The sequence below is a fragment of the Thalassotalea sp. ND16A genome (assembly GCF_000764205.1).
Classification (GTDB): Bacteria; Pseudomonadota; Gammaproteobacteria; order Enterobacterales; family Alteromonadaceae; genus Thalassotalea_A.
In genome coordinates this window covers 57,672-101,775 of the sequence record NZ_JQDZ01000124.1, presented here as the reverse complement: position 1 = coordinate 101,775, position 44,104 = coordinate 57,672, and the positions used below count along the sequence as shown (strand labels likewise).

The 44,104-nt window shown below is 41.3% G+C and carries 43 protein-coding genes and 1 pseudogene (1 of these 44 running past the window's edge); 21 read left to right on the top strand and 23 right to left on the bottom strand.

Annotation, left to right across the window (positions count from 1 at the left end; translation table 11 throughout):
* From ND16A_RS21820 to ND16A_RS20875, 5 genes and pseudogenes are all read right to left on the bottom strand, one after another.
* On the bottom strand, nt 1-343 hold a 343-nt coding region (locus tag ND16A_RS21820), incomplete at its 3' end, for a hypothetical protein (protein WP_235282266.1).
* A gap of 50 nt (nt 344-393) precedes the next feature.
* Nucleotides 394-1,029 carry an OmpA family protein gene (locus ND16A_RS00435; protein ID WP_033079436.1) on the bottom strand — a complete coding sequence of 212 codons (636 nt, stop codon included), beginning with the start codon at nt 1,027-1,029 and terminating at the stop codon, nt 394-396.
* A gap of 160 nt (nt 1,030-1,189) precedes the next feature.
* Nucleotides 1,190-2,425, bottom strand: coding sequence for an imidazolonepropionase (gene hutI, locus ND16A_RS00440; protein WP_033079435.1), 1,236 nt, complete (start codon nt 2,423-2,425; stop codon nt 1,190-1,192).
* A 112-nt stretch (nt 2,426-2,537) separates the two neighbouring features.
* Nucleotides 2,538-2,810 carry a hypothetical protein gene (locus ND16A_RS00445; protein ID WP_033079434.1) on the bottom strand — a complete coding sequence of 91 codons (273 nt, stop codon included), beginning with the start codon at nt 2,808-2,810 and terminating at the stop codon, nt 2,538-2,540.
* A gap of 115 nt (nt 2,811-2,925) precedes the next feature.
* Nucleotides 2,926-3,069, bottom strand: a pseudogene (locus tag ND16A_RS20875) (LytTR family DNA-binding domain-containing protein); the annotation flags it as partial.
* Here ND16A_RS20875 and ND16A_RS00450 point away from each other — a divergent pair.
* On the top strand, nt 3,025-3,279 hold the full coding sequence (locus ND16A_RS00450) for a PKD domain-containing protein (protein ID WP_033079433.1): 255 nt from the start codon (nt 3,025-3,027) through the stop codon (nt 3,277-3,279). The pseudogene ND16A_RS20875 and the gene ND16A_RS00450 overlap by 45 nt on opposite strands.
* Before the next feature lie 475 nt (nt 3,280-3,754).
* Complete coding sequence (locus ND16A_RS00455; protein ID WP_033079449.1) at nt 3,755-4,942, top strand: amino acid aminotransferase; 1,188 nt, start codon at nt 3,755-3,757, stop codon at nt 4,940-4,942.
* Nucleotides 4,943-5,023: 81 nt separating this feature from the next.
* Here the strand turns inward: ND16A_RS00455 and rraA are convergent, their stop codons facing one another.
* Nucleotides 5,024-5,503, bottom strand: coding sequence for a ribonuclease E activity regulator RraA (rraA, locus tag ND16A_RS00460; protein ID WP_033079432.1), 480 nt, complete (start codon nt 5,501-5,503; stop codon nt 5,024-5,026).
* Nucleotides 5,504-5,654: 151 nt separating this feature from the next.
* Here rraA and glmS point away from each other — a divergent pair, with 151 nt between their 5' ends.
* From glmS to ND16A_RS00480, 4 genes are read left to right on the top strand one after another with little or no spacing between them, the layout of a single operon-like run.
* A complete protein-coding gene (glmS, locus tag ND16A_RS00465) occupies nt 5,655-6,080 on the top strand; it encodes a methylaspartate mutase subunit S (RefSeq protein WP_033079431.1) in 426 nt (141 codons plus the stop codon).
* Nucleotides 6,080-7,444, top strand: a complete 1,365-nt coding sequence (locus ND16A_RS00470) for a methylaspartate mutase (protein WP_033079430.1) — start codon at nt 6,080-6,082, stop codon at nt 7,442-7,444. The genes glmS and ND16A_RS00470 overlap by 1 nt, the downstream gene beginning before the upstream one ends.
* A complete protein-coding gene (locus ND16A_RS00475) occupies nt 7,441-8,679 on the top strand; it encodes a glutamate mutase L (protein ID WP_052073354.1) in 1,239 nt (412 codons plus the stop codon). The genes ND16A_RS00470 and ND16A_RS00475 overlap by 4 nt, the downstream gene beginning before the upstream one ends.
* The gene (locus tag ND16A_RS00480) at nt 8,670-10,241 is read left to right on the top strand and encodes an AMP-binding protein (protein WP_033079429.1); all 1,572 of its coding nucleotides are present in this window, start codon (nt 8,670-8,672) and stop codon (nt 10,239-10,241) included. Before ND16A_RS00475 ends, ND16A_RS00480 begins: the two co-directional genes overlap by 10 nt.
* 111 nt (nt 10,242-10,352) lie before the next feature.
* Here the strand turns inward: ND16A_RS00480 and ND16A_RS00485 are convergent, their stop codons facing one another.
* Nucleotides 10,353-13,502, bottom strand: a complete 3,150-nt coding sequence (locus ND16A_RS00485) for an efflux RND transporter permease subunit (RefSeq protein ID WP_052073353.1) — start codon at nt 13,500-13,502, stop codon at nt 10,353-10,355.
* On the bottom strand, nt 13,502-14,719 hold the full coding sequence (locus ND16A_RS00490; protein ID WP_033079428.1) for an efflux RND transporter periplasmic adaptor subunit: 1,218 nt from the start codon (nt 14,717-14,719) through the stop codon (nt 13,502-13,504). Before ND16A_RS00490 ends, ND16A_RS00485 begins: the two co-directional genes overlap by 1 nt.
* A gap of 206 nt (nt 14,720-14,925) precedes the next feature.
* Between ND16A_RS00490 and hutC the strand changes: the two genes are divergently transcribed.
* The 3 genes from hutC to ND16A_RS00505 are packed head-to-tail and all read left to right on the top strand — an operon-like array spanning nt 14,926 to nt 19,199.
* Nucleotides 14,926-15,627: a histidine utilization repressor gene (gene hutC / locus ND16A_RS00495; RefSeq protein WP_033079427.1), complete on the top strand. Its 702-nt coding sequence runs from the start codon at nt 14,926-14,928 to the stop codon at nt 15,625-15,627.
* Nucleotides 15,628-15,648: 21 nt separating this feature from the next.
* Nucleotides 15,649-17,166 (top strand): histidine ammonia-lyase, encoded by a 1,518-nt coding sequence (gene hutH / locus ND16A_RS00500; protein ID WP_033079426.1) that lies wholly within the window; start codon nt 15,649-15,651, stop codon nt 17,164-17,166.
* 17 nt (nt 17,167-17,183) lie between these two features.
* On the top strand, nt 17,184-19,199 hold the full coding sequence (locus tag ND16A_RS00505; protein ID WP_033079425.1) for a urocanate hydratase: 2,016 nt from the start codon (nt 17,184-17,186) through the stop codon (nt 19,197-19,199).
* A 99-nt stretch (nt 19,200-19,298) separates the two neighbouring features.
* On the opposite strand, the gene ND16A_RS00510 is transcribed toward ND16A_RS00505, so the two are convergent.
* Nucleotides 19,299-20,060, bottom strand: a complete 762-nt coding sequence (locus ND16A_RS00510) for a CPBP family intramembrane glutamic endopeptidase (RefSeq protein WP_033079424.1) — start codon at nt 20,058-20,060, stop codon at nt 19,299-19,301.
* Nucleotides 20,061-20,397: 337 nt separating this feature from the next.
* Here ND16A_RS00510 and ND16A_RS00515 point away from each other — a divergent pair, with 337 nt between their 5' ends.
* The 3 genes from ND16A_RS00515 (at nt 20,398) to ND16A_RS00525 (ending at nt 22,799) form a co-directional block, all read left to right on the top strand.
* The gene (locus ND16A_RS00515) at nt 20,398-20,850 is read left to right on the top strand and encodes an NfeD family protein (RefSeq protein WP_033079423.1); all 453 of its coding nucleotides are present in this window, start codon (nt 20,398-20,400) and stop codon (nt 20,848-20,850) included.
* Nucleotides 20,851-20,937: 87 nt separating this feature from the next.
* Nucleotides 20,938-21,852, top strand: coding sequence for an SPFH domain-containing protein (locus ND16A_RS00520; protein WP_033079422.1), 915 nt, complete (start codon nt 20,938-20,940; stop codon nt 21,850-21,852).
* Nucleotides 21,852-22,799 (top strand): SPFH domain-containing protein, encoded by a 948-nt coding sequence (locus ND16A_RS00525; protein ID WP_033079421.1) that lies wholly within the window; start codon nt 21,852-21,854, stop codon nt 22,797-22,799. The genes ND16A_RS00520 and ND16A_RS00525 overlap by 1 nt, the downstream gene beginning before the upstream one ends.
* Before the next feature lie 413 nt (nt 22,800-23,212).
* Here the strand turns inward: ND16A_RS00525 and ND16A_RS00530 are convergent, their stop codons facing one another.
* From ND16A_RS00530 to ND16A_RS00560, 7 genes are all read right to left on the bottom strand, one after another.
* Nucleotides 23,213-23,689, bottom strand: coding sequence for a YcxB family protein (locus tag ND16A_RS00530; RefSeq protein WP_033079420.1), 477 nt, complete (start codon nt 23,687-23,689; stop codon nt 23,213-23,215).
* Nucleotides 23,679-24,014, bottom strand: coding sequence for a hypothetical protein (locus ND16A_RS00535; RefSeq protein ID WP_033079419.1), 336 nt, complete (start codon nt 24,012-24,014; stop codon nt 23,679-23,681). Before ND16A_RS00535 ends, ND16A_RS00530 begins: the two co-directional genes overlap by 11 nt.
* On the bottom strand, nt 24,015-24,887 hold the full coding sequence (locus tag ND16A_RS00540; RefSeq protein ID WP_033079418.1) for a hypothetical protein: 873 nt from the start codon (nt 24,885-24,887) through the stop codon (nt 24,015-24,017).
* Nucleotides 24,884-25,786, bottom strand: coding sequence for a bifunctional GNAT family N-acetyltransferase/hotdog fold thioesterase (locus ND16A_RS00545; RefSeq protein ID WP_033079417.1), 903 nt, complete (start codon nt 25,784-25,786; stop codon nt 24,884-24,886). Before ND16A_RS00545 ends, ND16A_RS00540 begins: the two co-directional genes overlap by 4 nt.
* A gap of 56 nt (nt 25,787-25,842) precedes the next feature.
* Nucleotides 25,843-26,280 (bottom strand): D-aminoacyl-tRNA deacylase, encoded by a 438-nt coding sequence (gene dtd / locus ND16A_RS00550; RefSeq protein WP_033079416.1) that lies wholly within the window; start codon nt 26,278-26,280, stop codon nt 25,843-25,845.
* A gap of 74 nt (nt 26,281-26,354) precedes the next feature.
* Nucleotides 26,355-27,314 carry a prolyl aminopeptidase gene (pip, locus tag ND16A_RS00555; RefSeq protein WP_235282265.1) on the bottom strand — a complete coding sequence of 320 codons (960 nt, stop codon included), beginning with the start codon at nt 27,312-27,314 and terminating at the stop codon, nt 26,355-26,357.
* Nucleotides 27,315-27,352: 38 nt separating this feature from the next.
* On the bottom strand, nt 27,353-28,216 hold the full coding sequence (locus tag ND16A_RS00560; RefSeq protein ID WP_052073352.1) for a virulence factor BrkB family protein: 864 nt from the start codon (nt 28,214-28,216) through the stop codon (nt 27,353-27,355).
* A gap of 79 nt (nt 28,217-28,295) precedes the next feature.
* On the opposite strand from ND16A_RS00560, the gene ND16A_RS00565 reads away from it, so the two are divergent.
* Nucleotides 28,296-28,523, top strand: a complete 228-nt coding sequence (locus ND16A_RS00565; protein ID WP_033079415.1) for a hypothetical protein — start codon at nt 28,296-28,298, stop codon at nt 28,521-28,523.
* A gap of 123 nt (nt 28,524-28,646) precedes the next feature.
* Here ND16A_RS00565 and ND16A_RS00570 read toward each other — a convergent pair whose 3' ends face one another.
* Together ND16A_RS00570 and typA are read right to left on the bottom strand one after the other, a co-directional pair.
* The gene (locus tag ND16A_RS00570) at nt 28,647-29,291 is read right to left on the bottom strand and encodes a urate hydroxylase PuuD (RefSeq protein ID WP_235282264.1); all 645 of its coding nucleotides are present in this window, start codon (nt 29,289-29,291) and stop codon (nt 28,647-28,649) included.
* 348 nt (nt 29,292-29,639) lie between these two features.
* Complete coding sequence (gene typA / locus ND16A_RS00575; RefSeq protein WP_033079443.1) at nt 29,640-31,463, bottom strand: translational GTPase TypA; 1,824 nt, start codon at nt 31,461-31,463, stop codon at nt 29,640-29,642.
* Between the two features lie 338 nt (nt 31,464-31,801).
* Between typA and glnA the strand changes: the two genes are divergently transcribed.
* From glnA to glnG, 4 genes are all read left to right on the top strand, one after another.
* Nucleotides 31,802-33,208 carry a glutamate--ammonia ligase gene (gene glnA, locus ND16A_RS00580; RefSeq protein WP_033079414.1) on the top strand — a complete coding sequence of 469 codons (1,407 nt, stop codon included), beginning with the start codon at nt 31,802-31,804 and terminating at the stop codon, nt 33,206-33,208.
* Between the two features lie 546 nt (nt 33,209-33,754).
* Nucleotides 33,755-34,279, top strand: coding sequence for a DUF4124 domain-containing protein (locus ND16A_RS00585; RefSeq protein WP_033079413.1), 525 nt, complete (start codon nt 33,755-33,757; stop codon nt 34,277-34,279).
* A gap of 89 nt (nt 34,280-34,368) precedes the next feature.
* On the top strand, nt 34,369-35,448 hold the full coding sequence (gene glnL, locus ND16A_RS00590; protein WP_081945751.1) for a nitrogen regulation protein NR(II): 1,080 nt from the start codon (nt 34,369-34,371) through the stop codon (nt 35,446-35,448).
* Nucleotides 35,449-35,451: 3 nt separating this feature from the next.
* Entirely contained in the window at nt 35,452-36,858 is a 1,407-nt protein-coding gene (gene glnG / locus ND16A_RS00595) for a nitrogen regulation protein NR(I) (RefSeq protein ID WP_033079412.1), read from the top strand.
* 75 nt (nt 36,859-36,933) lie between these two features.
* Here glnG and ND16A_RS00600 read toward each other — a convergent pair whose 3' ends face one another.
* The 3 genes from ND16A_RS00600 to efp all read right to left on the bottom strand — a co-directional run bounded on the left by ND16A_RS00600 (nt 36,934) and on the right by efp (nt 39,014).
* Entirely contained in the window at nt 36,934-37,323 is a 390-nt protein-coding gene (locus ND16A_RS00600) for a MerC domain-containing protein (protein WP_033079411.1), read from the bottom strand.
* A 77-nt stretch (nt 37,324-37,400) separates the two neighbouring features.
* A complete protein-coding gene (gene epmA, locus ND16A_RS00605) occupies nt 37,401-38,375 on the bottom strand; it encodes an elongation factor P--(R)-beta-lysine ligase (RefSeq protein ID WP_033079410.1) in 975 nt (324 codons plus the stop codon).
* A 69-nt stretch (nt 38,376-38,444) separates the two neighbouring features.
* Nucleotides 38,445-39,014, bottom strand: coding sequence for an elongation factor P (gene efp, locus ND16A_RS00610; protein ID WP_033079409.1), 570 nt, complete (start codon nt 39,012-39,014; stop codon nt 38,445-38,447).
* Between the two features lie 81 nt (nt 39,015-39,095).
* Between efp and epmB the strand changes: the two genes are divergently transcribed.
* The 3 genes from epmB to ND16A_RS00625 are packed head-to-tail and all read left to right on the top strand — an operon-like array spanning nt 39,096 to nt 41,418.
* Nucleotides 39,096-40,130: an EF-P beta-lysylation protein EpmB gene (gene epmB / locus ND16A_RS00615; protein WP_033079408.1), complete on the top strand. Its 1,035-nt coding sequence runs from the start codon at nt 39,096-39,098 to the stop codon at nt 40,128-40,130.
* A 30-nt stretch (nt 40,131-40,160) separates the two neighbouring features.
* Nucleotides 40,161-40,469, top strand: coding sequence for a hypothetical protein (locus ND16A_RS00620; RefSeq protein WP_033079407.1), 309 nt, complete (start codon nt 40,161-40,163; stop codon nt 40,467-40,469).
* A 34-nt stretch (nt 40,470-40,503) separates the two neighbouring features.
* Complete coding sequence (locus ND16A_RS00625) at nt 40,504-41,418, top strand: transporter (RefSeq protein ID WP_081945749.1); 915 nt, start codon at nt 40,504-40,506, stop codon at nt 41,416-41,418.
* Nucleotides 41,419-41,471: 53 nt separating this feature from the next.
* On the opposite strand, the gene ND16A_RS00630 is transcribed toward ND16A_RS00625, so the two are convergent.
* Nucleotides 41,472-41,984 carry a DUF3016 domain-containing protein gene (locus tag ND16A_RS00630; protein WP_033079406.1) on the bottom strand — a complete coding sequence of 171 codons (513 nt, stop codon included), beginning with the start codon at nt 41,982-41,984 and terminating at the stop codon, nt 41,472-41,474.
* Between the two features lie 143 nt (nt 41,985-42,127).
* Nucleotides 42,128-42,658: a DUF4136 domain-containing protein gene (locus tag ND16A_RS00635; protein WP_033079405.1), complete on the bottom strand. Its 531-nt coding sequence runs from the start codon at nt 42,656-42,658 to the stop codon at nt 42,128-42,130.
* Nucleotides 42,659-42,940: 282 nt separating this feature from the next.
* Between ND16A_RS00635 and nosR the strand changes: the two genes are divergently transcribed.
* A protein-coding gene (nosR, locus tag ND16A_RS00640) for a transcriptional regulator NosR (RefSeq protein ID WP_033079404.1) crosses the window boundary here: on the top strand, nt 42,941-44,104 show its 5' portion. It continues 969 nt past the right edge of the window; 1,164 of the gene's 2,133 nt are visible here — the first part of the coding sequence; it begins with the start codon at nt 42,941-42,943; the stop codon falls past the right edge of the window.

Genomic DNA, 44,104 nt, shown 5'->3' with positions numbered 1-44,104 from the left:
CTTTGCATTCTTGCGAAAAAGATATTGAGGATAGCGTACCAGATAATGGTGAATCACAAAAAATATGATCCAAACATAGCTTTTCCAGCTTAGAAATTTGACAAAAGCTAATAACAGGCATCCCGTTGTGCTTTTGAACGGGACCTCCTAAATTCAAAACGCGCATAGAAACAATAGTTCTTCGTTTCTCGTATTCTATACCAGTTCGCTTAATGATTTGATCAATTGAGAATGATATAGAAAGCTTTAGAACAACTGAAATTTTGAATAGATAGTTATTCATATCTTTTTGAAATTTCAGGAAGTTATCAAGCTTTATATGCATTCCCGAAGGGTAACTCATGTGTTGTTTATATGAGTTACTCAATGACCAGATCATTATACGGATTGGTTTTAAGCCTGATTTGGAACTATTTGTACTTCTACCCGACGATTTAACGCTCTGTCACTTACCGTTCCATTGCCAACCATAGGTCTTAATTCACCGAAACCAGTGGTTTGTAAGCGGCTTGCCAAAATATTTTGATGCATCAAATATACTTTTACACTTTCTGCCCGCTGCTCTGATAAGTTCTGATTATAGCCTTGGCTACCACTACTGTCGGTATGGCCTTCAATACTTAATAGCGTTTTATTGTATTTACTCAACACTTTAGCAACATCATTCAAGGATTGATGAAAACTGGCGGTGATAGTCGACTGGTTAGAAGCAAAAGTAATATTGGCAGGCATGATCAAGCGTAAGTTATCCCCTTCACGCACCACATCGATGCCAGAGCCGGCAAGTTCACGTTTAAACTCCTGCTCTTGTTTATCCATATAATCACCCACCGCAGCGCCAGCAATAGCACCGATGGCAGCGCCAAAAATAGCACGCTTATTTTTGTGATTACTGGTTGATTTACCGAGAATAGCTCCGGTGATTGCACCGATAGCTGCGCCTTTTTCGGCATTAGTGGATGTTGACGCACAACCTGAAAAAATTAGCGAAAGCGCAAGCACTGGAACGAGATATTGTTTGGTCGACATAGAAAGGTCCAAATGGTTAAAAATAATGATTAGATGAGATAATAACAACGCCAGCTGAACATCAGATGAACGAACTGGCACCTATACCAATTTAATTAAAAATGAGCAGATATTTAGTCAACTTGGTATATATTTAAAATGGAAAAATTAGCGGCCCCATTTATATAACTTTTTTACCTTGCTTGTATAGGGCGACAAGAGGATTTACGCCAAATTGATAACAAAGTTGCGCGGGTTGTTCAATATCCCACAAGGCAATGTCTGCATCCATGCCTACGCTTAGCTCTCCTACTTTGTCATCAATGCCTAACGCGCGAGCGGCATTACACGTAACCCCCGCTAACGCTTCTGTTGGTGTTAATCGAAATAACGTACAGGCCATATTCAGCATTAATTGAATAGAATTAATTGGTGATGAACCTGGGTTGGCATCCGTAGCAATTGCAATTCTAACGTTGTTTTCACGCAGTAAATCAATCGGTGGCAGCTTGGTTTCTCTTAAGAAATAAAACGCGCCAGGCAATAATACCGCAACCATACCACTGCTTTGCATGGCGTTTACGCCAGCAGTTGATAAAAACTCTAGATGATCACTCGAAAGGGCATTATATTTTGCCGCAAGCTCGGTGCCACCTAAATCCGATAACTGTTCAGCATGAACTTTCACCCGAATGTTATGAGCTTTTGCCGCTTGAAAAACTCGTTCGGTTTGCGCGTAGGAAAAGCCAATACCTTCACAAAATACATCCACCGCATCGGCCAGATTTTGTCTGGCGATTTCCGGGATCATTTGCTCGGTAACTAATGTGATATAACCGTCAGCATCGTCTTTATATTCAAGCGGCAGCGCGTGCGCACCTAAAAATGTTTTGCTAACCGTTACCGGTAAGTTCTCACTTAAGCGGTTAGCCACTTTTAGCATTTTAATTTCAGTGTCTAAATCTAAACCGTAACCCGATTTGATTTCAATACTGGTTACACCCTCTTTATGTAGTGCGCTTAGGCGTTGGTAAGCACTAACATACAATTCATCTTCGCTGGCCGCACGAGTGGCTTTTACTGTAGAGACTATGCCGCCGCCATTGTTGGCAATGTCTTCATAACTGGCGCCTTGCAAGCGCATTTCAAATTCTTTGGCGCGATGGCCACCATAAACGATATGGGTATGACAATCGATAAGTCCGGGAGTCAGCCATTTACCTTGTCCATCAATGATAGTCAGTTGACAGGCATCGTATTCCGGCAGGTTTTGTTTATTTCCTAACCAGACAATTTTGCCATCGCTCACGGCGATAGCGCCGTCTTCAATAACAGCATAAGAAGTGCCACCTTGCGTCATAGTGGCGATATTTACATTGACAAAAAGCTGTTGCCAGGTATTTGCAAGCTGATTCATTAAGGTTTCCTAAAAGACGAGTGGCATGATACGGATTTGTACTATAGCGAAATGTACCTGAAAACTTCAGATCGCGCAACTTGTATATACAGGAAGCAGGTAACAAGTGGTATCAGCTTACCAGGCCATTACGTTTTAAGCCGCGTCTGACATTCTTACAAAGTTTGCCTAACCGTGATATTTCACCAAGTTTGGGCACATCGCCATGGTTAATTTTTTGTTCCCATTCGCACAATTCGGTGTCGACTAACTCTAATAATTTTTTCGGGCAACCAATGCAAGAGATGCCACAGATATTCGCCTCGGAGACATTAAAAGGAAAATCATTACGCACGCTCGCGATAAGATTTAACATTGCACTGGTACAGTCTGGTTTTTTGTCCATAGAGCACAACCTGCTAAAACTCACATTAAAGCAGCTTTAAGCAATGTTCTTTCTGATCTGGGTTAAATAAAAGTCACTTTCTGACTAAACTGAAAACGATTTTTTAATCCGCCGATCACATATCCGTTAAAAAAGACTTGATAACATCGCGATAATTGCGACTTACCTTTACCTGATCGTATTTGCCCAACTTAAGAAAGAACTCACCTTTGCTATGTGGTATGACTTTTTGAATATAATTCAGGTTCACTATGGTGGTGACACTGTGCAATTATCTGCCGTCAACTCCAGTGATGCTGATGGCGATACCCTAAAGTATCTTTGGAAGCAAACGAAAGGCCCGCGAGTGATCCTTTCTAATGAAAAAAGCGCCACGCCAACATTCAAGGCACCAGCGGTTAGCGAAATGAAAACCTTAACCTTTGATCTCGACGTTTCAGATGGACGTTCAACGAATACAGCAGAGTAAAATCCAAAGTGGCTCACGGTTAACTTTCACTGATCAAAAAAGTAAAGATTGAGTCATAAAGCTTCTTACGATAATGGGAAAAACGGAAAATAATTAGCTGTTGCTAAGCCGGTGATTATACCGGGAGGTTTTAAGTGATTTGTAATGCTTCGGTAAAGCTGCGTAAGACTTTGTAAAATGCCTATTTTTAGCTGTCAAATCCGTTGTCCAGCAGGTTTTTTAAGACTATTTCATTATAAAAATAAAGAAACATTTATATGTGATTCCCAATGAAAACAGCCTATTAGGCTTCTATTATGAATTTAGTTGTCAATATTCGCACGAATATACCATGCTGTGGAATTGTTGTTGCTTGCTTTTGTTTTTTAGAGCGATTATTCTAATATCTTGAGGAGTAATCCCCAACCATATTATGAATAATTATTCCGTATTGAAAAGTGTGGAATTAGCACAACATTTAAAGGTAGTAAAAAGTATGTTTTCACAATTAAAGCAACTACCAGCAGATCCTATTTTGGGCTTGTCGGTAAAATTCAAAGCTGATAGTAACCCCAGTAAAATTGATCTTGGTGCAGGTATTTACAAAGATGAAGCTGGCCATACGCCAGTTTTGGCTTGTGTAAAAGCGGCGGAACAATTTCGTGTTGATAATGAAGCGAGCAAGGCTTATTTAGGCTCAGCGGGTTCACCGCTGTTTAATGAAAGAATGACCGCACTTATTTTAGGTGAGCACAAGGTTATCGCTGAAAATCGTATTCGCACGGTATCTACCCCTGGTGGTACTGGTGCTTTGCGTGTTGCCGGTGAATTTATCAAAACCTGTACCCCTGGCGCTACTATTTGGGTAAGTAACCCGACCTGGGCAAACCATCAGGGCGTTTTTAAAGCTGCTGGTTTGACTGTTAAAACTTACCCTTATTATGATTATGAAAACAACTGTTTAGACTTTGACGGTATGCTTGCCGCATTAAAACAAGTGCCAAAAGGCGATGCCGTGTTATTACACGCTTGTTGTCATAACCCAAGCGGTATGGATTTGAGTAAAGAGCAATGGCAACAAGTTGCTGATGTGGCCAAGCAAGTTGGTTTTATGCCGGTTGTGGATATGGCGTATCAAGGTTTTGGTGAAGATTTAGACGCCGATGCTTACGGTTTACGATTAATGGCTGATACCGTTGAACAGATGATCATCTGTAGTTCATGTTCGAAAAACTTTGGTTTATATCGTGAACGTATTGGCGCATGTTCAGTTATTGGTAGCAGCGCCGTTTCTGCCGATATTATCAGCTCAGTATTACTTTCCGTGGTACGTGTGGTTTATTCTATGCCACCAGCGCACGGCGCAGCCATCGTAGAAACGATTTTAGGCTCTGCAGAACTTACCACGCAATGGCATGGTGAATTAAAAGCAATGCGTGATCGCATTAACGGTGTTCGTCAGTTACTGGTAGACAAGTTAGCTGAGAATGGTGTTAACCGTGACTTTAGTTTTATCACCACGCAAAATGGTATGTTCTCATTTTTAGGTATCGATAAAGCGCAAGTACAGCGCTTACAAGATGACTATAGCATTTACATTGTCGGTTCTAGCCGCATTAGCTTGGCAGGTATTTCACCGGATAACGTTAATTACTTAACGCAATCTATCGCGAAAATACTTTAATGAATTAAAGTATTACCGTAACCCAGAAACAAATAACCCGCAGTTAGAATTAACTGCGGGTTATTTGTTTCTGAGTCTGTGTTAAACAATTTTGTCCTTGGTAACAATCACGCCATCCGTATCGGCATAAAGGTAGTCACCGTGGTTAATGTCAATGCCACCGAACGACAGCTTAATATTTCTTTCGCCACTGGTCACTGGAATAGATTTTCTCGAACAAGTGCCCAATGCATATAAAGCAACGGGAATATCGGTTATCTGAAAAGTATCTCTGATGTAGCCATTTACGACGATGCCTGCATAGTTATTTTGCTGAGCAAACTTCATTAAGTTCTCACCTACTACGGCAAAATACTCTTGGTCTACGTCGACAACAACGACTTTTCCTGAGCCATCTTCGTCTCGAAGTAATTCAATTAGATCGGAATTGTTCTTATCTAATTTTATGGTAACTATTTCGCCCTGGCATTTGCTTATGCCACCATAATTTTTATAGCCCGCGCCTAATACAGATACCTTGTCGCTGTATTCATCACAGATATCTGCGGTAAAAAATGTCATATCTCAGTCCTGTTCTTTCATATAAGCGGGTATTCTAGCATCAAACAAGCGTTTTTACATAAACTTTGATATCATACATATTCAATAAAAATGGGTAAATATACAGATACCAAATCCAATAATTTTCGGTATCACATTAGGCATAAATGATATGAAGGTAGTAACAGGCGTAGTTGGTAACGATATCCATGTGGTCGCTAACCGATTAATTGAGCTTTCGCTGAATGCGCGCGGCTATGAAGTGTTTAACTTAGGCGTAAACACGTATTTAGAAGAGTTTTTTGATGCGGCCGTGGAAACGGGCGCTGATGTTTTGATGATCTCTTCGTTAAACGGTGAAGCGGAAGGCTGGAGCCGAGAGGTCAAACTACTGAAAGCAAAATATAAACATTTAGATGACATTATCATGATGATAGGTGGCAATTTAGTGGTTGGTACCGGTAACGCCGAAGATATTGTGCCGAGATATAAAAATTATGGTTTCGATATCGTTTGTCATCAGGTGGATTTAAATACCGGTTTGGACATGCTAGAAACCCTTATTAAAGACCGAGCGCTAGAAGAGAGTAATAAATAATGAGTTTGCTGCAAGAAGAAAGAGAAATAATTCTCGGCAATGAGTATGTCGATACCTTTGATTTTGCCGAAGTGGCAGAGTTTGTCACCAATGCCAGCAAAGATCTGTTTATCTCTCATCATTTTAAAAACAAAAATAAAATGCTGGTGCAACCACGGGGCGGTTTTCCGACCTACAAAAAGCAGTTTGCCCTGTATGAGTTTTTTGTCGATGCCAATGTTGATGTACTGCCGCTCACCATAGACTCCAATACCCGGCTTAATGATTACGCCACGTCGAAGAAAATGCTGCGTCTGAGTGAAGAAAATGATGTCGATATGCTTAATGGTTACCCTTTGGTGAATCATGGCTATCGCACCACCCGTAAGATGATCACTCACTTTAATAAACCGGTAAGTTTACGCCATGGTACGCCTGATGCCAGACTATTAATTGAAACCGCAATTGCTTCCGGAATTTTTGAAATAGAAGGCGGCCCCATTACTTACCTTTTGCCCTATTCAAAAAACTTCCCTTTAGATAAGGCATTTTTGTATTGGAAGTATGTTGAAAGAGTGTGTGCTAACTATTCAAAATTAAATGAACCAATAAACCGCGAGTCTTTTGGACCGCTAACCGCAACGCTAGTGCCGCCATCGATTACCATTGTTATTCAGTTACTGGAAATGCTGCTGTCATTAGAAGAAGGGGTGAAGTCATTCTCGGTGTCATTTGCGCAACAAGGCTCGATGAACCAGGATATTGTCACCGGCGCAGTACTGAAAAAACTGGCGAAATATTATGCTGCACAAATTAATTGTAGCGATGCGGCAATTCATTTGGTCTACCACCAGTGGATGGGCGCCTTTCCAATGAATAAAGACTATGCCGAGCAGCTGATAAACATGTCGACGGTGATCGCGTCAATGGTAGGGGCAGATAAAATTATCACCAAAACCAGAGAGGAAGCCTCGGGTATACCGACCAAAGAAGCGAATGCCAAAACTGTATCGAATACTCAGTATACCTTAGGGATTTTAAACGGTTTGCCGAATGTGGTTGATGCTGAAGAAGAGGAAATGTTAACCCTGCAGGTGAAAGCGATTATGGAAGCTGTATTTAATGATCCGGCAGATACCTTATGGCGAAAAGTGTTTAACTCGATTAAAAACGGCATTATCGACGTGCCGTTTTCTCCGCATATCATTAATCATAATAATATGATCACCATCAGGGACGCCAAGAAAAACATCCGAATTATCAAAAGAGGCAATGTGCCTATTCCAGACAGATGTTACGCCTATGATAAAGCCCAATGTGATTTGACCAAAGATACCACCAGTATCGTCAATGATATTATTCACGATATAGGAATTATGCAATGATCAGCCAAATCAACAATGAAGAAAAAAGTACAACTAAGGCAAGCAAAGAAAAGTTGTTAATCGATGTTGGTAGTACCTATTTCAAGCTCAGTACCGCTAACAATATAGAGCAGCACTTTCGAGATTTTAAAAAAGATATTTTAGATGATTTAATGCATAAATGCGGCAATACCATCGAAAGTTATGCCAAAGATGATGTGCATATATGTTCATCGGCCAATGGTGGTTTGACGACGTTAATTATCGGTATTACCAATACCTTTTCATTAAAGTATGCCACCAATATTGCCTTTAACTCAGGTATTAATATCATTGATACCGTGCTCTATCAAAATATTGAAGATTACTCAATTCCTAGCGATCTTATCGATGTGGTGATTATTGTCGGCGGCATCAATTCAAACGGCAATGTTTTTTCCGACAGTTTGTACAACTATTTGGCGCAGTTACGCTATTCCAATATTGTTTTTGTCGGTAATGAGCTAGATGCGCCGGCGATAAAAGAACACATTGAAAATGTTGATGTTTTACCAAATATCATTGATGACAGGCTGCATATTATCGAGCAGCATTTACGGGAATATTTAACCAACCTTTATCAAAAAGACATTGAAGGCAAGGAAGATATTAAGCACTTATACGACATTACCTCGAATCAAATATTTCCAACGCCTTACATAGTGAACAAAACACTACCGTTAATTGATGCAAAATTTTCCGTGGTAAACCCGTTTATTTTGTTGGATATTGGCGGCGCCACCACCGACATTCATTATTCAAAGGATTTGGTCGACGACAATCTCGTTACCGAAAATGAATACGACCGGTTGGTATTTAAAAAACTCGGGGTGTATAAGTCAAAGCAATCGTTGATTTTTGCGGCACAAAGTAATGAGTTTGTGTATGAGCTGTTAATGCATTTAAAAGTGACCGAGAACATTTTTCAAGAGCAATCAACAAAAGCAACGAAGATATTGATGCAACTGGCTATTTTTTTGGTTTTATGTAAAATTTCTCATTATAAAAAAGCCTATATCAATTTAAAGCTACTTTCGATTAACTCCATTGTGTTAACCGGTGGTATTACCAAGGTATTAACGGGTGAGGAAATAGAAGATATTATTTCGTTTTTCTATAAAAAAATCCTTAATTCAGAGCATAACCCGGTGACCGTACTCGATAGTAACTATGATATTTGGACGCTTGGCGAACAAGGAAATGAATTATGTCAATAAACTGTATAAGAACACTGCTAGAAGGTGCGGTGCAAGCTCATAGCGATAAAGCTGCCGTCGTTTATAATGAAACAAGTATCAGTTACGCTGAGTTATATGCGAAAGTAAATCAAGTGGCGTTTTATTTAACAGAGTTAGACTTACCAAAAGATTCCAGAGTTGGCATTTATTCGACCAAGGGCATCGAGCAAGTCATCGCGGTATTGGCCATTTTGTCGACCGACTACATATTAGTGCCGCTCACTACTTTATTAAAACCTGAGCAAGTTGAGTACATTATCAACGACTGTGATATCAAATGTATTATCACCGATAAGCTTAAACTTGAGAGCATTGAAGAAATTAACTTCGATGGCCAAATTATTTCTTACGAAACCGCAAGTAAGGGCATCGCCTCATTTGAAGAAATTTTCAAATACTACAATAAACCCTATAGCTGTGACATCAACGGTCACAGCAATGCGCTAATCACCTATTCTTTTGGCGTATCTGGCACACCCAAAGGCATTGTAATTTCACATCGAAATCTGATCGATTCGGCTCGTGTTGTTTCTCAGTATTTGCAACTGCAGCAGGATGATGTGATTTCAGGCTTACTGATTTTTAATCTTGATTACGGCCTGAATCAAATATTTTGTACCTTATACAAAAAAGCAACATTGGCCTTACACCGCTTTATTTTACCTGACGATTTTTTCAACCACATCATTAACGACAAGGTGACGGTGTTACCGTTAATGCCGGTCAATATTTCACAGATGTTTGATGATGACGGCCATAGAATTCCCAGTGCCGGACTCTTTGCGGGTGTGAAAACCATTACCTCATCTGGCGGTAATGTCACCGCAAAAATGGTCAAGGATTGCAAAAATACCTTCCAGCAAGCCGATTTTTACTCTATGCATGGGCTTACTGAAGCATTTCGCTCTACTTATCTTGACCCATCACAAGTCCAAATTAGACCGGATTCTATCGGTAAAGCCATTCCCGATGTAGAGCTTTATGTGATTAACGAACATGGTAAGGAATGTGCGGTGCGGGAAGTGGGTGAATTGATCCATCGTGGTGGCTATATTTACCGAGGTTTCTGGAATGCACCAGAACAAAATGCCGAGCGATTTAAGTCAGTACAAATCTTAAAAGATGTTATCAATCTCGAAGGACAGTTAACTGATGAGATTGTGGTCGCCACAGGTGACTACGTTTATAAAGATGAAGAGGGTTACTTTTACTTTGTTTCCAGGCAAGATGATATGATCAAAACCCGAGGCTTCAGGGTTTCGCCGTTCGAAATTGAATCGGTGGTGGCGAAAAATATTCCGCAAATAGAAAAGTGTGCGGTGTTTGGTATCGACAACGAGCTTATCGAAGAAGAAATTGTCATGGTTTACTCGGCGGTTAGCGAAATTACCGAAAACGAGATCTTGTTTGAGCTGAAAAAACACTTAGCCTCTTACATGATCCCCAGCAGAGTGGTTTACAAGAAGTCGTTGCCGTTAGTACAGAGTGACAAAAACCAGGTTAATAAAGATGCATTGAAGCGCGAGTTGTCAGGACAATAACTTAAGAACATCTGTACCGCCGTTAAGGCTTTATAACTTTAGAAAATCACCCGTCAAATGACGGGTGATTTTTTTGTGAGTGTTAAACCCAGTCTGAGCTCATTTCGCAAATTACTTCGCTGTTTCTAACTGCTCAATCGCGACATCCAACGTTGACTTTTTACGAGTAAACTTCGTCTTTAAATCTTCAATAATGACATACAAACTTGGCACAAAAATTAGGGTCACAATCGTGGCAAACAGTACACCAAATGATAATGAAACAGCCATTGGAATTACAATTTGTGCTTGTGCGCTGGTTTCAAAGAAGATGATTGGTACCAAGCCAATAAAGGTCGTTATCGACGTTAACAAAATGGCACGAAAACGTTTCGTACCCGCATGGGTAACCGCCTCTTTCAAAGGTATGCCAGCTTTACGAGAATTATTGACGTAATCGACCATCACCAGAGAATCATTCACCACCACACCAGAAGCCGCTAAAATGCCCATCACCGATAACGCGCTCAAATCCATGCCTAAAAGAAAGTGTCCAAATACGGCACCGATGACACCAAACGGGATCACCACCATAATCATCACCGCTTGCGAGTATGATTTTAATGGAATGGCCAATAGTGAGAAAATCACCATCAAAGAAATGACAAAGTCACGTAATTGTGAATCGGCACTTTCCATTTCTTCTTGAATGCGACCAGACACTTCACTTTGCACTTGCGGATATTGCCTTAACAATTGTGGAATAAAATTATCACGTATGTCTTTAGCAACTTCAAAAGGCTCTACTTGTTCCGCATCAACACTGGCCCAGACATTGATAGTACGATTACCATTTTCTCGACGAATCCGCGTGACCCCGTCAGTTAATACAATATCGGCCAATTCTGATAAGGGTAACTCAGCACCATTAGGAGCCTGGATCATCACATCATCAACATGGCCAACACTGCTGCGTTGTGCGAGTGGATAACGGACCATAACCTTGATTTCTTCACTATCACGCAAAATACGCTGTGCTTCTAAACCATAAAAGCTATAACTGACTTGTGAAGCGATTTCAGCCAGGGTTAAGCCTAAAGAGTTGGCGAGTGGTTTTAACTCAAGTTGTACTTCCTTGGCACTGGTTTGGCGAGAGTCATTGACATCACCAACACCTTTAAGGGAGTTGAGTTTTGCGGTTAATTCTTTTGCTGCCGCTAATAATTGATCATCATTTTGGCTTTCCAGTCGAAACGCAATATCACCGTCATCACGGCCGCCACCAAATAAGTTGTCACCAATGGTAAACGATTTAACCCCAGGGTAATCAGGAATCGCCTGGCGCCACAAATCAGCTAACTCAAAGGTGTTCATCACTCTCAGTTTTGGCACAACCAACTTAACCATAACTTGACCACGAGTACGGCTACGTAAATCGATTTGCATATCTGAAATCATTGAACTGCCATGTTCGGCTTCAATTTTTTCATCAATTTGGTAAATAATGCGTTGGATGTTTAATAGGGTATCCAGTGTTGCTTTTTCTGAAGCATCAACATTCATTTCAACATCAATACGAGGAAAATCATGAGGAATTTTAGGCTGACCGATAAAGCGGACAAAGCCACCAGCAAATAAGCCGGCGCTGACTAACATCAAGCTAATAAAGAACATTAATACCGCATAACGATATTTAAGGCATTTCACTAACGCTGGACGGTATACTTTATCAATAAAGCGTTTTAATTTAACATCAACTGCTCGGCGAATTCTATCCATTGGGTTTTTTGGATTAAATTTCTTCACTTTCATTTTTACTAAATGTGCAGGTAAGATTAATTTAGACTCAATCAGCGAGAAAATTAAACACAATACAACCACTGAACCAATGGCCTTGCCAAAGGCTGATGAAGGACCTTCCCCAAATAGAAAGGGTACGAATACCGCGATTGTTGTCAGCACACCAAACGTTGCTGGCATAGCAACACGCTTAACTCCGCGGATCACGTTTTCAGTCGTATGGCCATGCTCTTCTATTTCATCATGGGCACTCTCTCCCATGACAATGGCATCATCGACGACAATACCCAATACTAAGATAAAGGCGAATAAGCTGATAATATTAATCGTAATGTTAACAAATTCCATCGGCATCACTAACAGCGTACCTAAGAAACAGACCGGCAATCCCATCATCACCCAGAACGCTAAACGCACTCGTAAGAATATTGCCAACATCAAAAAGACTAATACCGCACCACTTTTCATATTGTCTAACATCATATTTAAGCGACCTTCAAGGTAATAAGTCATATCTACCCATGTTTCTAACTGAACGCCTGCTGGTAATACCGATTGTTTTTCTTCGACATAACGTTTTACTACTGCTGCTACATCGGTAATGCTTTGATTATCTGCGGCACCGATAAATATCGTCGCCGAGTTTTTACCGTTAAACTTGGAGTATTGCAGGCCCTCTTCAAAACCATCAATAATCGTTGCCAGTTCGCCCAGTAATATTTTGCTGCCATCTGCTAAAGTGATCACCGGGATCATTTCAAATTCATGACCGCGATACGCTTGATTTTCAACGCGCAGGTTGATATAGCCATTTTCAGCACGAATTTGCCCTGCTGACATGTTTCTTGAATAACTACGAACCGCTTGCGCAACATCTCTAAAGCTCAAGCCGTATTCACGTAATTTGTCTTTACTGACTTCAATAGAAATTTCGTAATTTAAACCACTGAAAAAGTCAGAAACATTGACTAAGGGTAATTGCTGTATTTCGGTATGAACTTTACGTCCTAGCTCTTTTAATTCAGCATTGGTCAAATCACCATATAAACTGATGTACATCACTTCTTGACGAAATTTTTCCCGTTCAACTTTAATCCTTTCCATGCCGTCAGGAAAACTGGAAATAGAATCAATCGCGGATTTAACTTCTTCCAACACGATTTGTGGATCATAGTCGAGCTCGACTTCGAACCAGCCATTTGAATAATTTCGGTTAGAATAGGTGATCACACGCTTAAGACCTTGCACGGTTTCAAGCGCTTCCTCAATTTTAATGGTGATGCCTTCTTCCACTTCTTGTGGTGCGGCGCCAGGGTATGGTGCCGCGTAGGAAATCCAATTGATTTTCACTTGAGGGAACATCTGTTTATTGATGGTTTGCATCGTTAAGATGCCACCCACCAATATAAAGAACATCAACAGGTTTGCTGCTACGCTATTGCGGGCAAACCAGGCAATTAAGCCTTTGTTAGTTTCTTCCATTAGTTAACTCCTGCACTTGCCACACTAGCCACGGCAGCAACTGAGGTTTTATCATCTTGCTCAGTTTCACTTTCTTCTACCGTGCTCGGCAACGCTAACTTCATCCCATTAACAGGATAATCTAATGCCGAAACAATCAATTGATCGCCATCGGACAGACCGTTAGAAACAATTACGTTTTCACCATCCTGGCGGGCAATTTCAATATTTACATACTGCAATTTTGACTCTGCATCTAACACCGCCAAACGGCCATTTTCAACCAAATAACGCGGCACCGAGCTGGCTTGAGCAAGGTTAATACCGACAATGTTTGCGTTAACATACGAGCCAAAACGTAACGCCGTTTTTTGCTCGGTTGCGGTTTCATTCAAGGCGTATGGGTCTTTAACTTCAGCGACCAAATACGTCATTCGGCTTTTGTTATCAACAACGCCTTCACTACGGGCAATTTTTGCCCTCCAGGTAACATCTACACCAGCAAAAGCACCGGATAAATTAACCATTGCGTCATCACCATAATTGGACAAATATTGTAATTGGTTATCGGCAACAGGCAATCGTATTTCCGCTAGAGCGGTACCGAGTAATTTTCCAACATTGCTGCCAACACCAACAAACGATCCTAACCCTATCGCTCTGCTGTCAATCATCGCATCATAAGGCGCACGTATCTCTGTGCGTTCTAGATTACGTTGAGCTCTTAACACAGAAGCTTGCGCGGATTTAACTCGGGCAAGTTCCTGAGCAAGTTGCGGCTTACGTAAGCTTAATTCAGTTGGCGAAGTGTTGGTGATGCGTTTCCATTCGCTTTCGGCTACTTTGCCTTGTGCACGTTCGGTTTCCAGTGCGGCACGAGCAGATGCCATATTGGCTTGCGCATCAATAAGAGCAGCTTCATAATCATTGGGATCGATACGAGCAAGTAATTTGCCCTTGCTAACAAATCCACCACGAACAAATTCTTCTGACAAAGCAACGATCTGACCACTGACTTGCGCGACTAATTCGGTTTCATATTTAGGTTGCACAATACCGTATGAACTAACCTGCAGAGTCATTGACGCTACCGTGACCGCCTCCACTGCGACAATTGGTGTGTTATCAACTTTAGCCTTTTCTTGTGGTGGTTTCTTCATACCTGAAAAGCCAACAAACAACAAAATGCCAGTTGCCAAAATGACGATAGGTACAATAATTTGTTTTTTACGTGTCACAGTTTATCCCTTAATAAAATCTAACCTAATAGATGTTACATCTATTGCAATGATGTAAGGATACAGAGTTATCTGTCATCGGTTGCAATTAAAATGTAACTGACTATTACAAAATTCACTTGTATATACAGGTGAATTGCTATACATTAGCTTTCAGATTGTATATACAACTTACACAATACAAAGTTAACCTGGATATTTGAGCTATGACGACACCTAAATTTACCCAGATAAAACAGTTTATTTTTGAGCAAATTGAATCAGGCACTTGGTCTGAACATCAGCGTGTGCCCTCGGAAAATGAATTGGCATCTCAATTTGGTGTCTCGCGTATGACTGCGCGCCGGGCATTACAAGAGTTAACCGATGAAGGGGTGTTAAGTCGCTCAAAAGGCTCTGGCACCTTTGTTGCGAGCTTTAAGTCACAGTCTTCGTTAATGGAGATTCGCAATATTGCCGATGAAGTGAAAGCTGCAGGTCATACCTACTCTGCTAAACCAGTAGGCATTGAGAAGTTGCTGGCCGATGCTGCAATAGCCATCGAGTTAGATATTGCTATTGGTGATAGCGTTTATTTTTCAAAAATTTTGCATATGCAAAATGATCAACCCATTCAGTTAGAGCAGCGGTTTGTCAATGCCGCATTAGTGCCTAACTATATTAATCAAGACTTCTCAGTAATTACTCCGCATGAGTATTTAAGTAAAGAAGCACCGCTTACCGAAGCCACTCATCAAATAGAGGCGGTGTTGAGCGAAGCAACAATTACTGCGTTGTTGGCCATTAAAGCCGAACAACCATGTTTACAGGTAAAACGCCGCACCTGGTCATCTCATGGTGTGGTCAGTTTGGCTATTTTGACCTCACCGGGTGATAAGTACCGCCTTGGTGGGCATTTAAAATTTTAAGAGAATATTTAGGAGAACAATGTGATGTTTAAATATGGTGTTGACCGCCTAGAGCTTGATATTGTAAACGGCATAGCCGACGGTAGTATCAAGGCAGAGCTTTGCCAAGAAGCATTAGATCAAATCAATAAAAGTCGACAAAATGTCGAAAAGATGGCGAGTTCAGACAAGCCCGTATATGGCATAAATACTGGATTTGGTCCCCTGTGTGATACGCAAATTTCACCTGAAGAAACCCATTTATTACAAAAAAACCTACTCATTACCCACGCGGTAGGTGTAGGAGAGCCTATTGCTAAAGCGATTTCAAAGCTAATGCTGATCACCAAAGTGCATGCATTAAGTCGTGGTTTTTCGGGTATCCGCCTCGAAGTCGTTGAGCGCATGTTAACCTTTATCGAACTGGACCTAATTCCAGTTGTTCCAGAGCAAGGCTCAGTAGGAGCTTCTGGTGACTTAGCACCACTTTCTCATTTATTTTTGCCATTAATTAATGAAGGTGAATTCTGGCAAAGTGAAGAGGGGCAAGACGATAAAATCGTTCCTGCCCCCGAGATCCTTAGCAAACATGGCTTAGCACCTCTTGATTTGCATGCCAAAGAAGGCTTGGCCCTTATCAACGGTACGCAATTTATTTTATCTCATGCCATCACCGCATTAACCAAAATGCGTTACTTATTAGACTTAGCAGACTTAACCGGTGCCATGAGTATTGAAGGTATGCAAGGCAGTGAATCGCCATTTAGAGAAGAGCTTCATCAAACCCGTGCATTTAAAGGCAATTTAGAAGTTGCAGCGCGTATGAGAGCCTTTTTTAAAGACTCACAAAATATGGCTGATCACGAAGAGTGCGATCGCGTACAAGACCCTTATTCATTAAGATGTATTCCGCAGGTGCACGGCGCATCACGCAATGCTTATTATCACTTAAAAGAGCTGTCTGAAATCGAGATGAACTCGGTAACAGATAACCCAATTGTTATCAGTAGTGAAGAAGCCATTTCTGGTGGTAGCTTCCACGGCCAACCTCTTGCCATGGTGTTAGATTACGCATCCATTGCGGCCGCTGAATTAGGGAATATTAGCGATCGACGTTGTTATTTATTATTGGAAGGTTTGCACGGTTTACCGCGACTGTTAACCAAAGCAGGTGGCTTAAACTCAGGCATGATGATCCCGCAATATGCAACGGCAGCTTTGGTAACAGAAAATAAATCTTTGTGTTTTCCACCTTCGGCTGACAGTGTTCCAACCTCTATGGGCCAAGAAGATCACGTATCTATGGGTAGCATTTCCGGCAGAAAGCTTAATCAAATTTTAGGTAATGTCGATAAAATTTTTGCCATTGAATTAATGTATGCTGCGCAAGCAATTGAGTTTAGACGACCAAATAAATGTTCAGATTTGATTGAGCAGAACTTTGCGCTGATCAGAAGTAAAGTCGATAAACTTGAAGAAGACCGACTATTAAAACCGGATATCGATGCGCTGATCACACTGGTTAAATCACAAGCGTTTAGCGTTAACCTTGAACATTAATTATAAGGCCTAAACCCATGACAAATGTGATCAATTTTCAACAACAAATTAAGCAAGGTATTCCAACTGAATTACCCGCAGCTAAGCCTTACCCTGTGGATGCTAATCGTGCCCCTAAACGTAAAGACATTCTTAGCGGCGAAGAAAAACAGTTGGCACTTAGAAATGCACTGCGATATTTTCCGAAAGAGTGGCATCAGGAATTAGCGCAAGAGTTTGCTCAGGAATTAACAGACTTCGGCCGCATCTATATGTACCGTTTCAAGCCAAACTATGAATTAAAGGCCCGTGCAGTTGCTGATTACCCGGCCAAATGTGAGCAAGCGGCAGCCATCATGCTGATGGTCGACAACAACCTGGATCCTGCCGTGGCACAACACCCGGAAGAACTTATTACGTATGGCGGCAATGGTGCAGTGTTCCAAAACTGGGCGCAATACCTGTTAGCGATGAAGTATTTGAGTGAAATGGAAAGTGACCAAACGCTACATCTATACTCTGGTCACCCAATGGGTCTGTTTCCGTCGTCAGTCGATGCGCCGCGTGTGGTTGTTACCAATGGTATGATGATCCCGAACTACTCACAGCCTGATGACTGGGAAAAGTTTAACGCCTTAGGCGTTACTCAATACGGGCAGATGACCGCGGGTTCATTTATGTATATTGGTCCGCAAGGTATTGTTCATGGCACCACAATTACGGTGATGAATGCGTTCCGTAAGGTTCTAAATAAAGGTGAAACCTCGAAAGGTAAAGTATTCCTGACCGCCGGTTTAGGTGGTATGAGTGGTGCGCAACCAAAAGCCGGTAACATCGCGAACTGTATTACCGTATGTGCCGAGGTGAACTCGAACGCTGCGACTAAGCGTCACCAGCAAGGCTGGGTTGATGAGCTTATCGATAACATGGATGCGCTTATTACTCGCGTTAATCGCGCACAAGCGAATGAAGAAGTCGTATCGATTGCTTATATCGGTAACATTGTTGACGTTTGGGAAGCTTTTTATGAGCATAACATCTTTATTCATTTAGGCTCAGATCAAACTTCTCTGCATAACCCCTGGTCAGGCGGCTATTACCCGGTAGACATCAGCTATGAAGAATCGAATCGACTTATTCGTGAAGAGCCAGAAGTGTTTAAGGTGAAGGTGCAACAAACGTTGAAGCGTCATGCCGATGCAGTCAATAAGCATACCGCTCGTGGCACTTATTTCTTCGACTACGGCAACGCCTTCTTGCTAGAAGCATCTCGCGCCGGTGGCGACGTAATGGCTGAAAACGGCATCGACTTTAAATACCCTTCCTATGTTCAAGATATTCTTGGGCCTATGTGTTTCGATTATGGCTTTGGACCATTTCGCTGGGTATGTGCTTCAGGTAAATCTGAAGATCTGGATAAGACCGATGCGATTGCAGCACAAGTGTTAACTAAGATCATGCGCGATTCGCCTGAAGAAATTCAGCAACAAATGCAAGACAATATCACTTGGATCAAAGACGCCAAGCAAAACAAATTAGTGGTTGGCTCGCAGGCACGAATTCTTTATGCCGATGCGCAAGGTCGAATTGAAATAGCAAAAGCATTTAACGATGCCATAAACCGTGGCGATATTGGCCCAGTGGTATTAGGTCGTGATCACCATGACGTTAGTGGTACAGACTCTCCGTTTAGAGAAACCTCTAATATTTATGATGGTAGTCGCTTTACTGCAGATATGGCAATCCACAATGTCATTGGTGACAGTTTCCGCGGTGCAACATGGGTTTCTATCCATAATGGCGGTGGTGTTGGCTGGGGTGAAGTGACCAATGGTGGCTTTGGTATGCTGCTTGATGGCAGCGAAGATGCAGAGCGTAAGCTTAAATCTATGCTGTTATTTGATGTAAACAACGGTATTGCCAGACGCAGTTGGGCACGAAATGAAGAAGCTAACTTTGCGATTAAACGAGAAATGGCGAGAACGCCTAAACTAAAAGTTACCTTGGCTAACTTAGTTGATGACGAAATTTTAAATAATTTACCTGGCTTCTAAAGGCTACTGGCTTCGGGCTTCGGGCTTCGGGCTTCGGGCTTCGATAGCATCATAAAGCCGCAGTTGTTATCTACAACTGCGGCTTTATTTATGGTGTTATTAAGTGGCGGAATATAACAGATAGGCCGATACCATATTATTTAGCATGTGTATGGCGATACAATATTTCAAGTTATCGGTTTTCAACCGTACGATGGATAAAATCATCGCCAGCACAAATAAATCGAATAAGATGATGGCTTCATACTGAGTGTGGACCAGGGTGAAGATTAATGCGGTAAAAAATACGGCTCCCGATTTACGTAATACCGTTTGTTCTATTTTTTTGTAAATAAAACCACGAAATACCAGTTCTTCAAAAACAGGAGCGACGATACATAGAGATAACACACTGAGCCAAATATTGTCGGTACTGGCAAGCATATCATTCATCCATTCAGGCGTTTTTACCTCAAACAGCGCGTTTACCACGACACTTAAAAAAATATAAATCAGAGTAATGATCAGCCACGGTTTGAATCCGCTAAAACTTGCGGTTTGGCCTAAAGCAAAGAAGTCCAGCTTCTGCTGATAACTCAGTTCCTTTGTCGCTCTTGCTAAAACCGGCAGGGTGACCAAGGCCATGCCGATAGCAAAAACTGCGGTTACGTCACCATCATAAAACCAGCGATTAATATCAATAATATTTGGGTTAGCCTGAGCATACACACCAAAAACAATACTTAACAACAACGTTGGGATATATAACGCCAAAATCCATAGCAGTACTGACCAAACAGATTCATAGTCGGGTGTATTGATTGGCAACTGATTGTGCTCTACCTCAGCCTGCTCGTGCTGAGATGGTTCTTTCTCTGACATTTCGATCTTTACCAAGTTGATTAAATCTGTCTTATATATCCGTCACCATTCAAGATGCAGGTTTCAGAGCACTTTGAATGGTGCCGGGTGTATATCGTAAATAATACGGTAATATTGGTAAATTTAGCAAAAAAATTCAAAGTTTTATTTTCTATTATCCCCTGCCAGAATGCTTGTTCCCTCATATTTTGATACATTTAAAAAGTACCATCATGACATAATATGTCGCAATCATTTAAAATTCTTGCTATATTAATTAACGATTTATTAACAAATCACTCGCTTTTTCAACTGAAATAACTCAAATTAGCCGGTGAAAAATAAATGGAGGTAAGGTATGGAATTTAGTAATGATGTAGTGGCCTGGGGTAGTGTTGGTTTAGTGCTAATGCTTGCCGAACTGGTAATTCCCGGTGGGATCATTGTGTTCTTGGGTACTTCGGCCGTGGCTGTAGCCCTTACTTTGCAATTTGGCATTATCGACAACTGGATGCATGCCTTCACCTTATGGTTCATTTTATCCATCGTGCTACTACTGATATTTCGTAATGTTGGCCAAAACCTGGTTGGTGGCGATAGTACTATTGGCAATACCGATGAAAACCTCGATGTTTTTGGCCATGAAGTTAAAGTGATCGAAACCATAGGTCCGGGCAATAAAAAAGGCAGGATCTTTTTTCAAGGCACCAACTGGAGCGCTCTTGGTGATGGCAGCGAAATTGCGAGCGGCGAAACGGTAAAAATTATTTGTCGGGAAAACATCTCATACGTGGTTGAAAAACTCAGCTAATAGATCCTCACATAAATCAACCCACAGAAACAAACACACATAAATACACATTCATTAAAATAACTAAAATTAACTAAGGAGAGTCATGTGTTTATCTTTACTATTGTCTTTTTAGGCATCCTGTTCATTCTGTTTAAGCTCGTACTTATCGTCGAGATGCGCGAAGTCTGCGTGATTGAACGATTAGGAAAATTTAGAGCGGTAATGCAACCGGGGTTACACTTTTTAATCCCGTTTTTCGACCGAGTCGCTTATCGCCACGAAACCCGTGAGCAAGTACTTGATATACCGGCACAAAGCTGTATTTCAAAAGATAACATTCAAATTGATGTTGATGGCCTGGTATACATTAAAGTGATGGATGGTGCCAAAGCCAGCTATGGCATTGAAGATTACCGACGTGCCAGCGTAAATTTGGCGCAAACCACGATGCGTAGTGAAATAGGTAAATTGAAATTAAGCCAAACGTTCTCTGAACGCGACACGTTAAACGAAACCATAGTAAGTGAAATCGATAAAGCCTCGGATCCATGGGGCATTAAAGTATTACGTTATGAAGTAAGAAACATTACGCCGTCGATAAATGTGATCCATACCCTGGAGAAACAAATGGAAGCGGAACGTAAAAAGCGTGCCGAAATCACTCTCGCCAATGCCGAACGAGATTCCACCATAAATTTATCTGAAGGCGATCGTCAAGAAGCAATCAACCTTTCCGAGGGGGATAAGCAAAAACAAATTAACGAGGCCGAAGGCCGGGCTAGAGAAATTGAAATTATCGCCGATGCCACGGCACAAGGCATTGCCTTAATTGCCGACGCGGCCAATCAGCCTTGCGGTGATGACGCCATTAAAATGCGTTTGATGGAAGAATTTATCCAACAAACTGGCGATGTATTAAATACCGCTGATGTCTCAATTCTTCCGGCAGAAATGGCCAAATTGGAAGGCTTCTTCGAAGGCATGGATAAAGTTACTGCAACTGTACAAGGAGCAAAATAATGGAATTTTTAGTGGATTACGCAAGTACCGATATTGCCGTGATGCTGATTTGGGGCGCAATTTTCTTAAGCTTTGTCATTAAGCTATTTCAATCAATTTGTTTAGTGCCCACCAAGTCATCGTATGTGGTTGAACGCTTAGGAAAATATCATAAAACCTTAGACGCTGGTTTTCATGCCTTGTTTCCTTTTATCGACCGTGTCGCTTACATTCAAGATTTGAAAGAAGAAACCATCGATGTACCGCCGCAAGAGTGTTTCTCCAAAGATGAAGTTAATGTAGAAGTCGATGGGGTTATATATATCTCGGTAACCGACCCGATAAAAGCCAGCTACGGCATCACCGATTATCGTTTCGCCGCCATGCAGTTGGCACAAACCACAACCCGCTCGGTCATTGGTACCTTGGATTTAGACCGAACCTTTGAGGAGCGAGATTTGATCAGTGCGAAAGTGGTCGATGTGTTAGACAAAGCCGGTGAGGCATGGGGCATACGAGTACACCGTTACGAGATCAAAAACATTACGCCGCCACAAACGGTAAGATTGGCGATGGAAATGCAAGTAAATGCCGAACGTGAACGCCGCGCAATTCTGGCCAAGAGTGAAGGTGACAAGCAAAGTGTGATTAACCGTTCAGAAGGTTTAAAACGGGAAACCATTAACATTTCAGAAGGTGAAAAGCAGCGTCGGATCAATGCTGCCGAAGGTAAAGCTGCGGAGATATTGTCATTAGCCAAAGCTACGGCGGATTCTATCAAAAAAGTTGCCGGGGTGATTAATCAGGAAGGTGGTCAAAAGGCTTTGGAGATGCAGTTAAGTGAGCAGTACTTAAAGCAAATGAAGGGCTTAAGTAAAGCAAACAGAAAAGTTGTATTACCCGCTAACTTGTTAGATTACCAACAATGGATGGCAACCATGGGACTGGCAAAAGCTGGCTCTAAATAAGCTGAACTAGCAAAAATAAATTCAAATCAGATAAAACCATTAAGTGTAAATACTTGATGGTTTTTTGTACATGGATTGTACTTATACCCGGCAGGCAGGATAGCCTTTAGAGGGTGATTGTACATGGATTGTACTTATACCCGGCAGGCAGGATAGCCTTTAGAGGGTGTTTTTGAAACATTATCCTTGTTAAGTTTTTAATCAGCTTTTTATCTTATATACCTAATAAAATTATCGTCTTCTTCTATTAAAATAAAAGCATACGCAGTTCGATTGTGGGGGTTGGTGTGGAGATTGATAAAATCGCTGTATTATTTTTTACTGTGGTGATCTTGTTTGTTGCCGCTATTATCTTTGCCTGACTAGTGCCCGATTAATACGAGACTAATCAAGACGATATAACGGCAACGGTGTTAACCTAATTTTGTTTTTAGAAATTGCCAGGCCTCGGCTGAAATTGTCGTTTTCGAGATGTAGCTATTGCCGCCACTAACGGGAAATAAAATCACGCCTTTCTCGGTTTCGGTAAACGACTGTATATCTTGCCATTTCAGTAAATAGTCAGAGAAATCTGATTTTATTTCGATGCCCTGCTCATTTAATGTCATTGCCACTTCACTGCCAGAAGCCTTACTCCACATTTGCCGGGTCACCCACCAACTTTTGGCGTAAATAACGCTTAGTACCTCAACAAAGGCAAGAATAAAAAAGAAAGCACCAAGGTGAGCACTTAGCCCTTCAATTTGTACCATGTAAAAAAACATACCAAAGCAAAGTAACACTATCGCCTTTAAGTGGCGTTTAATCGGGTTTGGCTGAATTGCATTCGATTGTTCAAAACATTCGCTGTAATGCGGTTTATCTAAGATAAATTTACTTTCAAAATTCATGGGATTTATCGTTATCATTATTCGTTAAATTAGTTATTTTTCGCTTGTTTTCTGCTTGTTTTCTGCTTGTTTTCTGCTTGTTTTCTGCTTGTTTTCTGCTTGTTTTCTGCTTGCTGAGCATGCGTTTTTCATTCACCATCCACAAGCCTACTAATACGAAACAACTGATTAAAGTAATGCCTAAATGTACGCTAAAGGTCTTTAGCTCAAAACTTTCTGCCCACAAAAACCTTGGACCCCGCCTGGTCAGTAAAAATAAATCCAGCAGCGTAATATGAATAAATAACACGGCAAAACACATTGCTATTTTTTTCTTGGTTAACAATTATTTCCCCTCAAGTGTCGAATCAGGCTCGACTTTATCTAGCCAGGTCATCATATCAGGATAGTGAAATTGATAATGCAATTTTTCAAAATAAATGGATTCTATCAACTTGCCATTTAATTCACATTGTTCACTAAAAACAGCGCTTGGTTGCGTTAAAGCGGCAATGGCCTTTTGATAAAATTGTCGCCGCGTTGGATGTTTTGGCGCTACACAGTTATAGACTTGGTCACTACCAACAGTATTCTGCTGTTGTTGACTGAGTACACTAGCGATAATAGCAACCACATCGTCGCGATGGATCAGGTTTATCACTGAGTCTGGATTGGCAATGGCTTTGCCATTTTTAAAAAACCGTCCCGGCTGTCTATCATAACCAACCAATCCGGCAAGTCTTAATACGGTTTTATGGGGTATGTTGCTAGCTGATATTAATTGCTCTGCTTTATGCAGAATCGCGACTTTCTCGGCCTTCAGGTTTAACGCTGAATCTTCATTTACCGGCCCTTGCAGGCCATTATAAACCGCGCTAGAGCTGAGCAGCATAATACTTTCTACCATACTTGTTGATTGCTCGGCTTGCTTGATTATTGCTGCGATTTTTTCAGGGTAATCGCTTTTGCCATAACGTATGCCTGGTGGTATACAGATGATCAGCGTTTGGCAGTGAAAAACTTCACTGCCATGTTCGACTTCGGGCAAGTTGAATAGACAAGCGTGCAATTGTTGCGCGGCTAACTTTTCAACACCAAGGGCGGTGGTAGAAGTTACCACGACACTGTGGCCAATTTGTTTTAAATATTTTGCCAGTGGCAGGCCTAACCAGCCCGCACCAATGATTGCTATGGGCTCATTCATTATGTGCTCGTTCATTTATGGTTAACCTCAGGTATTACGACGTATTTACCGTTAAAAGTGGCGACTTTGCGATCACCATCATGCACATTTACTTGTACCTGAATGCGCGCTCTACGGCCTTTGGCAAGCACGTTAATCTTGCCTGCAGTGTCATCTTGACAGACTTTCGCCATCGGCTGACCATGTAATGGTTTGTGATAACGAATATCGGCATCCGCTAAAACAATATCCCCCTTTAACTGCTCAGATTTCACTAAGAGGTGCACCCAGCCCCATCCGGTTAACGTCGCCAATGTGTAAATACTGCCGGCAAACATCGTATTGTGTAAGTTTATATTGGCTGCTCTATCGGCGCATACCGTAAATTGTTCGCCATTATATGACGCCGGGTGGATCAACATGTGTTTGGAAACGGGAATGGTTTGATGCCAAACCTGTTTAAGCTCGGTTAACCAGGATAGGTGTTCTCCAGAGTAGGCCGGTAAGTGTTTTTGCATGGCAAAATGTTTTACTTCATCATACAAGGTATGCGCCGGCGCCAATAGTTGGTAGGCCATTTTCTGATAAAACGATACCGCCACTTCTCTGGCATTGAGCTCGATGGTCTTCACCCCTTGCTCAATTGCCACTTGCTCTAATGACGTTAACATTAACTTGCCCAAACCTTTGCCATGGTATTTTTCAGCCACTGCCATATAACGAATTTGGCCGCTGAAACAGTTGGTTTTATGCAAGCGGCCAACGGCGACTACTCTACCCTCTTCATCGACAATCATGCGATGCACCGATTGACCTTCAACTTCGTCCACTTCAGAGCCCATAGGTTGTCCCCAAGGTTGTCTTAATTGCTGGTAACGTAATTGATGATAGGCGGCAAAATCGGCAGCCGTTTGCGGTTGGATCACTTTAAACATTGGATTGAACTAAGCTCTTATTGGCATAAATTTGAATTAAATAACCTGAATTCGGGTTAAATAGTTAGGGTAAACGTTACTGGACCTTCATTGGTTAACGACACTTGCATATCGGCCGCGAAAATCCCGGTAGGCACGACAAAGCCCTGTTCTCGGAGTTGCTGACAAAAATATTGATACAACTCTTTACCCAATCCCGGATCGGCCGATTTAGAAAAGCCAGGTCGATTACCCCGGGTGGTATCCGCAGCCAGGGTGAATTGCGACACTACTAAGATATCACCATTAATTTGACCAACGTTCAAGTTCATCTTACCTTGTTCATCGGCAAAAACTCGATAGCTTGCAACCCGCTGAGCCAAACGTTTGGTTTTTGCTTTATCATCGGCTTTTTCCACCGCCAGTAACACTAGCAAGCCCTGGTTTATTTCACCATTGATTTTTCCGTCAATACTGACACTGGCGTTACTTACTCTTTGGATTAAAGCGATCATAGTTTTCTGGTTAATTTATCCAATGACATTAAAGGCGAACACAGTCGTGCAATAGGTTTCCATATCGCTCAACACTATTGGTTTTCGATAAAGTCAGCCATTTTATCAGATGCCTGACAAATGGCATCAATTATCGCGTCTTCAAAGCCACTATGTCCGGCTTTAGGAATAATTTGTAACTGTGAATTTTGCCAGTGCTCGGCCAATAAATGGGCCTGTTTTAACTGACAAACCATATCGTAACGGCCATGAATAATAAAGGCCGGCAGGTGTGCAATTTTACTCACATTTTTGAGCAGATAATCCGGCTCAAAAAAACAGTGATTACTGAAATAATGATTTTCAATACAGGCCATGGCAATGGCACCATGAGTTTCTTCCTGGCTGTCCAGTTCATGCTTATCGACTAATAACGCGGAAATTCGGGTTTCCCATAATGTCCAGGCTTTCGCGGCGGTGATGCGAGCAATTTCATTTTCTGAGGTCAACAATTGATGAAACGCTTTTACTGGGTCACTAAAATGCTGATGCTGCACCGGTGCAATAAAATCCTGATAATAATCGGGGTAAATGGCGCCGGCACCATCACTACCATATAACCAATTGACCTCACTGTCTGTCCCTAAAAAAATCCCTCTTAAAATAAACCCGGTGACTCTAATGCTGTGTTTAATGCCATAAGCAAGTGCCAATGTTGTGCCCCATGAGCCTCCGGCCACTAACCACTTGCTAATGGCAAAATATTCACGGATCTCTTCCATATCATCAATAAGATCATCGGTGCTGTTGTTGATAATGCCTGCATGCGGTGTCGACTTACCACTGCCGCGCTGATCAAACACTATGATGCGATATTTCTCCGGGTTAAAATAACGTCGATGGTCACTACTACTGCTACCGCCGGGACCGCCATGTAAATACACTACGGGGATCCCCTCTGGGTTACCACTTTCTTCAACATACAAGGTATGCTCGCCCACTTGCAGATATTCGATTTTATTGGGCTTAATTTTGGGATACAAGCTATGCAACATATTTCCTAGAAGATAGTTAAATCGTTATTAATTTTAGTCTATTTATTGTTTGCTGTAGATTTTCTATGAGTAAATTCTTGAAGACAAACGGTGAATTCGGCACCAACAAACACAATTAACCACGACAAATAGACCCAGACAAACAGAATAGGGATAATTGCCAAAGCGCCATAAATGGCTTCGTAAGATGGCAGATGAGTGACGTAAGCAGCAAAGGCTTTTTTCGCCAGCTCAAACAATAAGGCAGCGATGACGGCCCCTGTTAGCGCAAACTTAAACCGAACTTCGGTGTTAGGTACCAACAAATAAAGCACTAAAAAACCGGCTAAAGAAGCAAAAAATGGCAACACTCTGAGCATTAAATTATTTAACGTGCTCATATCTACACCACTGAACGTGACCAGGGACACTATATAGGACGTAGCCAATATACTTACCCCGACTAACACCGGGCCCAAGGTTAAAATCATCCAATAGACGGCAAATGAAGTGACGGCTTTGCGTGGTTTGTGAATGCGCCAAATCCGGTTTAAGGCTTTATCTACTGCGGAGATAAGCAATAATGCCAGCAAAAACAATACAAAAATAGCCGTTGCCGACATTTTTGATGCATTACTGACAAACCCATCAACATGCTCCTGGATTAATTCCGACGCAGTGGGCACAAAGTTACTGAACACAAATTTTTCTATGTCATTGTGTAATTCGGCAAAAATGGGAAACGCTGACGCTATTGAAAATGTCACCATGATCAAGGGCACCAAAGACATTAATGTCACATAAGACAAATAGCCTGCAGAAACTTGTATTTGATCATGACCGCAACGCTTAAAGTAATGTTGAATAAAACGAATTACCGGTATGGTCTTCGGGTAACGTGCAATAATTTGTGACAATTTCATTGATTATTCTATAGTTTTCCTAGTGTTATATTAACTATACTAGATTAAATACCATAAATTAAAATATTTGGAGAACTTCATGGCAAGACAAGGTTCAGGTGGTAATGTGTTAGCAGCGATATGCTGCATTTTTATCCCCGGATTAGGACAATTAGTGCAGGGTCGTATATTTGCCGCTCTATTATTTTTTGTATTCAGCGGTATTTTATATTTTACCTGGGTATTCTGGATAGTCGGTGCATTGCTACATCTTTGGTCAATTATTGATGCGGCGAAATACCGGAGTTCATCGCCATTGACCGAGTGATTTTTGATGTGACCTTTTATGCGAGGTTGAAACCCCGCCAACCGGTTACGAAGCTTGATTAGGCAGCAAACACAAAAATGCCGAGTATAAACTCGGCATTGATACGGGTTTAATTGGTTAAAATTAAACTAATTTTAATACCGCAACTAACACTGCAGTTAGTACTAAGCTTGAAGTAATAACACCTTTAACAGTTGTCATTGTGCCTTGCTTACCAACAATAGCGTTCACTTCTAATGCTGCAATAATCGCTAAGCCAACCCACATCGCAGTACTGCCCATGCCTGTACCCCAACCAAAGCCAAGAGCACCAGCGTGACCGCCAGCTAACATGAAAAATGCCATCGGGCCTGAGAATAATGTGTTAGTACGAGACGCTAGCAGTGCTTTTGCACCAGCTGCAGGGCCGTCACCTTCAACCATACCTAAAGCTATTTTTTGGTTGGGCCAGATAATTAACCACACGTTTAAGAACATTAATGTTCCCATGGTTGCGCCTAAAACAATACCAGCATTTAAATAACCAAGTTTCATCACACCGACAAGTAGCACTAAACCCGTTAGGAAAGTGAACATTGCGCCCCAACGGAACCACCAAAGAGCAGCAGGTGCTAGGTGTTTTTTCGCGTCAGCTAAAGCTTCAGGAGTTGCTTTTTTAAAGTAACCGCCTTGAATAAAGTTAAAGTAGTATAAAAGTCCTATCCAGGTCATCCCGAATAGTAAGTGGCCCCAACGAGCCAAGAAATTAATAATTTCCATGGTTTCCATAATTCACCCTTAATGATGTTTAAAATTGAATGAGTTACCTCTGTGCCGGATGCCCATTCTTTATTGTTTTACCCACCGTTAAAAATACCTTTAAAGCAGTAAATAAGCAATAAAATTCCCACTTTATGGCGTTCAAACGCTGTTAAAACAAGCATTTAAACCACACTATTACTAAGGATACTGTGAAATAGTAAAAATGTGGCAAAGTTAACCTGGCTTACGCCATTACGCGAGAATGAATTCTCGCCAACCAATACCATCCATGGTAGTTTGCATTCCATCATCCTTGAAGCAAAAAACCGCTAACGGTAATGCCATTAGCGGTTTTCAATAATCGTTAATTAGTGATTATTTTTTCGCTGTGCGACCTTCACGTTTACGGTCACTCTCTTTCAAGAATTTTTTACGTATACGGATGCTGTCAGGCGTTACTTCTACTAATTCATCATTATCAATAAACTCTAAAGCTTGCTCTAGTGACATGATAATTGGTGGCGTTAACGTTTGCGCTTCATCAGTCCCTGATGAACGAACGTTGGTTAACTGCTTACCTTTCAGGGCATTTACCGTTAAGTCGTTATCACGTGAATGAATACCGATGATCTGGCCTTCATAAATGTCCAGTCCGTGACCGATTAACATACGACCGCGAGATTGTAAGTTAAAGATGGCGTTAGTAAGCGCTTTACCTGTGGCGTTAGCGATCATTACACCGTTAAGACGTTGACCAATTTCACCACCTTTATGAGGACCGTACTGTAGGAACGTATGGTAAATTAAACCAGAACCTGAAGTTAACGTCATAAATTCAGTTTGGAAACCGATCAAACCACGACTTGGCATGATGAAGTCCATACGAATCCGGCCTTTACCATCTGGTGCCATATCAGTAAGCTCGGCTTTACGAACACCCATTCTTTCCATGATCGGACCTTGATGCTGCTCTTCAACATCAATCGTTACCGATTCATACGGTTCTTCCATTTGGCCATCAACTTCACGCATGATAACTTCTGGACGTGATACGGCTAATTCGTAACCTTCACGACGCATGTTTTCAATTAGGATACCTAAATGTAATTCACCACGACCTGATACTTTAAATTTATCGGGGTCGTCTAATTGCTCAACGCGTAAGGCAACGTTGTGAACGAGTTCCTTGTCTAAACGCTCTTTAATGTTACGTGAGGTAACGTATTTACCTTCCTGGCCTGAAAACGGAGAAGTATTTACCTGGAACGTCATATTAATAGTTGGTTCATCTACTGATAATGGTGGTAATGCTTCCACTTCGTTTGGACAACAAATCGTATCAGAAATTTTTAACTCACCTAAACCAGTAATGGCAATGATATCACCCGCTTCAGCTAAGTCAGTTTCATGACGTTCAAGACCTAAGTAACCAAATACTTTACCAACTTTACCGTTATGAATTTTACCGTTTGAACCTTCAACCGTTACTTGCTGGTTAGGTTTAACTGAACCACGAGTAATACGACCAACACCGATAACACCCAGGTATGAGCTGTAATCAAGTTGCGAGATTTGCATTTGGAAAGAACCATCAATATCAGCATCCGGCGCCGGCACTTGATCAACGATAGTTTGGAATAAAGGCGTCATGTCTGTGCCTTCTTTGTCAGCATCCATAGAAGACCAACCGTTGATTGCCGAGGCATAAACCACTTGGAAATCTAATTGCTCGTCTGTTGCACCTAAGTTGTCGAATAAATCGAATACTTGATCCATTACCCATTCAGGACGAGAGCCAGGCTTGTCAATTTTGTTAATGACAACAATTGGCTTTAACCCTTGCGCAAACGCTTTTTTCGTTACAAAGCGAGTTTGTGGCATTGGACCTTCTTGTGCGTCAACAATAAGTAGAACAGAGTCAACCATTGACATAACACGTTCAACTTCCCCACCAAAATCGGCGTGACCAGGAGTATCTACGATGTTTACCCGGTATTCACCCCAGTTGATTGCGGTGTTTTTAGCAAGAATGGTGATACCACGTTCTTTCTCGATATCGTTTGAATCCATAACACGCTCGTCATGGCCAGCGCGTGAATCTAATGTACCTGATTGATCAAGCAGCTTATCTACCAAGGTAGTTTTACCGTGGTCAACGTGCGCAATGATCGCGATGTTACGTAATTTATCTAACACTATCTTTAGCCTTAATGTAATGGTTGAGTACGTACGAAAAATGTACGACACTTCTTTGGGCGCGGATTATACAGCAGTTGCGCCCACATTGAAAATGTTTCAGTATAATAGCGTCTAGTACTCAAATTGACATAGACAAGATATGCTAAGCGGAGCAACATCGTGGTGCACGCACCATAAAGATCCACCGACGCACCATACTAGTGCAATGACTGAGCTCGCATTAATTAAAAAGCTATATATTTCAATGGTTGTAGTGTTGGCACGATTATAGCTTAGTAGTTGGCAAGCAAATGTTTAGCATTTTAATTTTAACTTGCAGATAAATTTCGGAGACGTTCATGTCACAAGCAGTTTTAGATTTAATCAAAGAAAACGACGTTAAGTTCGTTGATTTACGTTTTACTGATTCAAAAGGTAAAGAGCAACACGTTTCAATTCCTCATCATCAAGTTGATGAAGACTTTTTTGAAGACGGTAAAATGTTCGATGGTTCTTCAATTGAAGGCTGGAAAGGCATTAACGAATCTGACATGGTAATGATGCCTGACGCATCTACTGCTGTTATGGACCCGTTCACTGAAGAAGCAACATTAAACTTACGTTGTGACATCGTAGAACCGGCAACTATGCAAGGTTACAGCCGTGACCCACGTTCAGTTGCTAACCGCGCTGAAGCGTACATGCGCTCTACTGGCATAGCTGACACGGTATTAATTGGTCCAGAGCCTGAGTTCTTCGTATTTGACGACGTTCGTTTCCACACCGACATGTCTGGTTCTTTTTACAAAATTGATGACAAAGAAGCTTCTTGGAATTCAGGTACCGAATATGAAGAAGGTAACATGGGACATCGTCCTGGTGTTAAAGGCGGTTATTTCCCGACTTCTCCTGTTGATTCATCACAAGACTTGCGTTCAGCAATGTGTTTAGTCATGGAAGAAATGGGCTTAGTCGTTGAAGCACATCACCATGAAGTAGCAACCGCAGGTCAAAACGAAATCGCTTGTCGTTTTAACACTATGGTTAAAAAAGCCGATGAAGTACAAATTTATAAATATGTTGTTCATAACGTTGCTCACGCATATGGTAAAACAGCGACGTTTATGCCTAAGCCACTAGTTGGTGATAATGGTACTGGTATGCACGTTCACCAATCTTTAGCGAAAGACGGTGTTAACTTGTTCTCTGGCGACCAGTATGGCGGATTATCGCAAGATGCGCTTTACTACATTGGTGGTATCATCAAGCATGCCAAAGCGCTTAACGCGTTCACTAATGCTTCAACAAACTCGTACAAACGTCTTGTACCTGGTTTTGAAGCGCCAGTAATGCTTGCTTACTCTGCCCGTAACCGCAGCGCCTCTATCCGTATTCCAATTGTGCCAAGCCCGAAAGCAATGCGTATCGAAGTTCGTTTCCCTGATCCAACAGCAAACCCATACTTAGCATTCACTGCAATGTTAATGGCTGGCCTTGACGGCATCAAAAACAAAATCCACCCTGGCGATGCCATGGATAAAGATTTATACGACCTTCCAGCTGAAGAAGCATTAGCAATCCCACAAGTATGTTCTTCATTTGAAGAAGCACTTGATTCACTAGAAGCTGATAATGAGTTTTTAACTGCTGGTGGTGTTATGGATATCGATATGATCAATGCTTACATTGGTCTTAAGCGTGATGAAGTTGAATTATTAAACTCAACGACTCACCCGGTAGAGTTTGATATGTACTACAGCGTATAATTTCAACTAGCCATTGATTTAAAAAAAGCCCGCTGATTGCGGGCTTTTTTATGCCCGGTGTCTGCTCCTCGACAACAGCTCCTGCTTTATTCTACTTACATACATCCATGTATTAATGCCGCGTTATAAATTTTAACAATGGAATAACCATTCTCGACTTTGCCTCCTGAGTCGCCCTACCTCCACCATCCATGGTGTCGTCTAAAATTTTAATTCAAGGATGAATTATCTTAGAATTATCTTAGAATTATCATGGATGATATAAATTCTGAATGCCTTGCCTAAATCACTTTTAATTCCCACTGCAATCCTGCACTTTGAATGCTGACGGGTATATAAGTCATTAATTTTATTAATCATAAACTTTTAATGAAATATTATTCCGTCCTCCTGTTTGCTGAAGTTACTGCTATAATTAAATCAATTCACAATGCCTCAACAATTTACTGGTATTGATACGATTATTTAGTTAGATTAAGTATTAGTACTTATTGCAATATGGTTATTTTCAATTGACATAGTGGTTCAAAAGGAAAATTTTTATTAATGGCAAAGTATACAATTTTTGTAATACTGTTATTTTCACTTATAGGTTCATCGTTGGCAGCATCGTCGAAAGTATATGTGTGGCGAAGCGAAAGTGGTGATTTGGTGTTTTCTGACAGTCCTAAACCCGGGGCTGAGGAAGTTGCTGAAGAAATTGAGATTAAAAATACGCAAACGATTATTTCTTCGGTAAATACATCTGTATTGGACATCACCCCACGGGTAGTGAAAGAAGACTATCAAGTGGAAATTTCTCAACCAGAAGACCATGCTACTATACGTGATAATTCAGGTTCTATCTATATTTCAGGTAGGGTAGCCCCGGTTTTTAAACAAGGCTTTAAAGTACAATTAATTATGAACGGCGCCATTCATGGTGACCCACAAACACGTTCGGTATTCATTCTAAGAGACGTAGACCGCGGCGAACATAAAATAAAATTAGAATTAATTAACAATCAAGGCAAGGTTATTGCATCTTCTAAAGAAAGAACTGTTTACCTGCATCGAACCAGAGTTAATTAGACTAATTCTCTCTGTACAGGTGCAAATAACCTGACCGTTTATTACACTTCAATAAATGGTCGCACCATAACGGTGCAGCGGAGAAAGCCTTGTATACTAATGCCAGCTTAAAAGAAATTCGATTATCCTATGCACAACAATTGGTACCGCAACTAGTAACGGCTGTGGTCATCATTAATGACGAGCTAAAAATTCAATACTTAAGCTCTTCTGCTGAAGCGCTATTCTCTAAAAGTCTTAATCGTTTATATCAAAAAGAATTTCTCGATATTTTTACCCACTGTTCCATTACCGCAGAAAGGTTAAAGCAAGTCTTTCGTACTGGCCAGGATTTTACCGATTCAGAAGTTGTCCTTGAGTTTATTGAAAATTATCACATCACCCTGGAAGTTACCGCCTCTACTGCTCTATTTAATGGCTGCGAACATATTTTATTGGAGTGCAAACAAATTGATAAGCAAAAACAAATCAGCGCCGAAATATTTCAAGAGCAGCAATGGGAAGCCGCACGGGATTTGATCAGAGGTTTAGCGCACGAAATAAAAAATCCGCTGGGAGGATTGCGCGGCGCGGCGCAACTACTGGCTAAAGAACTTACTAATGATCAGCAAGAGTTCACCGCAATGATCATTGAACAGGCTGATAGACTAACAAACTTGGTGGATAGATTGTTAGGGCCAAATCAGTTACCAAATATTGAAATGCACAATATCCATGAAGTAATGGAAAAAGTGCACCAATTAGTCAGTCTTGATAATGCCAAGGGCATCGAGTTTGTTCGCGATTATGACCCTTCCATTCCCGATATCGGGCTTGATACCGAAAAATTGCAACAAACGTTACTCAATATTATTGGTAATGCCACTCAGGTATTGGATAAAAATGGGGTGATCACCTTAAAAACCCGCATTGCCACCAATCAAACCATTAATGGTAAAAAAGTAAAACTCGCCGTTAAGTTATCCATTATTGATAACGGCCCGGGGATACCACCAGCGATACAGGATACGATTTTTTATCCTATGGTTTCTGGCAGATCAGATGGCACCGGCTTAGGCTTGTCAATTGCACAAACGTTAATTCACCAGCACCAGGGCAAATTGTCGTGCCACAGCTATCCTGGACGCACCGAATTCAGCATATTACTACCTTTAACAAAGAGAACGTAAAAGATGAACGCAGAGCAAGTTTGGATTGTTGATGATGATAACTCGATACGTTGGGTACTAGAGCGTGCTCTCAAAGGAGAAGGCATAAGTTGTGCTTCATTTAGTAATGCCGACGATTTACTGGCTGCCATTGAAATTAGCCAACCTGAGGTAATTATTTCAGATATTCGGATGCCCAAAATGGATGGTATGACCTTACTGGCTATTATCAATGATAAGTACCCGGATTTACCGGTGATCATTATGACCGCCCATTCCGACTTAGACAGTGCGGTAAATGCCTATCAAGGTGGGGCTTTTGAGTATTTGCCAAAACCATTTGATATTGATGAGGCATTAAGCCTAACCAAACGTGCCTTGGTGCATGCGCAAGAGCAAAGTGCGCAGAAAGCAGCCGTTGTTAATAAACAAAATGGCGTAGGCATTATTGGTGAAGCACCAGCAATGCAAGAAGTTTTCAGGGCTATCGGCCGTTTGTCCCGCTCCAGCATCAGTGTGCTAATCAATGGTGAATCGGGTACTGGTAAAGAGTTAGTCGCGCACGCTTTACACTCACACAGCCCAAGAAAAAGCGCTGCATTTATTCCATTAAACATGGCCGCAATACCGAAAGATTTGATCGAATCCGAGTTATTTGGCCACGAGAAAGGCGCATTTACCGGCGCCAATTCGGTCCGCCAGGGTCGCTTTGAGCAAGCTCACGGTGGTACTTTATTTCTCGATGAAATTGGTGATATGCCACTCGATGTGCAAACTCGCTTATTGCGGGTACTCGCTGACGGACAATTTTACCGGGTTGGTGGACATAATCCGATAAAGGTCGATGTCAGGATCATTGCCGCCACTCATCAAAACCTGGAAGAAAGGGTAAACAGTGGCGATTTTCGTGAAGATTTGTTTCATCGTCTGAATGTGATCCGAATTCATTTACCGAGTTTAAAAGAACGCAAGGAAGACATTGAGCAACTGGCAAAACATTTTTTAAATCTTGCCGCCAATGAGTTAGGAGTGGAATGTAAATCAATCTCAATAGATGCGATTAAGTTTATGCAACGCTGCGATTGGCCTGGCAACGTTCGCCAATTAGAAAACACCTGTCGCTATTTAACGGTAATGGCAAGTGGCCAGGAAATACTGATGGACGATTTACCTGAAGAGCTATCAAAAGACTCGGTAGCAGTAATTTCGGCGAATACTCATGGCGGTTGGCAACAACAATTATCATCCTGGGTAGATGAGCAATTAAATAATGGTATGGATGATATCTTATCTTCTGCAATTCCAGAGTTTGAAAAGATCTGTCTCGACAGAGCGTTGAACTTTACCCATGGACACAAGCAAGAAGCGGCAAAAAAATTGGGCTGGGGCAGAAACACCTTAACCAGAAAGTTAAAAGAGCTGCAAGAATAAGCGTTCACAAATATAATAAGGGGGAAATGCTTTCACATTTCCCCCTTATTTATGAATGTTGTTAAAACTAATGGTTTAGTTCATCTCTGAACCACATTCATGGTCACTGCAGGTACGACAATTATTACACAGTTTTAGATTCACCACGTGAGCAGCAATTAACAAGCAGGCTCCTACAATGATCATAATTGGTTGCATACTTTCATCAACACTGTGTTTATGCCAATAAATAAAGCCACCTAAAAACAATAGGTAAAATGGATAGATTTTACGATGATAACGTTTAAAACCTGAAAATAGAGCAAATGAGCCCAAAATTAAGGTAGCAAATAAGAAGATGTGCTCAGATTCATGCGAGCCTAAAAACTCTATGCCTAACAATGATAAAACAGGTAGCAATACCGGCAACAAAATACAATGCAGCGCACAAAGCGAAGTAGCGGTAATGCCAAGTCTATCAAGCATGAATAAAGTTCTCTGTAAAAGGACAGTTAATAATAGTGATAATATCACATTATTTTAAGTATAACAGGAATTTTTTGTTACGCTCTGTTAACAGGAAAAGCGATGACGTCATCAATAGCACAAGCATCCACTGTGAGCATAACTAAACGGTCAATGCCCAGCGCAACACCGGCGCAATTGGGTAAGCCATGGGTTAATGCTTGCAACAAATTTTCATCTATCGGTTTCGGTTGCAAATTATAACGCTGCCTTAGCCTGTTATCTGCTTCAAAGCGTTGTTTTTGTTCGACAGAATTGGTTAACTCATGAAAACCATTGGCCAGTTCAATACCTTTAAAATACAATTCAAAACGCTCTGCAACCCGGTTATCAACACCGCTTATTTTTGCCAATGCCGCCTGACTCGCGGGAAAGTTATAAATAAAACAAGGTAGATTTTGGCCAATTTTTGGCTCGACTAATTCAGTGAACAGATATTGTAATAATGTATCTAAATTATGTTCTTGCAAAACCCAGTCTGCATGCAATTGATGAGTAAGCACAGCTTGTTGTAAATCAGCAATTGTGCAATGCAAGGGATCTACGCCAACATAATTGCTAAATACTTGCTGGTAGGTGAATTGTTCAGCAGGGCGGCATTTTAAGACTCGTTCGACTAATCGAGAAACTTCCTTCATTAGTTCAAAGTGATCAAACTCCTCTCGATACCATTCAAGAATAGTAAATTCAGGGTTGTGGAAACGGCCTGACTCTTCATTTCTGAAGGCCTTACAAATTTGATAAATACAACCACTGCCGCTGGCCAGTAGCCGTTTCATCGCGAATTCAGGGGATGTTTGCAGGTATAAGGTTGTGGCGGAATCTTTATTGGCACCGGCCTGGAGAAATTGTGTCTCAAAGCTCACCAGATGCAAGTCAGTCACCGTAGCATGAGATAATGCCTGGGTATCAACCTCTAACACATTACGCTCAGCAAAAAACGTCCTAATGGTTGCCAACACTTCGGCACGTTTCTTTAAATTTTCAAGGTTTGCACTCGCTTGCCAGTTCATTATTTCTCAATTATCTATATTAAAAAAGGAGCCTAGGCTCCTTTTTTGTGACGTGTGTTGCTAAGCAGCCTACTTGCCAGCGCGAGATACGTATTCGCCGCTGCGGGTATCTACTTTAACCACTTCACCAATTTGGATGAATAACGGCACACGCACTACAGCGCCCGTATTTAAGGTAGCTGGCTTTCCACCAGTACCAGCGGTATCACCCTTTAAACCCGGATCCGTTTCTGTCACTTCTAGCTCAACAAAGTTTGGTGGGGTAACGGTAATAGGCGAGCCATTCCAAAGGGTGATCACACATAAGTCACCTTCTTTAAGCCATTTAACATTGTCACCAACCGCTTTCTCGTCGGCAGCAATTTGTTCAAATGTGTCATTGTTCATGAAGTGCCAAAACTCACCATCTGCGTAGAGATAAGCTAAGTCAGTTTCCATAACATCGGCACCCTCAACAGATTCTCCCGACTTATAGGTTTTCTCAATGACTTTTCCCGAAATTAGTTTACGAATTTTGATGCGGTTAAAAGCCTGACCTTTGCCTGGTTTAACGGTTTCATTATCTAAAATGTTACATGGTTCGCCATCGATCATTAATTTAAGACCGTTTTTAAATTCGCTAGTACTGAAATTTGCCATAGTATTCTCTTATGAGTTGGAGTTCTCTCATCTATTGGTTATTATTCGCTTATAAAGCGCTAAGTGAGCAGAGATAAATTAATGCCGCAAATAATAACCCGAATTGCAGATGATTTGCACTATTCTTCAACAAAAGAATTGTCATGGCAACAAGAATTGGCAAATGTGGTGACCTGCCCGAAAGAATTATTGTCTTTAGTGAATATTGACGAAGAAAAGTATCGTGCCCATTTCGCTGCTCGTAAACTATTTCCGGTGCGAGTGCCCCGCCCCTTTATTAAAAAAATGCAACAGGGAAATTTTAACGATCCACTGTTGCAACAAGTGATGCCATTGTCGGCTGAACAACAAGCTGTTCCCGGGTTTATTGCTGATCCGCTGGAAGAACACGATACTGTTGCCGAAGGATTATTGCACAAATATAAACATCGAGTGTTAATGATAGTGAAAAGCGGCTGCGCGGTAAATTGTCGCTATTGTTTTCGTCGTCATTTCCCTTATGAAGATAACAGTCCAAACAAATTGCGTTGGCAAAGCGCGTTAAATTACATCACCGAGCACGTGGAAATAAACGAAGTTATTTTTAGTGGTGGTGATCCATTAATGGCAAAAGATGAACATTTAGCCTGGCTGTTAGCGCAACTGCAACAGATTGAGCATATTAAAAGAGTGAGAATTCATACTCGCTTACCGGTAGTGATCCCTCAAAGGATAACTGCAGAACTGGTCAACACCTTGTCACAAGGCCGTTTACAAGTGGTGATGGTATTCCACATTAATCACCCCAACGAGATAGATCAGTCGTTTGAACTTGCCATTCAACCGCTTCGGGATAAACGCATCGCTTTATTTAACCAAAGTGTCCTGCTAAAAAATATTAATGATGATAGTGAAATCTTATGTGCTTTGTCAGAGCGTCTGTTTTCGATGGGTATATTGCCTTATTACCTGCATTTACTCGACCCGGTGGCGGGTGCAGCACATTTTGATGTTGACGTTCACGCTGCAACTAAAATCGCCAATAACATGATGGCGACATTACCTGGCTTTCTCATGCCTAAATTAGTGCAGGAAATTGCCGGTGAAACTAACAAGACCCCGATTAATTTGTCATAATACAAAATCAACCTTCAAAGATAACATAAAATGAACATCCAACTTGAACAGAAATTAATTGAAAATATCTCGCAGTTACTGAAACGTTCCATCGTTGCCGACAGCGCACTTGGTGAGTTAAGAGCAGATAAAAAGGCTAATTTTACTGCCATTTTCCCCAAAGATGCCGGTTTTAAATCAACCGCAGATAGCTTTCAACCTTATATTGAAGAAATAGCCGATGAGTTATTAATTTGGCAACAAAATAAAGATCAACAGGTACTCGTTACCCTAGTCAAAAAAATTGAAAAGTTGTTTAAAGTCATGGCTGAATTTGAAGGTCACTACCAACAAAAATAATCAACTTGGTACAATATGCTGAGGGAGAAATAGATTGCACTACATTAATCAAAGAATAGGGATATATCTTTCGCTAGGTGCAATAATTGGATATTGCTCGGCAATAAATGCGCAAGAGCTCGATCCTCGCTCTTACATCAATTTGCCGACTGAACAAAATTTTTTTGGCGCCTTGTATGTTTATACCGATGGCGACGTGTATACCTCAGCAGATGTGCCGGTGGAAGATCTTACGCTTGAGATAGATGGGCCTGCCATTGCTTACGCCAGAACATTGAGTTTGTTCGGTAATGCCAGTAAATTTGATATCTCAACGGGTCAGGCATGTGCCTATGGTGAGGCCATTTACCAAGGCGAAGATATTTCCAGAAAATTTTGCGGGATCACCGATACCAGAGTTAGGCTTAACTACAATTTTTATGGCGCAAAAGCACAGAAAATGGCTGATTTTATCAAGCAGCCGAAAACTACTGTGGTTGGAGTCAGCTTACAAGTCAGTATACCCACAGGCCAATACGATACCGACTACATCTTGAATATTGGCGCCAACCGTTGGTTTGTAAAACCCGAAATTGGCACCTCAATACCATTTGGTTCCTGGGAGTTAGATTTAGCCGTCTCCGCCAAAATATTTACCGATAATGATGAACTACAAGGTGATAAAACTTTTAAACAAGATCCTATTTATAACATTCAGTCACACCTGATTTATGATATTGGCCCTGGCCATTGGATTTCTCTTAATGGTAATTACTTTTGGGGCGGTGATACTTTTGTCGATGGCGAACAGAAATCGAATAAATCAAAAAATTATCGAGCTGGTTTTACTTACAGTTTGGCGTTAAACAGCCAGCACAGCATTAAACTTTTGGCAAATAAAGGGGTGACCACAAGGCGAGGTAACGATTCAGTAGTTTATGCTGTTGCCTGGGCTTATCGTTGGGAATAATCAAGATAAAAGCGCCATGCTAGACTAGGCGCATTCATACCACGTCCGATAATTTATTTCTTATCCTTGGCCGTGGGAAAAGTGTCATAAAACCAGTCATCGATCATGTTTTTTTCATAATGAAAGGCATTTGAACTGCTACTACGGCGTATGCCATGGTTGAACCCCATATCTTTAATGTCAACCTTGTTACTGCTGATCACGCTGTTATCGGCGGCAAATAATTGATAATCAAACTTCATTTTTGGAAAATACAAATCGTCGACAATACGTATGGTCGCGTTGTTCGGCCCTACCATATAACGAACATCGCCAGCCAAGTCTAAATTAGTCACCGACACCTTTAATGTTTGGCCTTCTGGAAGTTTTGCCGCTAACGCCATAAAATGTTTATCAAATTCTTTAAAAACACGTTTTTGAAAATTGCTTTTTGATTCATTTGCCTGCCGTATATCGGTAAAACTATCGGGCTTCACCCAATCAATTTCGGCCTGACCAGCCAATGCAGGTGCATTAAACATTGCGGTTGTAAACAGTACAGCAATGATATTCATTACCTTTTTCATAACTACCACCTTTTATCAGATAACTGATATCAATTTGTTGATCTATTGCGTTGTCGCTATTACTGAATAGCGCTATGTAAATAGACCAACACTATTCACTGAAAGTTTCAAATACATTGTTATTATAGTGTAATGAAACGTAATTATTTGTTGTTGAACTGGTTTAAGGTCGAATGGACTACTTGCTGTAAACGCAATTTTTTCTGCTCTGCATCCAAATCGTCAAGGACAAAGCCCTGGGCGGCTGCTCGCCAAACAAACTGCTTACTTTCTCCATCTAAGACAAACACCAGCATGGTGCCTTTTTCTAGCTCTGGCAGATCGGGTAACCCAGGGTTTAAACCAAAGGTTTCAGACAATTGCTCATCACTGGGCTCCCCCTCACGTTCAAGAATATAACCAATATAAAACGTTGGTTGTTGCTCTGCGGTTACCCGTTGAAAACCTTTACGTTTAAGAAACATTTCAATTTCGGCGGTTACCATGGGGAATACTGCACCATTCTCATTTTGTTGTAATGGCGTAAAGGCAAAGGTTGAATGTTGGTCAAGCAGTAATTCCCGATCATGGACACTGGAAATGGCTAATTGCGATTCTGCTTTTTCAATTTCAGTATTTACCTGAACACAAGCTGACATTGATAAAGCCAACAATAGATAAATTACGCTGCGCATACTGTTCTCCAACATCGGTATATTCTCCAACACTATTTTATTTAATTCTAACAACAACTTTACATTAATCGTAATGATTAAGTGTTATTAAATGTAGCACGACCCTAAAGCACCGGTGCTGCTAAGTAATGCCGCTGTTTTCAACAAAATTCATGCCCACAAATAATTAACAAAGTGTTGATCCAAATCAGTTATCAAAATTATGAGATGCGTACACTCACAATTTAACTGCGACATATTGCCGCAGGAGTTGTCCATTTTTTTAAGGTTTTAATCGCTTTCATGATCAAGCAACGACTATATGAATTACTCTTAATACCTTTGACTATCTTTGTAGTCTTGTCATTTGGCGCTGTGCCTTCAGCACAAGCTCTGTTTGTCAGCCCGCCAAAAGATCCAATTCCATTAATTCATCAAATATTTCCACAAGCCAGCAACATTGCTGAAAAGTCAGGTGACGTGCCTTTTTGGACCATTAAAAACAATGATGAAATTATTGGTTATGCTTTTGAAACCAACGACATAAATAAAATCCCGGCCTACTCTGGTGAACCAGTAAATATGCTGGTGGCTATAGACCCTAAAGGCATCTATTTAGGCGCAAAAGTACTGGAACATCATGAGCCAATTATCCTGGCCGGTATTCCCGAATCTAAACTCTATAAATTTGTCGACCAATATCCTGGGCTAAACGTCAGTGACCGATTAAAAGTGGGCGGTAATAAAACCGATAACATGATCCATATTGATGGTTTATCGGGTGCTACAGTCACCGTGATGGTGATGAATGTTGCAATTACCAAATCAGCGACTAAGGTAGCAAGAGCAATAGGCATTATCAGCGCCAGTGAAGAAATCAAATTGCCGATGGCCACCATTTTACCCGACGTTTATCAAGCCAGCGACTGGCAAACGTTAGTGGGTGATGGCTCAATCAGAAAACTCTACCTTAATCGCAAAACCATCGATGATGCCTTTGTCGGAACCGAAGTTGAGCATATCGAAGCGGCATTGCCAGCACAAAAGCAAGATATGTTCGCCGAAATCTATTTTGCGCAAGTAAATTTACCCAATGTTGGGAGAAATTTACTCGGTGATGCGGAATATAACTGGTTAATGCAATCACTAAAACCTGGCGAGCATGCAATTGCACTTTTAGGTAATGGCTATTCGTATAAAGGCTCAGGCTATGTGCGCGGCGGCATATTTGACCGTATTCAGGTTTTACAAAATGACGATGCCATTGCCTTTCGTGATTTAGATCATAACCGTATCACCGATATTTATTTACCAGGGACGCCAAGGTTCAATGAAATGTCGTTGTTCATTATCCGTGAGCACCATGAATTTAATCCAGGAACTGATTGGCAGTTAGAATTACTCGTGCGCCGTCAGCTTGGTGCTATGGATAGCCTCTTCACCAGTTTTAAAGGCGATTATCATGCA

Coding starts and splice junctions, on each gene's coding strand:
- ND16A_RS00455 (WP_033079449.1), top strand. CDS start 3,755: ATGTTTTCACAATTAAAGCAACTACCAGCAGATCCTATTTTGGGCTTG.
- ND16A_RS00505 (WP_033079425.1), top strand. CDS start 17,184: ATGACAAATGTGATCAATTTTCAACAACAAATTAAGCAAGGTATTCCA.
- ND16A_RS00530 (WP_033079420.1), bottom strand. CDS start 23,689: ATGAATTTTGAAAGTAAATTTATCTTAGATAAACCGCATTACAGCGAA.
- epmB (WP_033079408.1), top strand. CDS start 39,096: ATGCCGCAAATAATAACCCGAATTGCAGATGATTTGCACTATTCTTCA.
- glmS (WP_033079431.1), top strand. CDS start 5,655: ATGAAGGTAGTAACAGGCGTAGTTGGTAACGATATCCATGTGGTCGCT.
- ND16A_RS00480 (WP_033079429.1), top strand. CDS start 8,670: ATGTCAATAAACTGTATAAGAACACTGCTAGAAGGTGCGGTGCAAGCT.
- ND16A_RS00450 (WP_033079433.1), top strand. CDS start 3,025: ATGTGGTATGACTTTTTGAATATAATTCAGGTTCACTATGGTGGTGAC.
- ND16A_RS00525 (WP_033079421.1), top strand. CDS start 21,852: ATGGAATTTTTAGTGGATTACGCAAGTACCGATATTGCCGTGATGCTG.
- ND16A_RS00570 (WP_235282264.1), bottom strand. CDS start 29,291: ATGGAAACCATGGAAATTATTAATTTCTTGGCTCGTTGGGGCCACTTA.
- ND16A_RS00485 (WP_052073353.1), bottom strand. CDS start 13,502: ATGGAAGAAACTAACAAAGGCTTAATTGCCTGGTTTGCCCGCAATAGC.
- ND16A_RS00560 (WP_052073352.1), bottom strand. CDS start 28,216: ATGAAATTGTCACAAATTATTGCACGTTACCCGAAGACCATACCGGTA.
- ND16A_RS00565 (WP_033079415.1), top strand. CDS start 28,296: ATGGCAAGACAAGGTTCAGGTGGTAATGTGTTAGCAGCGATATGCTGC.
- ND16A_RS00510 (WP_033079424.1), bottom strand. CDS start 20,060: ATGTCAGAGAAAGAACCATCTCAGCACGAGCAGGCTGAGGTAGAGCAC.
- ND16A_RS00600 (WP_033079411.1), bottom strand. CDS start 37,323: ATGCTTGATAGACTTGGCATTACCGCTACTTCGCTTTGTGCGCTGCAT.
- rraA (WP_033079432.1), bottom strand. CDS start 5,503: ATGACATTTTTTACCGCAGATATCTGTGATGAATACAGCGACAAGGTA.
- hutI (WP_033079435.1), bottom strand. CDS start 2,425: ATGAATCAGCTTGCAAATACCTGGCAACAGCTTTTTGTCAATGTAAAT.
- ND16A_RS00470 (WP_033079430.1), top strand. CDS start 6,080: ATGAGTTTGCTGCAAGAAGAAAGAGAAATAATTCTCGGCAATGAGTAT.
- hutC (WP_033079427.1), top strand. CDS start 14,926: ATGACGACACCTAAATTTACCCAGATAAAACAGTTTATTTTTGAGCAA.
- ND16A_RS00635 (WP_033079405.1), bottom strand. CDS start 42,658: ATGCGCAGCGTAATTTATCTATTGTTGGCTTTATCAATGTCAGCTTGT.
- dtd (WP_033079416.1), bottom strand. CDS start 26,280: ATGATCGCTTTAATCCAAAGAGTAAGTAACGCCAGTGTCAGTATTGAC.
- ND16A_RS00435 (WP_033079436.1), bottom strand. CDS start 1,029: ATGTCGACCAAACAATATCTCGTTCCAGTGCTTGCGCTTTCGCTAATT.
- ND16A_RS00545 (WP_033079417.1), bottom strand. CDS start 25,786: ATGTTTAAAGTGATCCAACCGCAAACGGCTGCCGATTTTGCCGCCTAT.
- glnA (WP_033079414.1), top strand. CDS start 31,802: ATGTCACAAGCAGTTTTAGATTTAATCAAAGAAAACGACGTTAAGTTC.
- ND16A_RS00620 (WP_033079407.1), top strand. CDS start 40,161: ATGAACATCCAACTTGAACAGAAATTAATTGAAAATATCTCGCAGTTA.
- ND16A_RS00445 (WP_033079434.1), bottom strand. CDS start 2,810: ATGGACAAAAAACCAGACTGTACCAGTGCAATGTTAAATCTTATCGCG.
- ND16A_RS00515 (WP_033079423.1), top strand. CDS start 20,398: ATGGAATTTAGTAATGATGTAGTGGCCTGGGGTAGTGTTGGTTTAGTG.
- ND16A_RS00540 (WP_033079418.1), bottom strand. CDS start 24,887: ATGAACGAGCACATAATGAATGAGCCCATAGCAATCATTGGTGCGGGC.
- ND16A_RS00585 (WP_033079413.1), top strand. CDS start 33,755: ATGGCAAAGTATACAATTTTTGTAATACTGTTATTTTCACTTATAGGT.
- efp (WP_033079409.1), bottom strand. CDS start 39,014: ATGGCAAATTTCAGTACTAGCGAATTTAAAAACGGTCTTAAATTAATG.
- glnG (WP_033079412.1), top strand. CDS start 35,452: ATGAACGCAGAGCAAGTTTGGATTGTTGATGATGATAACTCGATACGT.
- pip (WP_235282265.1), bottom strand. CDS start 27,314: ATGTTGCATAGCTTGTATCCCAAAATTAAGCCCAATAAAATCGAATAT.
- ND16A_RS00630 (WP_033079406.1), bottom strand. CDS start 41,984: ATGAAAAAGGTAATGAATATCATTGCTGTACTGTTTACAACCGCAATG.
- epmA (WP_033079410.1), bottom strand. CDS start 38,375: ATGAACTGGCAAGCGAGTGCAAACCTTGAAAATTTAAAGAAACGTGCC.
- ND16A_RS00475 (WP_052073354.1), top strand. CDS start 7,441: ATGATCAGCCAAATCAACAATGAAGAAAAAAGTACAACTAAGGCAAGC.